This window comes from Mycobacterium sp. 050128, from assembly GCF_036409155.1.
Classification (GTDB): Bacteria; Actinomycetota; Actinomycetes; order Mycobacteriales; family Mycobacteriaceae; genus Mycobacterium.
In genome coordinates this window covers 1-44,173 of sequence record NZ_JAZGLW010000010.1, presented here as the reverse complement: position 1 = coordinate 44,173, position 44,173 = coordinate 1, and the positions used below count along the sequence as shown (strand labels likewise).

Here is a 44,173-nt window from a genome sequence, read left to right as displayed (position 1 = left end):
CATAAACGCTAAGCCTCGTGCCCCAGATTCAATGAGAAAGACACGCACTTACCCCAGATTCAATGAGAATGCCCCAGAATCAATGAGAACGGACAGCCGAATTTCGTCACAGTGATGAAACTCTGCCGCCGCGATAACTCCGTTCGGCGTGGAGGGGAACTAGCGGGGGGATTGATCGCGGTATGACCAACATCGGCTCGCTCGTCGATCGGGCAGACGATTGGCGAAGCCGACATTAGTCCGATATCACGGCTGATCGGGCAACCGTGCAATACGTCCCACTCCCCCGCCACACGCCCTACTAGCACCAGCTCAACACCATGGCCGGCACCGGTGATTTAGAAGTGCGATGACCCCAAGGAATTCCCCTTGTGAGCGGGTGCGCTCCGGCAAGAACGGGGTCGTCCCGCCCTTGCGGCGATCCCCCGCTCCGCGCCCGTTACGCCTCGGCTCCTGCGCCCGCCCAGGAGGCACGTGACGCGGCTACTCCTTGAAAATGGTTGATATCCAGCGGATTTCAATCTCGACATTGCTCAACGCGATGGACGCACCGATTCGAGGAGGCCAGTTTTCCGCGGAAAACTGGCCTCCTGTCGTTACTTCAGTAGTTTTCTCAGATGGCCGACGAGCGTCTTGGCTCCGGCCTCGCCAAGTTGCTCATGCAACGCCATGGCCAGGGCGTTTGGGTCACTCTCGAACTTCCGCAACGCTCGAGTCACGGGACGCATCGACGGCCCCGCCGACTCACCCTCGCGGGTGCGCTCGGAGCCGCTACTCCCCGATGTTCGGTCGGAGTCAGTGACACCCGCGCCGCGAGAACGGGCAGCATTCCAGCGCACGACTTGCTGTTCTAAGGGCACGCGCGCAAGCGTGCGCGCCTCGCGGATCGCCAGGTCTCCCCTGCGGGTGGCTTCCTGCAGGTCTGGTGCCAGCTGCAACAGCGCTCGCCGATGCGAGACCCACGTTTTACTCTTTCGCAGGTGCTCGGCGGCCGCATCTGCACTGCCGTATTCGGCGACCAAGCTCTCTACGGCCTTGGCTTCCTCGATCACATCGAATCCTGACCGGTCGACGTTTTCAGAAATGACCGCGGTGAGCAGCGTTGCGCGATCTCTGGCGAGCTCGTCTTTGACCACCACGTCGAGCTCGGGTCTACCGAATTTGTGCGCTGCGGCCAACCGTCGGTTGCCAATAATGACCACCCACCGCGCCGACAGTTTGACCTCGGGGTAGATGTTCTGAAAGGCGGCGCGGGTGACGACGACGACCGGCTGAAGTTGGAATTCGACGATGGAGGCAAGCTCCGCTAGATCGCCAACTGAGTCGCGAGGGTTGTGCGGGTTCGCGATCAGATCGCGCAGGGGCACCGACCGAGACAAGCCCAGCCTGGGGCCCGACAGGGGGGCCTCGGTGGCCCCGTCAACGGAAGAATGGTCACCGACCGCGTCGACGAGGGCATCGAATGTCTTGACACCGCCGCGCCCCATTATCGGACTCCCGCCATACTTAGTTCGTCGGCCAGCTTGTAGAAGTCAGCCGCCGCGTTGACCGCCGAGCCCGCCTTTTTGTACTGGGTGACGACGACGCCATCATTGGAGGCGTTGGTGTGGATCTTGTAATGACGCACGACAGTTTCAGCGAGGGGCCATCCTTGTCCGCGAATGAACTTCTGGGTTTGCTCAAGCCAGTGATCGCCGTCGCGCGGGTCCCAGTCGTTGATGAACACGCGGTAGGGGATGCTGCGGGGTTCTAGGATTTTGCCGATAGTGCGCGCGGTCGGGTCAAAGCACATGGGGTGCGTCAGCATTGGCACGATCGCTTGGTCGGTGACATCCAAGACGGTTCGCAGCGCGTCTGCTGAGTACCCATCGCCGAGACCGTCTCCAGACGAATCCGGGTCTAGATCGAACCAGCCGGCTGTATCGACATAGACCTCGTCTATGCCGGGGAGGTTATTGAGCTGCTGTAGCCATTCGAGCGGATCGTCGTGCGCTTGGACCAAGTGGAAGGGGAGTGAGTCAACTCGGTTGGCCCACCATTTCGCGGACCCCTGGGGGTCGATCGAGACCGCAGCAACCGGAGAGAACGCGTCGGGATCGAGGTGCGAGGTCAGTTTTTGGGCTCGCACCGCTGCGAGATTCACAGTCGCGGTGCTTTTGCCGACACCGCCTTTTTGATTCAGAATTGTGACAACTCTAGTCATGGAGAATGGCTTTCGTGACGTTCGGCCGCGCCCGCGGCCTACTGGGGATGAGGCTCTTTAGGTTACGTGCGCGGCGCGACGACCAGCCACCTGACACGCTGAATTCTGTGTTACAGCTTGGCAGTTTTCCGCGGAAAACTGGCTCGGTCGGGCTGCCAACCATTTGCCGGATGCGAACAGCACTATGTGTCGAACATACGTTCGATATCTCCGTCTACCTGCTACTTTCGGCAATCTCCAGTGAGTTTTCCGCGGAAAACCGGCGCAGCCCGGCTGATCTTCGCCCGGGCTTCCCGAAGCGTAGTCGTCGTCTGATCATGGCGATCAACGTCCACCGGCGCGGGGGAGTGGGTTCGGTACTGCATCGCCAGTCCACGTCGGGCGAGCGCCAATTCGGCGCCGTTCCCGTCGTCTGGCTTTGCGGGCGCCCCGCATTTTGTTGACACCGATCTGCGTCGGCGTCGAGGATGTCTGGCGGAGCAGGCGCCTTGGCGCCTTGTGCACTCGAGCGTCGGGCCGCTGCGCAGGGGCAGTGGTTGATAGACGGGCAATCGGGCCACCGATACGCGCTGGGCGGCGCGTCTTGGATTGGGTCATACCGGCCACTGGCGACATCGCGTGTGGGCGTCCAAGTGGGCACGCTAGGGCCTTGACGGTCGGGCGTCACTGAGGAGCGACCGGGGCCGGGCGGACGCCCTATTCCGTGAGGCTGGTGCTCAGAGGCGCATCTGCGACAACCCTGATCGCCCTTCCCGGTAGCGATCCCGGGAGGGTGACCTTGGCGGCGTTGGTGGCCGGTTTGAGCGATTTGTCCAGCGGCGCGGGTCTGAACGATCACCGGGAGTTTGACCGGGGCCTGCTGACGCTGTCATCCGACACTTCGAGTGTTTGCCGCTCGTCGATTCGATTCGCTCGGGAGGTCTGTATCGGCGCGCTGGTAGCCGTCGAACGGCTTCGACACACTTTGAACCTTGTTCAGGAATGGGGTGGCGTGGTGCCCAAATCGGCGAATTGTGCGCGCAGACGATCGGCACGAGCCAACAGCCTGTGGACGCCGCGGGGTCTGCTGTTATCTAGAGCCAGCAAGGCTGGTGCAGTACGCAGCTCCGCGATGGCGAGTCCCAGGATGACCATCGTCGTCGAGGTGATGTCGTCGTCGCGTGCGTCGATCTCGAGTTCGTCGATCCATTCGCGATCTTCGACCGCATAGTCTTGGGCCTGCTGCGCGACAGCGCTGATCACTTGATGCAATTCGTCGCGCCAGGCGCCAATCCAGGCTTGTTCTATGTCGCACCGGTGGCGCCGCTCGCGTGCCGCGCGGCGCGCGGCGCGGGTGATTTTTTCGTCGGGGCGGTCATATTGCAACAGCGCCTCGAGCCGGTCGATTCGGTCGAGCACTCCCTGCTTGCCGACGCCTACCTGGCTGCCGATCTGGGACAAAAACAGGCCGCGGGCGCGGCCGGCTTTCAGGAAGTACAGTTCGCGCCGACGATCGTCCCACCACAGCCAGTTGTTCAAAATCAGCGCATCGCACACGTCGGCCTGAAGCACCCATCGCGGGATGTGGGGGCCGCTATGTTTTTGCAGGTAGTCAAGCACTTCACGGGGGTCGGATTCCGGCGAATCCGGTAGCATCTCTCGGTGGCGATCATCGATTTTCTTGCGTCGCGAGGCGATTCTGGCGATGGCTCGAGCGACCTCGGAGCGATGCACCTTCGGTCGGGTGGCCACTATGTCAGTATTTCACTGACGGGTGGTCGCCACCCGGGGACGCGCGACTCCTGGTTGCAGCCCACACGCGGCCCAACACGACGTCGCCGTGATCGTTCAGGGTGCGAGGACCCGGGCCCCGACTAGTTCGGCTAGTAACTCGATTGCCCGACTTTCTTCGTCGATCAGCGGCGGCCCTGTGGCGAGCACGGCGCTGAGGTATTCCTCGTGGTGCGTGTCGTGTACCTCGGCGCTGGTGACGGTGGGGCCGGCCGTGGGCTGCGCGTTGGCGGGGGAGTGGGGCATCTGGTCGCGGCCCAGTAACCAGATGTGCCAGCTGGCGCGTTCTCGCTGGTGTCGCTCGATTCGGGTGGCTCGTTGTTCCTCGAGTTGATGGGCGGCGGCGATGTCGTCGAGGGTCGTCGGACCGGCGTGCAGGCGGCCCCGATCGTGTGTGATCAGCCCGGCGGTGCGTAGGGCGGCGAGGGTTTCGTAGCCGCCGGTGCTGGCCGTGTGGGCGGCGGCGATGACGTCTCGGGGGCGTTCCACCTGCTGGTGCACGATCAGTTCGTAGATGCGCCGGTGGCGATGTCCGACGACTTTCCACGCCGGGTGGACGTCTTCGACCCTGGTCGCGGCGACTGTTTCGCGGGTGACGCCCATCTGATTTTGCTGGGTCAGGGCGTAGTAGTCGGGCGCACGTCCCTGTGCGATGCGGGTCCGGACCAGCGGTGAACCGGGCAGGTCGCGGGTTTCTCGCAGGAATTCCCACACTGCTGTCTCGCTCAGCAGCCCTGTAGCCACCGATAGCGATCGCCCGCCCACACCTACCACGGGCACACCGTTTATCACCTCTCCGGCTCGTACAGCGTGGATTGCCAGGGCTTGGTAGACGGCCGCTCCGATCCATCTGAACCGGTGCCCCGGGAATTGCGCGTACACCCAGGTCACTGCGTTGGCCAGCCACTGGCGGTGTAGCTCGGGGCCTTGTGTTGTCCCCCCTGTGTGTACTTGTTCTTGTGCGCGGACTGGTCGGAAAAAGTGGCTGTTGGTGGCGGCCCAGGTCAGGGCTTTGTTCCAGTCGCGTTTGAGGGCCTTGTCGGCGCTGTGGCCGTAGCGGGTGTAGGCGGCGCCCAGGCCGGTCTGCCAGGGGCGGCCGGGGGCCATCAGGGCTTGCACGGTGGCCAGGCTGTGGCCGTGTAGTGCGGCGTGTGCCAGCACGGATTGGCGGGCTTCTGAGTGGCTTCGCCAGCTGCGGTCGGCGGGGAGGTGGCCGGTGGCGGCGTAGGTGGTGATGCGTTCGGGCAGCGCGGCGGCGCGGGTGTATTCGGGGCGCAACTGCTCGTGTGCGCCAGTTCCGGTCGTGGCGTCGCCGGCCGCGAGTGTTGGGGTTGTGGGGGCCGGGTTGAGTACGCCGAGCAGAACGTTGAGGCGGGGGAGCAGCCCGGGGTCAGAACGTGTGGTGAAGGCATCTATGGCGGTGGCCAGGGGGCCGTCGAGGACGCGGTATCCGCCTTCGCGGCAGGCAGATCCGGGCGCGGTGATGCACCCGGTTGCGGTGTTGGCCATGGGGGTCTTGTCCAGGCTGGGGAGCCTGGCTTCCAGTAGGCGCATGAGGAGGGTGACTTCAGCAAGCGTGGCGGCGGTGCCGATGGCCAGCGGAACGAGGATGTGGCGTCCGCCGCTGGTGGATTGATCGGTGACGGCGACCCCGCCGGCGGCGGTGATCCAGTTCAGGGCGCGAGCGAAGTCGGCGTCGACGACCTGCTGGCTGTGGTGTTTGGTGTCGAAGTCCAGGACGAGGACTTGGGTGCGGTTGCGCGAGTAGAGCAAGACCGCAGCCGGCTGTGCGGGCAGGCGGGTGGTGAGGTTTTTGGTCCGGTCGAATTTGTTGGTGGCGGGGTCCCAGACCCGGATTTTGGGTCGGGCAGCGATGAGGGGGGCCAGTGCTTTCCAGGTGGCGCCCGGGCTGGCGGGAAGTGGCGTGGCCGTCGGCGAGGGCATGGCTTTAGGAGGCGGTGTGGGTCACTGTGAGATCGTCGGTGTCGTGCAGGCGCCCGTGGGTGTCGAGATAGACCCAGCGGTGCTGGCGCCACAACATTGCTGTTGTGCTGGTGGTACTGCGCGGGTCGACGAGGTAACCAAGGTCGAGCGCGGTCGGTATGTCGGTGTGTTCGATGAGGTCAATGCAGTTGCGGCAGGCGGCGATCGCGTCGGCGGGGCTGCCTAGCGGTTGCGGGTGCGGCCGGCGCCGCCGGGAGAAGATAGCCGCCTGTTCGAATGTGCAAGCGGGAGCCATGATTTCGCAATGGCCGCTGGCGCGGGCTGCGATTTGTTCGGCGATGGCCGGCGCCGGCGCGGTGAGGACCAGTTTTCTGACTCGAGCGCGTCGCCCTGGGCGCGAGGCGTGTGTGGTGGCCGGTGCGGCTGACGGTGGGACCGGTTGGGAGGCAACGGCTTCCGTGTTGGCCGTGGGCCAGGACGCGAGGCCCAGCAGATGCTTTTTGGTGGGAAAGTCGCCGTCGATCCACACGCCGGCCCACATGCCGTAGGAGGGTTCACGTTGGCGCGCAGTTTGGCTGCACGCCAGAAGGCTTGGGCATATGAGGCACTGTTGGCGGGTATAGGCGCGACGCGTCGGGTCGAACCAGTCGCCACGGTGTCGCATGCAGGCCGTGATGGCAGTGTTGGTGTCATGCTTGTGGTTCACGAGGGCGTCCTCTATCGTGAAACCAGCCCGGTGAAGGCTTGGTTTCTGGTTACAGAGGCCATTGACCGGAGTTGTAGCCTCCGGTCGCAGTTGTCCCCGCTTCGGCGGGGCTTCTGCGTTTAGGGCCGTATCAAGTTGTGCGTCGACGTGTGGTGTCCGTCAACGGATTTGGCTGAAGGTCTGGTTCCGGGTGTCCTCTTTCGCGTGGGGTGTTGGGAATCTTGTGGGACCACAGTGACACGAGTTGGCATCGATACTGGGCCGACACGCCGCGCGGTTTTCCGCGCAGGCATCACCGTAAGCAGTCGTAGCCCCCTTGCGCCGCACCCGCGGGGAAAAACTTCCTAAGAAACTCGCCGCGGCGCCGGTGCTCGGAAATCGGCGCTCACCGACCGACGCGTAACGACGGCAGCGGCGGTAGGTTCAGCTTTAGCCCCCACCTCGGCCGGGGCCGAATGGGACTGCAGCGCTGCTTTTCTGGCTTCCACGGGCACGGCCCGATCGTGCGCCCTTTTTTATTGCCTGCGAAGGGATTCCGCTAGTGACGACACTGACCACACGCCGCAATGGCTCCGGTATCGCAGCGCGACCCGATGTCGAGGATCACCGCGTGGACGAAACCTTAGTAGGTGGAGTCGTTTCGACGGCCGATGGTGTCGCGCCCGACTCGCGGCAAACCTGGAGTCGCCATTCGCGGGTCTCGTCGGCGGCGCAGTGGAATGCGGCCAACGAAAACGACGAGTGGCGCACGTTGCGCCTTGTTCGGCGCAGCCGTACCGCGGCGGTGTGGTTGACGGTGGGTATTGCGACGGTGAGTTTCGTTTTGTCGTTCACCTCTTTGCGTAATCTTGCGCCGATGTCGGCGTGGCCGGGCTGGTCGTCGTGGTTGTGGCCGCTGATTCTTGACGGCCTGATCATTCTGGCGACGCTGGGGATTGTGTCATTGGCGCCGTACCGAGACCAGCTATGGAACCGCGTCTACCTATGGGCAGTGCTGGGTGTCGCCGCTCTCGTCAGCGTCGGTGGCAATAGCTTGCATGCGTGGTTATCCACCGGCCAGCTGACATCGTGGATGCGTTGGGGCTCTGCAGGTTTGGCGTGTGTGCCGCCGGTGGCCCTACTTGCAACAACCCACATCCTGGGCACCCTGTGGCGGTTCAACCCAACTCCACCACCAGATGCCCGCTCGCAGCTACGTGATCGAGCCCTGGCACTGGCCGCCGAGCGGATGGAGCGCTGGGACGCGGCCGCGGCCAAGCTGCACGAAGAAGGCTATTGCCCAAGCGTGGCAACCGAAAAGATCGCAGCGGCGCTGCGCTATCTGTACGAGTGCCGGCCCGCACCGTCGCTGCGCCAGATAGGGGCCAAACCCGAGGTTGGACTACACCACGACACAGTCGCCAAGATCCGTGACGCGGCCGCGGCGGTCCTGGGCTCGGCGACCAACGAGCAGCAGTAGCCGTTCGCCGACGCCGCCACACAAACGGTAAATCAGTCGCAAATCGGTTGACCGCGACCGTCGCATAGCGGGTAAAGGCAGCGGTAGCGTTTTGCCCAACAACCTGCGGTGAGAGGGGATTTCGGCGCCATGGGCCTATTTGACGTCTTGGACGACCTTTTCGGCGACCTGTCCGGAATATTCGGTGGCGACGACGACGGTGACGGCGGCGAGAATGGCCCGCCCCCGCAGCAGTCGATACCCGGCACATTGCCCCCGGGCGCGCCGCCATGGGGGCCGCCCCCGCCGCCGCCCGGCGGTCCCAGCGGGCTCCAGCAGGGCGCCGGGCTCGCCGGGACCACTTACCAGCAGACCGCCGGCGCGGTGAATCAAACCGATGAGAAGCTGGCCGAATTGCTCAAGCAGATTTTCGCCACCAACGATGACAATCGCTCGAGAATCAGCGCCATCATCGCCAGCATCGAGACAGCGCGCCGCGCGCTGACCACGGACCCGCAGATGGCGGGTGATCCGCATGCGCAGGCGTTGTTTAACCAGTTCTTGGACGGCCAGCTCGCCCAGATTCAACAAATCCTCGACAGTTCGAAAGTGGACAGCAAGAAGCAAGCTGAATTGCTTGCCGCACTGGGTGATCAGTACCGCGGTACCGCTGGCGGCGATCCCAAGAAGAAGGGCAAAGAGGACGGCGGCGGGACAGGGGAGAGCGGCGGTGATACCACCGGCGGCGGTAGTGGCGGCGGTGGTGGTGATGACGTAGCCGACGGTGGCAGCGGGGCGGGGCCAGGCGGAGCCCCTGCAGGTGGAGCCGGCGGCGGGTTGACTGATCCGCTGGCCGGACTGGGCGGGGCAGGCATGGGCGATCCGCTCTCGATGCTGGGCCCGGCGATGGCAGGGCTCGGGTCGATTCCAGGCGCACTGGGTGGCGCTGCGGGATCGCTACCCATGGATGCGCTGGGAGCGATGGGCCCGCTGGCAAGTCAATTGGCCGGGCAAAACGGCGCAGACGGGTTCAAAGACGGCGACGCCCACAACCACGGCAAGTCCGACGATTTCGAAGACGGGCCGCATGGCAAGAATGATGGCGACGCCGGCAAGAACGGCGACGGCACATCCGGCAAGGGCGACAAGAACGAGACGACGCAGCCCGCGGGGGCGACTCAACCACAGCCGAGCACCCAGCCGGCGCCGCCCACGGCGGTGCCGGTCAGCGCGGGCGGTGACCCAAGCCGGGTCGTGCAGATGCCCGATGGTTCCCCGGTCACAGCGACCACGCCCCAGCACGCCGCGGCGGTGCGCGCGGTGTTGAACGGATCCACGGTCAGCGAGGCGTGGAAGCAGGCTCATGTGGAGTTGCCGCCCCCGGGGACACCGGTGACCGCTCCTGCTGATCCGAGCCATTTGGTGCCCGGTCAAATCGCCCAATTCAAGAGTCGCGACCCCGTGATGTACATGGGTAATGGCAAAATCTGGCTTGATGGGCAGCTGCAACCACAAAGTGCACTGCCTACGGGTGATTTTTTGGGGTGGGCCGATCCTCCTCAGCTGGCCGGTACAACCCCTGCCCCGCCTTCGCCGGGCACCACTGCACCGGCCGGTCAGCCGGGGATCACGAACACCAGCGGTAGCTAAATGTGGGCCAACGAAGCGGGGGTCGCGGTGACCGACGAGCAACAGGAAGTACTTCCGAATGTCGCTGAATGGTCAGCCGATGGCGCCTTGATGGTTGAGCTGGACTGGGACCAGCACAGCGTGCGGGTCCAGCTCGAGCCCGAAGTCACCCGATCGTGGACGGCCGACATCCTGGCTGACCGGATTATGCGGCTACACAGGCTGGCGTTGATGCGGGCGCGTGCCGAGCAACGCATGCGCCTGATCGAACAGACTGGCCTTGCGTGGCCGACGACACCGGGCTGGCCCAGTTTGACCGACGTCGACGAATATCGGCGCACCATCAATTTTTAAATCTTTTCGACCGATGCGTAGACCGCTGAGCCGTTGTTACGCTTGGCAAATAACCAGATTTAGGGGAGGTGTGCGGTGGCCGGCGACGACGTGAAGCTGGATTTCGACGAGTGGGACCAGCATGCGCAGTGGTGGGACCAAGAGGCGCCGCGAGTGCGCGAACGCCTCACTGTCGATCCCGGCACGGCGGAAAGCATGGGGCAACGCTTCGGCGACATCGGTTGGGAAGTGCGTCAAGCGCTGAACGAAACGCTGCAAGCGCGGTCTGCGGCGGGCCACTCCTTGGGCCACTACTGCGAGGGTGTGGCCGGCCATATTCGGTCGAACATCTCGTCCTACCAGCAGACCGAAGAGACCAGCCAGCAAACTCTGCAGACGTAACTCGAAGGCTGCTTGGTGGGGGGTGCCAGCTGTTGCGGGTTGAGTGGTCGTTAGTTGTCGGTGGTGTGCTGTAGGAACGGAGGCATGGCGGTAATGGGTATGAGAATGGGCGTGCCGAACACGTCGTTTTCGTGCTTTTGCTGCGGTGCGGAATTCGTTTTCACCATCAATTCCGGTGGGCTTTGCGACGCATGTAACGACGGCGAGTGCGCGGCATGCGGCGAGGATGGCGAGGACTCGTTGTGATGGCTCGGTTCGAGGTGCCCGAGGAGTGGTCGGTGCAGGCGTTCCGGTTCACCCTTGACCCAACCGCCGAGCAATCCGTGGCGCTGGCACGGCATTTCGGTGCTCGCCGTAAGGCATTCAACTGGACTGTGGCCACTCTGAAAACCGATATCCAAGCGTGGCACGCGACCGGTGTTGAGACGGCGAAGCCGTCACTTCGGGTGCTGCGGAAACGCTGGAACACCGTCAAAAGCGAGGTGTGTGTCAACGCGGAGACCGGGCTGGTGTGGTGGCCGGAATGCTCGAAGGAGGCCTACGCCGACGGCATCAGGGGCGCGGTCGATGCGTACTGGAACTGGCAGCAGTCTCGCTCAGGCAAGCGCGCTGGGAAAGGGGTCGGATTCCCGCGCTTCAAACGAAAAGGCGGCGACAGCGATCGGGTGTGTTTCACCACCGGCGCGATGCGCGTCGAACCTGACCGTCGGCATCTGACACTGCCGGTGATCGGCATGGTTCGCACGCACGAGAACACCCGCCGGATCGAACGGTTGATTCGTGCCGGGCGCGCGCGGGTGCTCGCGATCTCGGTGCGCCGCAACGGCACCCGTTTGGATGCGAGTGTGCGCGTGCTGATTCAACGCCCGCAACAACCCAGCGTCAGGTCACCTGGTTCGCGGGTTGGTGTCGATGTCGGGGTGCGGCGGCTGGCCACGGTCGCTGACGAGGACGGCGCCGTGCTCGACCAAGTGCCTAATCCACGGCCACTCGAGGTGGCGCTCAAAGAGTTGCGGCGCGTCAGCCGGGCCCGCTCGCGCTGCACCAAGCGCTCACGGCGCTACCGTGAGCGCACCATCGAGATTTCAAGGCTGCATCGCCGGGTCAGCGATGTCCGCACCCACCACCTCCACTGTCTGACAACGCGTTTGGCTCAAACCCACGGCCGGATCGTTGTTGAAGGTTTGGACGCGGCGGGGATGCTGCGGCAAAAAGGGTTGCCGGGTGCCCGCGCCAGACGGCGCGGGCTCTCCGATGCCGCGCTGGGCACACCGCGTCGGCACTTGTCCTACAAGACGGTCTGGTACGGGTCGCAGCTGGTGGTCGCTGACCGGTGGTTCCCGTCGTCGAAAACCTGCCACGCTTGCGGGCATGTGCAGGACATCGGCTGGGACGAAAAGTGGCAATGCGCCGGTTGTTCGGTCATCCACCAGCGTGATGACAACGCCGCGATTAACCTCGCACGCTACGAGGAAACACTTAGCGTCGTCGGCCCAGTTGGGGCCGCCGTCAAGCGTGGAGCCGACCGTAAGACCGGGCCTCGCCCGGCCGGTGGCTGTGAAGCGCGGAAGGGACGCAGCCGCAAGGCTGCCGAACAACCCCGAGCCGGGGTGCAAGTCGCGTGACCACTAAAGATCACTCACTTGCAACGGATTCAGTACGCGTTGATACCGAGGTCGTGCGGGCGGCGGGCCGGCAGGCCGAGGCCGCGGGCGGCGTCGCAACGCCTGGCTCCGACCAGGTGCAGCCGAGCGCCTCGGACATGGTGTCGGTAGGTGCAAGCACACGTTTCACCGCCGAGGTGGCACTGGCTCGCAAATACACTGCTCTGGCCAATGCGCAGGCTCGCCAGTTCGGAGTGAAGATGGATGCCAGTGCCGCCGCTTATGACGATCAGGAAGCGCAATCGGCCGGGACGCTGGGCAGCGGCGGCGCCGCGGCGGCGGTCCCCGCCGGGCGTGGGATGCCGGCCGGGCGTGTGGTGCCAGCCGATCTGCTGTCTGGCGGGTTGGGTGCGGGTCTGCCCGCAGGTGAAGTCCCGGCAAGCCCGCGCGACATCGCTCGCTTGATCGAAACCGGCCGCGGCGGGGCTGGCAAGAAAACCTGGCAGGCCGTGGAGACAAGCCTGCGCTCGGAGGCCAAGCAGCTCGACGACGCCGCCGATCAACTCGGCCAGGCGATCGGAACGACCGGCGAAGGCTGGCAGGCCGAGTCCGCGGACGCTGCCACGACACAGATGCGTGCACTGCAAACCTGGTATCAGGGCCACGCCCGCTATGTGCAGGGTCTGGCCGAGCAGGCCCAGGCGCACGTGGCGAATTTCTCCAGAGCCCTGACCGACGTCCCTGCCTATCGTGACGTGGAGAACGCCGAGCGGGAGTTGAAAGCGGCGATGCAGTCAAACGCGCGCTCCGGCGGCCTTCAGCGGGTCGCGGTGGTTCATGCGCAAGTCAAGGTGAGCAAGCTGTATCAAGCTTCGACGACCGGGTTTGCCAGCTACTCCGTTGCCGAAGCAGCTCCCAATCCCAAGCTGCCCGTTCCGCCGCCGATTCCAGCGAGTCCGGACGTGCCGGCCGCTGTGCCCCCAGCCGGTGCGGGCGGTGGGCCGGCGGGAAGGCCGCAACCGCAGCACTCGCCCAAGAGCGCACCCCTGGGGCCGGTGCAAGGCGGTCCTGGTGCCGGAGAGAACCTGACCGGCGGCCCGTCATGGCCGCCCGGGGCCGTAGATCCCACGGGTCCCGCCAATCCGCTGACCGCCGCGGCGCCGGAAACGGCCGGTGGCGCGCCAGCACAAGTCGTGCCCGCCATCATCGGTGGTGTCGTCGGCGGCCTGGGCGGCCTGGTCGGTGGCATCGCCGGGGCGCCGCAAAAAGCGTTGCAGAGCTTGGAGCAGGCTGCCGGGCCGATGATGAGTGGTCTGGGCCAGCATCCGCAGGGCGGTGAACCGCAACACGGCGGCGAACAGTCGCCCCAATCACCGGAGCCCACGGCCGGCGATCTGCCGTCTCCGGGCGATCTGGGCGGCGGCGGAGGCGAGACCGAGCCCGCCGGCGGGGGAGGGGGCCCGCTGGCGCCACCCACGGACCTCGCGGCAGCACCAGTGGCGGCCGCGCCGGCCAGGGCGCCGGTGACCGCGCCCGCGGAAGCACCCGCACCGGCGATGGGGGCGATGGGCCCGATGATGCCGCCCATGGGGGGCAGCGGCGGGGGCTCCGGGGCGGACAACAAGCAGCTCTACCAGGAGCGCAAACTCAAAGTGGTGGCTCCGGCCAACAGTGAGCCAGTCAAGAACCGTCGAGAAGGCCGCACCAAACCCGATCGGAACCCGCAGTGAGCACCCCTCAGGAACGGATCGCGGCCGTCGACCAGGGCCTGCGCGTCACACGGGCGTTGATGGCCGACCTCAACACCGCCGCGCACAACATGCGAGAGCAGGACCCGCTCAGCGACGTGGTGGTGCCAACTTTCGACGGCGACGGGTATCTGTGCGAGCTGTTCATCGCGCCGACCGCACTGGCCGATTACACCCACACCGGGCTGGAAGACTTGATCACCGAGGTACTCGGCGAAGGCATGCAGCGACTGCGTGAGGTGGCGCTGGCCGCCATCGACCGGCACTGGGGACCGGAGTCGTCGTGGCACGAACTCAAGGTGCTGCGCGACGACTGGTGACCCGCCGGGAGGTGGGCAGGCTAGTGCTTTGCAGAAACCGTGACACGCCGACGTATTCGCTAATTACTAATAGCAGCAACGTAATTCGATATCGGCAAGTCTAAATCAGCATGAATCGGCGAGAATCCTGTTGCCGTTGACGTGTTCTGATGGGCGCTGGTGGTGAATTGTCACCGAGGGTGTGTGAGCGTGCTGGGTGGGGCCCGCGCCGATGGTCCGTGGCAGAGTGATGTGCGGCAAATCGTATGCTGCCGTGGTCAATTCGATGCCTTTTCCTACGACAGTCCCATTGCCTGGAGACTACGTGATGGTTCGTGGTCGCACACACGTAGGAATCATCGGAAGACCTGCAAACGCCGCGGCGTAGCGATCGAGTGTGGCGTCGCTGAAGTCGGCGGGTGCCCTGTCGCGGCTTAGGTCGTCAATCATTGTCGCGTATTCGTGGAAGGTCATCGTGATATTCCTTGCTGTGTAAGGGATTTCAATAAGAGCGCAGCCCGGCTGAAGCATCGGGTGAGCTGGGTCCTTAGCGCACAGCGCCGGTGAGGCTCCGCGCAGCGCGGCTTAGGCGGCCTCCGGGTGCGTGTAGAGGTGGGCGATTATTTCGAGCCACCGACACGCATCCTGGCGACGTGTTGTCAGCAGAGGAGACGGCGGGATCTGCGGGGCGGGGGAGTCGGCGCTGGCCACCGCCGTGGTCATGTAGAGCCGCCACTAGAGGTGGCCGACGGGTTTGAAGGCCCCGCAGATCACCGATGCGTCGTGGTCGAACACCGTGATGCGTTCGGTGCCGTTGTCGTCGACGCTGGCGACCACGGGATGTTCTGCAACGACGCTCATGGCTACCTCCTATGCGGCGCCGGCGGGAAAGATCACTGGTTGGTCGTCGTCGCTCTCGTCGTCGAGGTCGAGGTCCGGTAGTGGGGCGACGCGCACGTCGCCGAGCTCGGCCTGGCGGCGCTGCTCAAACTGTGCGGCCAGGCGCGCGTAGATCGGTTTGAGTTCCTGGGGAAAGTTGCCGGGCAGGATCACCCCGCCCCAGATGCCGTGGGTGGCGCCGGTGGCGACCGCGTTGTAGCCGCAGCGACCTCTGAAGGGGCATTCGGTGCAGCGCTTGATGGCGCGGTGCCTGGTGCGGGGGTTGAAGTACAGCTCGGGGTCTTCTTGGCAGGCTAGGGCCTGGCTGGTTTGGAATTGGCGCACATCGGCGCGCATCTGGAAGGAGGCAAACGGTCTGGCGTTGGCACGTGTGTCGGCTGGTGGGACGAGCTCGATTGTCATTGGAGATGTCCTTCCTCGTGTGGGTCGGGTTTCTTCACTGGGGCGGAACACCCATGAATTACCGATAATCTAACAGATGTTTTAGCGGTTTTGACGGTTTGACCGCTAAATTTTCTGAGGTGGACATCGTCGGACGCCGCCCAGGGAGCAGCAGTAAGCGGCTTGTGCGCATGTCAAACAAGGTTTCGTGACCAACCTGCCTGCCCTGAAATCAGCGGCAATCAAAAGCGCTGAATGCTCTGTTTTAGCGGCGCGGATGGCGATATCTGGCGGTTCGTCGGGCAAGATACGGGTCATGTCCTGGGAACAGCTCGGCGACGAAGTGCGACTTCGCCGCAAACAGCTGAAGCTGACCCAGCCCGACTTGGCTGAGCGCGGTGGCCTCTCGGTAGCCACAGTGCGGGCCGTGGAAACCAACCGCTCAGGCCGGCTCAGTCGACGGCTACGCCGAGCCTTAGAGCGCGCGCTTGAATGGCAAGAAGGCAGCGTCGAGGCCGTCTTAGACGGCAGCCGACCTCGCACGGTCAACGCCACCGGAACCGCTGGCGCGCCACCAACGGTCAGCGCAGACACGGCGAGAGCCGCAGCCGAACGATTCGCCGTCGCTCAGCGCCTGATCACGATGCGCCAGACGTTCCTCGAACACCGCGACCACATGCCCGAGGCCGCCCGCACGGCAATGGAAGCCGAATTCAGCGCCGCCTCCCACGAAACCGAGGAGGCGCTGATCTGGATGCTGACCTGGCTCGGAGATGACGAGCGCACAGAAGCGATCCGAATTCTCGCCGAGCTAAGGGAGATTCGCCGCCCCCACGCCTAATCGGCTGTGCCAGCTGGAATTACCCACTGGCAGGGTTGGCCGGTGACTTCGGAGATGAGGTCAAAGTCTGCGTCATAGTGCAGGACAGTTAGTCCTTGTTCTTCTCCGGCGGCGGCGATGAGCAGGTCAGGTATTTTGCGACCGCGCTGGCTTCGCTGAGCGAGAAGCCGCTGGACCTGAAGCGCCCGGCGATGATGCGATGCGGTTGTTTCTACGAGATCGAATGCGCCCAATGCCGCTATTAGGCGGTCCCATTCGGCCTGATTGCGGGCCGAATATCCGATCTCAAGATCGGATATTCGGGCTCGGGCGAGTTCACCCGCCGCGGCGAGTGGTTCCACCGTTTGCCGCACTTGGGGCTGGCCGAGCCGTTTGATCACGCTGGTGTCTATGAGAAACGTCAGCGCCATGCCGCAGCGCGGTCTTCTATTGGTGCGGCGGCCAGTGAGTCCAGCGCGGCGGCCACTTGCTCTGCCCGGGCGGACGTCGCTAGGCGGAGGGCCGCATTCACGGTCTCTTTGATGGTCGTGGTTCCTAGTTCTGCGCGAGCCATGCGCAGAGCTTGCTCATCGATGTCGATTAGATGTTTTCCCACCAACCCAGTATATACGGCTATGGGCGCGATATATACTCGTGGGGCGGCTGTTGGGGTTAGATCCCGCTAGCCGGCGGCTGGGTTTTGCGCAGCCGCAAAAGTCCACGTGACGTTTCTGTGTCGTATGCGAAAGGTAGCGTGCGGTCATGTTTGACATTCCGGGGATGGCACCCACGCAGCGTCATAACCTTCCGGTTCGTCGGGCCTCGTCGGCGCCGGCCCGCGTCGAGCACGGCCACGGCGCGGGCGATCACCGTGCGCGCCGACCACAGACCGTCCGGCAGTCGCGCACCCCTGCCGAGCAGTGGTGGCACTACAGCCGTGGTTGCGCGGCCGCGCTGCGGGCCGGTCGGCCGCCAACCCCGATCGAGGTGTACGGCCCGGTCCTCGAACCGGGCGAACAGGCGCTGCTGAGCGCCGAGATCGACTACAGCCGCCTGTGTAGCGGTGATGGCCGATACTCACCGCTGCCGTTGATTGTTGCCGGTCGCCCGGCGGTCATGTTGGGCGCGTTGGCGGTCCAAGGTGTGGTGAATCACCGTCGCAAGACGGCAGCAGCGCAGCGCGCCGCCGCCCAGTGGCGGTTTCATCAGACCTGCCCGGTGATCGTGACGACTGAGCGGCTGATCTGCACAACCGCGCCGCATGGCCTTGTCAGCTTTTGGTTCGGAGCGTGCACAGAGTTCTATCCGGATTTGCAGCAATGGACATTGACGCTGGGTTTCGACTCCAGCTACCCGGTACGGCTCAGCGGCCCGGCCGCCCCCGCACTGAGCCTGTGGAGCGCTCACGGCATCCTGGGTGACGCTTGGGTCGACGACCCGCGCCTGGCACTGCTGAGTTAAGTACATATCAGCGCTGGTTAGACGATGTGCAGCCGCGACACCGACGGTAAGATGCAGAACATGGCAGCAGGCAAGTTCACGATGGATGTGGCGGAAACCGAGGCTGGCTTGTCCGCCGCGGATGCGGCAACAGCTCAGCAATCGGGCTCGAGCCTCAAAAGTCTCGCCATCGGCGGTTATACGACAACCTTGCTGGGGGCGGCTATCGGTGCACGCGCGATGGCGGAGGCCCAAGCGGCTGGCCGCGCGGCAGCGAACGTGGGGAGTCGCGAGTTCAGCATCTCGACAGTTCAAAGCACTGAGGCAGGTAACTCCAGCGTCCTGACGACGTAGCTAAGGGGGGCTCATGACGTCATCACCGTGGTCGAGAGCGGGGTCACCATCCGTCACCCTGCCTCCTCCCGCACCTTCACCAGCGCCGCTGCCGGCGCCGCCGCGGGCAGCGCCGTTCCCAAGCGGCTTTCCGGGGGCCAGGCCGCCTCGTCGTCGCGTTTGGCCGTGGGCCGCATTGGGGCTACTGCTAGCGATCGTGGTCTCAGCTGCCACCGGGTCGATAGTCACGTTCGCGGCAGTGCATAACGAGAACCGCGCGCCCGCGGAGCCCTCCTCTGCGCCCACAGCGCCGCCGCAATTCAGTGCAGCCGATGTGTCTGCAGCAAAAGCTCACGTGTGCCAGGTTTTCGATGTATCAGTACGTGGCCAAGAGGGGCAGGGCGGCCTTCGTGTGGAGGGCAACCTGAACTTGCCAGTCATCCTGCGGGGTGTTAACAGCGCGTCTGCAGTTCAGAACGCCCTCACACCTGCGGTGCCACCGGATATTGCGGATGCTGCTCGGAACTACATAAGCGCAACGCTGGATCAGACGACAGCGGCGATGGGGAACACGCCCACACCCGAAGTGAACCGGCTAACGGACGGTCGCAATCACGCAACAAATGTGCTGGCCGACGCATGCGGTCTGCCGCGGTAATCGTCGATGGCGGGGACAACAAGCCCGAGCGGGGACGAGGTTCCAGCTTGGTGGGCCGAGCGTAACAACAAGCAAGCGGAACGGCTGCTGAAGCTGTTCGACCCGGTGAGGTCGATTTCCAAACTGGCATCACGAGTTCCGCATGTCGGCGGGGGTGGTGATCATCCGAAGCCACAGGGGGCGTTCGTCAACGTTCTGTTTCAGCCTTTTGTATGGCCGCAAGACTCTGAAACAAGCCTGAACAATGACGCTGACACGCTCATGGATGAGTCAAAGTCGTTCGAGGACAACGGAACAGACGTCCAACAGGCGGCGAACCGAGTCCTGGACGGTGGCTCCTGGGTGGGTAAGAGCGCGGACGCGGCTCATGCGGCCTACAACGAGGCGGCAGCGATCAAATTCCACCAGGCCGACGTCAGCCGAGTTGCTTCCGGTCTGATCAAGCGGGCAGCCGCCGACGTCGCGGGGGCCAAAAAGCACATGTTCGAGGAGAACAATCAAGCACATAAAGAGGTCGAGGCGTTTTTGCGAAGCGGGTCAGGTCAATCGCTCGCGCAGGTAGCGGTGATCCTCGGTACGCATCGGACGATGATTCAGGGCTACTCATCCGAATTGCAGGGCTTCGTCACTCAGTACACAACCCAATTCACCAACCACTTCAAGGAGGGCCCCGGAAGCGGCCCCAAAATCCGGGAAGCGGGGAATGGCACTGAGACGGATCAATCGACGGACGGGCCACTAGGTCCGCCAGCTCCAGCCGGCCCGAATGCGTCACCGGTACCTAAGGGAGACGGCCTCGGTACAAAGCCATCGTCCGATGGTCTAGGACCTGGCCCGGGCATGCCGGGCGGCCTTTCAACGGGCCTTTCCACAGATGGCGTACCGCGGCCAAGTCATAATCCGTTGACGTCGTTGTTGGGCGGAGGTTTACCGAATTTGCCGAGTATGCCTGGCGGGGGGTCGGGCGGCGGGCTTTCGATGGGCCCGCTGCAGGGGCTCATGAGCGGGTTCGGGGGTTTTCCTGGGGGGATGTCGCCGCCCGCGGGGCTGAGTGCGTCTGGGTTACAAGGCTCTCCGATGTCGTCGCTGGGGATGGATTTCGGCCGTGGTTTGGCGGCGGGTGCTTCGGCAGCTGGTGCGGTTCCGCCTGTGGCGCAGGGTCCGATGACGTCGTTGGCGGCGCCGATTGAGACTGCTCCGACGTCGGCGGCGCCGGCGGCCGCTCCGGTTGCGGCTACGCCCCAGGCTCCTGCGTCGGCACCGGCACCGGCGCCCGCGCCGGGGGTGCCGGCAGGTGGCATGACTCCGTACGGTTCGGTGCTTCCTCCGCAGAGCGCTTCGGCGGGTGCGCCGGCTGGTTCGGTGCCGGCGGCACCGTCGATTCCGGCCGAGGGTGGGGGTGGGTCGTCAGGGCCCGGGACTGGGTTGATGCCGGTGGCGGGTCGGCGCGAGGGCGCGGCGGTGCGCCGGGATTTGGCTGAGTCGGATTTGGAGCTGGCGAAGATGGCGGTGGCCGAGCTCGCCGGTGCGGCAAGCGTGACCGATCCGGGCTTGGATTGGGCTGTGGCCGTTGGACGTAACACCTCAGGGATGCCGACGTTGTGGGTGGCCACCAACGACGGTGCCGCCTACATTCCGCCGGGGGTGTTTTTGCGGAAGACGATGCCGTTGTCTGCGGGCTTGAATGAGGAGTTTGATGCCCGCTGGTTCGGCTGGGTAAATCCGGCTGATAAGGCGGTGCGGGCCGCGCGGGCGTGCGGGGATAACGTTGGCGCAGTTGCCACGACGTGGGCGTGGCCGTCGGAGTTTTTGGGTGAGCACCCTGCTCCGGAAGTGGCTACCGGTGTGAAACCTGTTGGGTTGGCGGATAATCCGGCAGCAGAGTTGTTGCCGTCGAGGTCGCATCGGCTGCAGACTGTGGATGCGGCGCTGTACGCGGATTTGGTGGCAGCCGATGAGTCGGTGGTGCGCGACTATTGCCGAGAGTTGGTTCGGCAGTTGGCGTTTGGTGTCCCGGGCGAAGACCTGTCGCCGGTTGCTCAGTCGGTGGCGCAGGCGTTGATCGCGCAACGCTGGCCTAAGCCGCAGGAGTGGGTGCTGCTTGGCGAGGAGCATGAAGACGCGTTGGTGATGATGGTGGCGCAGCGGCCTGGATTGAACGGGTTGGAGAATCCCGACCAAACACTCAGCTATACAAGGGAATTCGTTCGCTGCCGCCAGCTCGAGGCGCTGCTGGGCTGGGAGCGGCACGGCGGAGATCTGCTCAACGTCGTGTATGCGGCCTGGGTTGCCGGCATTCGAGCCCCCCTGAAGGACCTAGCACGGACCTGAGAGTGGGCCGATCGGTGTATTAGTGCGCTGAACCCTACTCGGCCTTGCTTTGGCCGTGCTTGGCGCGGCAAGAGACTTGATCACTCAAACGAATTACTCTGAGGCAGAGAGTGATTGGGAGCAGCACAAGCTCGGAGATTTGCAGAATGAGTGTGGGCTCGACGGTGACCAATCCGCCCTGCGAACCGTCGTCGACGCGCCTAAGTCCGCCATCGACCCCACCAAGTGATCTCGGCGAGGACTCAGCTCACGGACGCTGATGCCTCGGAACTCTGCATACGTTGCGCATCCCTAGATTCGGACCATACCGTCGCGATCGTCAGAGCAGAAAAGGCACGGATCGCCGTGTTCACTGCCGTAGTCGGCATAGCCCGAGACGGTTTGAACAACGGTTGCGGCCGTGTGGGTTTCAAGGGACGGTTCGGCGGCTACGGAGTCGTAGGGTCGTAGTGAGGCAACCGAGCGGACTAGCGCACTCGAATGGTCAGGATCGCCAGTAAGGTCGACCGCAGGACGGCCATCCACAAACAATGTGTACATGTCGTGTTCTGGGAAACCGTAATTGAGCCGCAACACCCACCAATGGCCGTCCTGTTGTGCGGCATAAGGGAAGAATTTGTATCCTGTCCGCAACCACTGTGGATGCGCGGTTTCGTCGACTGCGGAAGCAGGTACGGGGGAGGGTCTCTCGCCGCCTGACATACCGCAATCTTATGCCGTCGATGTGACATGACAGTCGGGTAGCCAGACCCTGAGGGACTGAGTTGGTTTGGGTGTCGGACCAAACAACGTGGGGCGCCGTGCGGTTCGGTGAGAAGCAATCGTCAAGGTCGCTCGCTGCTTTTTGGCTACGCAGTTTGTGCGAGCCAGATGGTGCGCTGCCCGCAAGTGGGGTCTGTGACGACGTGGGCTATGACGTCGAAGCCGTTGTCACCGAGGAGTGATTGGTACTCAGAAGGGTCGAGACTGGCGTGGTAGAGAGGTTCGCCCTGGTAGCTGCCGATCTGCTCGCCGGCCGACCCCCCACTGTTGAACAACAGCACTGCGCCAGGTGCCGCGTGTCGCGCGAAGATCGGGAACATGCGTCGCTGATCGGGGGGTGAAAGGTGAAATAGGCTGTCCCAGGCGATGATTCCACTGAATTGGCGGTCGACTGCCAGTGCACGCATGTCGGCGACATCCCACTGGTGGTCCGGGAAGCGCGTCGTGCTCAGCGTGATCATCGCGCTCGATGAATCTACCCCGTGGAGCTGACATCCCTGCTTGATGAGGTACTGGGCGATTGGCACCGCTGTTCCGCAGCCCACATCAAGGATGGCGCGGCGCTGATCCGGGAGGAATACCAGAAAGCGATCGAGCCATGTGCGTTCAACAAGCCGGTCGCCGCGGTCGCACGACCACGTTCCGGCATGACGGTCATACAAGGTGATGACCCGAGCAGCGTCGGGATGCTCCTCAACCACCCCTGCAGTATCACCGCTATAGCGCCGCCGCGGTGGCCGATGGTTCAGTCGGTCGGTTCGGCCTTTGGCACCGCAGAGGCCATCTGAATTGACGACTCCCAACACCGAATAGCTTTTCTTCACAGCGGATTGCCACGTTTTCTTCCATTTTTGTTGAGTGCCTTACCTTCACGCGTGTAACGACTGGTCAATGTCCAAGACCGTAATGAGTGTCCGTGCCGGCGAGGACCGCCGCGATCTGTTCGGTGTAGTGATCCTCGCCTTGGATGAGAGCGGCGACGGCGGCGGAGTCGAGGATCACGGTTGCTCAGACTCCCGTCGCTGTGTCGTATCCGAGGGCCCGTTCGCGTTCGGGTTTGGTGATCGGGGACCGATCGTGCAGCAGTGGCCAGATCTCGGTTCTGAGAACGTCGAGGAGTTGGTCGGCGCGGTTGCCGGTGCGGGATTGGGTGATCTCGAGCTGGGCCCGCAGTGCGTAGCGGATAGCGTCGACGCGGCTCGGGAGGTGAAGGCGTGCGGCGAGCTCGTCGGCGAAGCGGATCACCTCTTCGTCTTTCACATTAAAAGCCATGGGTACGTGCTACCACAGCTGGGATGCGTACTACTTGTCGTCTTTGGCTGGCTTGGGTGTGGCCTGGCTGGTTGGGTCGGGTTAATTTTGTGGGGTGAGTCTTGCGGCGTTTGTGGCTGGGGTGGACCGGTTGCTGAGTCGTGCGCATGATCTGTATCCGTCATGTGGTGCGGGGGCTTCGTTGCCTGCTGCTGGTGGCGGCTCGGTGCCCGCGTCACCAGAGGGAGTGGGCGGGCTGCGGGTCGGTGTGACGCGGGCCGCTGGTTCCTACCAGGAGGCCCGCACGGGTGCTGCGGGTCTGGACCAGGAGTTGCAGCAGGCGGCCGAGCAGGGCGGCACGATCGGTGCGCAGGGCCGGCTCGGGTCGGGGGTGATTCGTGATCAGGCCCGCGCGGTGGCTGCGGCGGCTGGACCGTTGGCTAAATCGCCGGCGGGAGCGCAGCTGATCATGGCCGCGATGAACCAGCACCTGTCCGCGATGCAAGGCCAGCTGCAAACGACGAAAACCGAGTACCAGGCCGTGTCGGCGACGTTGCGGCAGACCGCCGCGGGATACCACACACTGTCGGGCGGCGCCAAAGACTCCCCGCCGGCGGTACCGCTGGATTCGAAGGGTAAGTGGAAGCCGGGAGATAAGCGGCATATGCCGTACGGCGCCGGCGTGGGCGGGTTGGGTCCACCCAATTACCCTGATTCGCCGCCGTGGGTGGATGTTTACGACAGGACGAAAGATCCGGCTCAGGTTCCTCACTATTTCGTGAGATCTGATGAGATTCCGGACTACAAAACGCTTCCGCCGGGGGCGTTGGGGCCGGCGACGGTCGTCGACGAGCACGGCCATCCTGATCCGTATGTCGAGCTGGGCCCGAATTCGGGCGTGTGGGTGCCGCAGTCGGCTTTTCCCGGCGCAAAGTTCTATCCGCCGGCGTGGGCTGGTGATCTGCCGCCGTACGGCTGGGAAGAGTACGTGCCGGGTTCCGGGATTTACCTGTGGCACGGCGAATTGGAGCCAGAACCCTTGCGTCCCTTTGGCCCGTCGGGGCCGCCGACAGTTCCGCAGGGCCATTAATTCGGTGTGCGTGGCTGTGGCCGGGGGGGTTTGCTCGGGTTAATTTTGGTGGGTGAGTGTTGCGGCGTTTGTGGCTGGGGTTGATCGGCTGCTGACTCGTGGTCACGGGTTGTTCCCTGCCGGCGGGGGTGTTGATGGGGGCCAGGTGTTTGCCGCGGGTGGTGGCCAGGGTTCGGTACCGGGCGTGCCTGCTGGCGGGGGCGGTTTGACCGGTGGTGCCGCGGCCGCCGGGGGTGCTTATCAGCGGGCTCACGCGATGGCGACGGGGTTGGATACGAACTCGGGGGAGGCGGTCGACGAGGGTGGTGCGGTGGGCGCGGCGGGGCGCGGCACATCCGGGGTGATTCGTGATCAGGCGCGTGCGGTGGGCGCGGCGGCGGGACCGTTGGCGAAGTCGCCGGCGGGTGCGCAGCTGATCATGGCGACGATGGATCAGCATCTGTCGGCGATGCAGCGTCAACTGGATCAGACTGTGGCGCAAAACCGGTTGTTGGCGTTGCGGTTACGGCAGCTGGCCGCGGGGTATCGCGGGATGGGGTCAGCGGGGATGGGTGGGATGCCACTCTCGGGGCTGGGCGGCCTCATGTCCGGCGCCGGCGGCGGCGGAGGCCTCAGCAGCTTAAGCGGCCTGAGCGGGTTGGGCAGTCTGCCAGGAAGTTTGAGCCGTCTGACCGGATCCGTGCATGGCGCGCGAGGAGCGCGCAGCGATGAAGCGGTCCCGCGAGGCGATGCGGGGACCCCGCTAGGCGGGCTGACGCTGGACTCCTCTCCGCGCGAGGTGGCGACGGCGATCATCCACGAGGCCCAGCGACGCGGTTACTCGCCACACCAAACAATTGCGATCTTGGCGGACGCGATGCAGGAAAGTGGGCTGCGCCCTCGGGCTGTGAGTCCTAATGGGTTGTGGAAGAGCATTTTTCAGCAAGATGCGAGCTACCCGGGCCGGAATAATCCGAACACAGCGATCTCGGGGTTTTTTGATCGACTCGCGCATCACGGTGGGCCGTCGTCGCCGGATATCTGGAAGTCGATCTTCTGGCTACAACAGCGGCCGGGTGAGCCTTCGGCCGAGGCGGCAGTAGCCCACGGCCGCAGAGGCTATCTCACCGAGATCCAGAGCCAGCTGCCGAAGGCCACTGCCTTGTATCGCAGCATCGCGGGCATGTGGTGATGATGTGCGGGTTCTCAAGGCGCCGAGCGGTCCTCGCGCACCCCGAAATAGCACCACCTTCTGAAGCAAAGCGGTCCAAGCTTTAAATATCGTGTGGCGCCGTCCCTTTGAGGAATCCGAGGGCGTCGAGGTCCTCCCATAGCCAGCGGATGGCCAGTCGGGTGGCGGGCGTGCGGTGGAAGACGTGCATGCGTCCGTGGGTGCTGGTGAAGGAACGTGCGAACGGTTCGTGGGCCGGGTTGGCTTCGATGTAGCGGCGGAATGCGGTGTAGAGCCGGGTTTTGTCCTTGGTCATTTCATCGGAGCGGCCCGTATCGTTGATGGTCAACGAGATCCGGTTGTGGGCCGGGTCGATGTCGCTGCTGGTGGGGCCCAGTGGCCGGAATAGCCACGAGAATCTGGGTTCGTGTGGGCCGAACAAGTCGTAGATGCTCCGCTCGCGGTCCGGGGAGTAGAACATGGTGCCGAAGAATTCGGCGGGCATGAGCCCGCGAACCCCCAGGGTGCGGTCGAAGTGGGGCGTCACCCAGGTGCTGAGCTCGAGGTAGCAGCGCATCGCAGCGTCAATGACAGCGACCGCATACCGGTACATCGTCTCGGTGGTGTAGCCACCGGACCGATGCGCGGGTGAGGGTTGAATGTCGGCAGCAGGGTAGAGGCGCTCGATGTCCAGGTTGCCGGTGAAGCCGGGCGGGGCGGCATACATGGCCTTCATGGCGGCGTTGTAGACGCGTTCCTCCTCGGACGCAATGCCATGGTGTTGGCGGGCGATTTCAAGAGCGCGAGCCGTGAAGCTGTGTGTGAGGTCTGAAGCCAGGAGATCGCGGGTGAGCTCCCAAATGCCGTTAATGGCGGTGGGGGGCTTGAAGCCGTTTTCAATGTAGCTGCGCTGCGGCTTGCCGGGGCCGAACACGCTGACGTCCTCGACGACGGTGGTTAGTGGCTGGTCGGGGATCTGAAAGCGAGGAAGCCAAGATACCGTCATGCCGTGGTTACCGATGCCGACTGCAACGGCGACGTCGTCGAAGCTGGCCCCGAATGTGCGGGTGGGCCAAAAACAGTCGGCGAGTGGGCCTAGTCCGTGCAGCCAGGCTTGCGTAGCGGTGCGAATACGGCCCCCGACCTCTTCCCAGTCACCCTGACCGATATCGGGGAATGCGCGGGTCAGGCTGCCGGCACGGGTTTCGTCGACGACCCAGGAAGCGGCGCCAGGATTCCAGCCGGCCAGCGCCGCCATCACGGTGTCGGCTCGGGTGGGGTTAGCTGTGGCCGCAATGATAGCGAGCACGTATCGCCAGCGGTTGAACGTATCCATCGAGACGAGGACCTCGTCCATGCCCACGATGTTGTCGATAATCGCCTGGGCGGCGAACCATTGCTCGAAGGTGGCCAAGGCGAACGCGCATTTGCGGCCTTCCGTGACGACGAATGGTGAGGCGCGGATCATCGCGGCGATGTCTGCGGAGGCGATGCTGGTGGGGTCGATCGCGCCGCCAGTGCGGATCGTTTCAACTGCGAGAGCACGCAATTCAGCAAACAGGTCGTATTTCTCGCGTGAGACGACATCGGCGACGACGCGATCAACGATCTCGGGTAGTCCTGTCGCGCCATCGGTTGCGGTGAGGTGCTGGGCGGTGAGCAGCGCGAAAAGCGGTCGAGCAACGGCGGTTTGGAGCTGCGGCCCCAGGTGGGGGATGGTGGCACTGGCTACGGCCGTCATGAGCCGGCCCGCCTCCTGGTTCGACAGAAGTGGGGCCCGGATGAGGATATCGTCATTGACCAGCTCGGGGGCGCGCGTGGTGAGCAAGATCCGCGATGCGGGCCATTTCTTGACGAACTCGCCGGCTTGACGCGTCAAGGCGGCGGCCTTATTGATGCGTTCGTCCAGGCCGTCGATGACGGCGTCGACTCCGTGCCGCGAAAGCGCGGGCAACCCGACTTCAGTGAGAACGTGGGGCTCGAGCGCGGCGGCGAGATCGTCGATACTGATCCACAGCGGGATCGCGGCCGCGGCGTCCTTGCGTGCGGCGGCGATGTTGGACCGGTACCACTCCTCGGCTATGTCTGACTTACCGGATCCCAGCGGCCCATACAGGATTCGCAGCTGGCCAGGCCCGAGGCGTTGCAGCTGATCGGGAACGTGTGCGCGGTGAGTAAGGCTGCGCTGTACCTGGACATCAGTCAGGCCAGCGCCTCGGCGCCGGTGTACACAGCGTTCATCGGAGACCGCCAGGGCCAGCGCGAGATACTCGCCACGGTCATGGGTTTCGAACGGTGTCGCGGGATGCGCCGGGGTCGGCGGCCTGTCGAAGGTCGGTGCCTCGCCTACCGGTGGTGCGGTGTGTTTGGGTGCATTGAAGAGTGCTCGCAGCAGATCGTCGATGCCCGCACGGGTCAGTTCGGCCACAGAGAATCTGTTTAGCCGATAGAGGTCTTCGGGTACGACATCTGTTGGCACACCGGGCAATAACACGAGCAGTGTCTTGTGCTGGAATTCGGTCTGATTCTTCCCGAAGATGCCCTTGAGGGTGTCGGCTTCGGCGACTGCGCCCGCGCCGACCGTCGGGGCATTGGCGCCTTGCCACCGCTGCTTCCACGCCTCGCTGAGGACAATGATCACAAACTGGCTGGTGAGGGCCTTGTCTTGCCCCCAGCGTGTCCAGTCGATTGAGGTTTCGGTGAGATGCCAAAGATCCAGGTCGGCGTCGACTCCGAAGGTTCGCAGTAGTTGGGCGAATTGTTTGACTGCCTGCTCCCACTGCGCGGCCTGGTCGTGTTTCCAGTCGATATTGGTGTGAGCCCAGCTGACCAGTGCCGTTGGGGCGGTTGGGGTTTCGCCTGATTCGGTTGCTTGCGCTGATGACGTCAAGGCTACCGATCCGGAGTCGCCAGAATCTTGAAGAGCATGTTGTTCACATCAGTGAGGCACTGGACATCGGCGCGTTCGTGAAATGCGGCGAGCCGTGTCTTGCGCAGGCTCGTGATGAATCCGGGAGCGGCCCAAGTGTCGTTGCCGATGGGCACCCCGAAGCCGGCGGCCGGTTCACCGGTGAATACGGGAACGACGATAATCGTTGGTTCAGAGGAGATTTCGTTATAAAACGTCGATGACAGGACGAGGACAGAGCGGCCGTCATCGAGGCGCCAGACCTCGCCGCGGCGTGGGATCATCGGCGCGGCAACGCCTCATCGAGGTTTTCGTCAGCCCACGTTTCCGCGAACGTGACTGCTTCGGGGTTGTTCGACATCCACTCGCCATGGGCTGCGCAGCGGCGCCTCATGTCCTCCACGTCAACCAACGCTTCGATCCAGGCGTTCATCGACTGCCGGTCGACCTCGGCGTACCGCTTGACCACGTCATATTGGTCATCAGACAGACGGAGCGTAATCGTCTTTGCCATCGCATGATGATAGCGTACATTGCTAGCATCGCGTGGCTTCAGGCACGCAGAAAGCGAAGGCTGACGTGGTAAGCCTTTCCGATCCGCTCAAGGAGCTGCTCGCCGAGTTCGCGCGTATGGTTTATCCGCTGAAACGGGAGAACGTTTCGTTGGTGCCGGGCCAGAAGACCCCGTTACTGATGTTCGGCTACATTAATTTCGCCAAGTGGAACGACGAGCTGGGCCGGCTAATTGCCGGTGACGACGCCCTCGCGAAACTGTTTCCACCAAACGGCAGCACTAAGGACCGGTTTGTGTACCGCTCTGTCGGCGGTACCGGCCCGGTGTCGGCGCCTAATGTGGCCGGCACAATATGCGAAGCGGCCTGGCTGGCCTGGCAACAGAGATGTAATCCGCCACCGACAATGGACGAATTCGTTGCGGAGGTCTGCGAAACGCTCGATCGCTTGCGGAGGGCCGCCGTGGGCGAGACGGTCACCATGCCCGTCAAAGTCGGCCTCGCCGGGGTCAAACTGCCCGCGACCCGAAGCGAGATCGTACTGCCGTGGTGTCGTATTAGGCCCGCCGATGAGCGGGACGCCGACGCGATGGCCTATCTCAAGGACGCCGGCGAACTTCAGACGACCGACGCCAGCGGCAACACCGTTTCGGTCAGCTATGGCGGCGACCTGGTGGCCGAATTCGACCTACCCTATACGATCCGCACGGCGGATCTGCACATCTTCGGGGCGGGACAAGCAGGACGGGATCCTTGGCCAACTCGACTCGACGCACCCGCCGACGAACGCCGCGCCACGATCAAACCGGTCGACTGCATACGGGCGGGCTTCACTTTGGCCGGCATCGTGATCAACGGCAGCCTGGCCGCGACCTGGCGATGCGAAGTGGACCCGCTAGAAGGATTCGGGTGCAACATCGGTTGGTCGGACAGCCACAGATCGCGGATCTTCCCCCATCAGCTGTCCGAAGATGAAGTCGACCGCTGGACGGAATGGATGGAGCGATCATGGAAATTCTATGACCACATCCCGATAGCGATCACACGACTTCTGCGCGCGGTATCTGAGATCAAGCCTCGCCCCGAGGATACCCTGATCGATGCAATCATCGTGTGGGAGAACGTCTTCGGCACTCCACAAGAATCCACGATGCGAATCACATTTTCGATGGCCCGCATACTCGCGCAAACACCAGAGGAGCGTCGCGACCGCTGGAGCGATTTCAAATCAATCTACACTCTGCGCAGCGACATCGTGCACGGCAACGACAAATCCGAAAAGATATCCCCCGCCAAGCTGTACGACGCAGCGAACCGCGCTGTTCCGATCTCCGTCGAGCTACTCCGTACGGTAATGGCATCGCACCCAAACCTGTTGACCAACCACAAGAATGGCGCCGAAAGAAGCTCCGCAGTTCTTCTCAGCTAAGACGACAGCTCGTGCTAACAGCACAGCAACGATATCGCCGATTCACACGTTTGACCTCCGAGCGCTGACCGTCGCTCCACCGGGCGAGTGGCGGCACCGTACGGTTTTATAGGATCCGCCACCAAGATGAGAAGGCCGCCGCCAACACCTTGGTGAGAATACCGGGAAAGCGCAGGCAGAGTCGCCGTCAGCAGCTGCGATGAATGGAAACACCGAGGTGATGGGAAGTTTCCGTGCGTGGCTGTGGCCGGGGGGGTTTGCTCGGGTTAATTTTGGTGGGTGAGTGTTGCGGCGTTTGTGGCTGGGGTTGATCGGCTGCTGACTCGTGGTCACGGGTTGTTCCCTGCCGGCGGGGGTGTTGATGGGGGCCAGGTGTTTGCCGCGGGTGGTGGCCAGGGTTCGGTACCGGGCGTGCCTGCTGGCGGGGGCGGTTTGACCGGTGGTGCCGCGGCCGCCGGGGGTGCTTATCAGCGGGCTCACGCGATGGCGACGGGGTTGGATACGAACTCGGGGGAGGCGGTCGACGAGGGTGGTGCGGTGGGCGCGGCGGGGCGCGGCACATCCGGGGTGATTCGTGATCAGGCGCGTGCGGTGGGCGCGGCGGCGGGACCGTTGGCGAAGTCGCCGGCGGGTGCGCAGCTGATCATGGCGACGATGGATCAGCATCTGTCGGCGATGCAGCGTCAACTGGATCAGACTGTGGCGCAAAACCGGTTGTTGGCGTTGCGGTTACGGCAGCTGGCCGCGGGGTATCGCGGGATGGGGTCAGCGGGGATGGGTGGGATGCCACTCTCGGGGCTGGGCGGCCTCATGTCCGGCGCCGGCGGCGGCGGAGGCCTCAGCAGCATCGCGTCTGGGATACCCGCGTCATTGATGGGCAGCCTGACCCGCGGCGGAGCCGGGGGCGGGGAATCGGGGCGCGAGTCTTCGGCGGCGATGTTCGGCGGGGATGGCCAGGGCAGCGGGACAGCGCTGCGGGCGGTGCAGTACGCCGAGACGAAGTTGGGGGACCCGTATGTGTGGGGTGCGGTGGGGCCGCGCACGTACGATTGCTCGGGCCTGGTCATGGATGCCTACCGGCACGCTGGGGTGCAGTTGCCGCGTATGACCTACGACATGATTCACCGGGGTGTCGCGGTGGACCGCGCTGATGTGCGGGCGGGCGATCTGGTGTTTTCGAATTTCTCAAGCCGGGGCCCGGAGCATGTGCAGCTCGCGGTGTCGTCGACGAGAGTAATCGAAGCGCCAACCCCGGGCGGTCATGTGCAGTATTCGGGCTTCCCGCATGGCCGGGTAGTGGTGAAACGAATTGTTGGGCAATGAGTTTCGGACTTACGGGGATGACACGGGTGACCAGGGACGGGCGGGGTGTGTGACGGTGATTGAACCTGGAGCGGATAAGGCCGACGAGTCGCGGTGGCGGGGCCGCGGTTTGGGGCTTTCGACACGGGTGCAGGTCTCAGGACACAACTTTTTTGCCCGCCGGGCGGTGTTGGCGATGACGCGGCGGCGGGTTCGGATGGAGGCTGAGCCCGGCCGACGTCAGTCGATGGCGCTGTTGGCGGGCGTGACGATCACCGCGGTGCTGTGTTTGGGGGCCTTGTTTTGGTCGTTCGTGCGGCCGGCGGGCTCGGCAGGACAGGCGCGGATTTTGGCGGATCAGGATTCGGGTGCGCTGTATGTGCGGGTGCGCGAAAAGCTGTATCCAGCGCTGAATTTGTCCTCGGCGCGGTTGATCGTCGGGGAGGCGTCGGCGCCGGTTCGGGTGCGGCGCAGCGAGATTGAGGCACACCCGCGGGGGCCGCTGGTCGGTATTGCGGGTGCGCCGCAGGATATGTCGGTGACGTCACCGGGCCGCTCGTCGTGGCTGGTGTGCGATGAGATCACCAAAGCGTTCGGTTCGGCAGCGCCAGAACCTGTGACGGTGACAGTGATTGATGGCCAGCCGGATCTGGGTCCGCGCCGCCACGTGCTGGGCACTGACGATGCGATGGTCCGCCGCTATGGAGATGCGGTGTGGTTGATCCGCGATGGCCGGCGCTCGTTGATTAATCAGGGCGCCCGGGCGGTGCTGTTGGCGTTGGGTTTGGGCGAGGACGCCGTGTCGGGGTCGCGACCGATGAGCCGGGCGTTGTTCGATGCCATTCCGGTGGGACCGGAGTTGTCGGTGCCGGTGATTCCGGGTGCGGGTTTAGCGGCGCGGTTCGTTGGGGCGCCGGGCCCGATCGGGACGGTGGTGTCGACTCCTCAGGTTGGCGGTCAGACGGCCTACTCGGTGGTGTTGACCGATGGCGTGCAGCCGGTGTCGCCGGTGGTGGCTCAGGTGCTGCAAAACGCCGGTCCTGCCGGCGCGGTGATGCCGGTGGTGGCCGGGCCGGTGTTGGCCAAATTGCCGGTGGTGCAGACGCTGGACTTGTCGGCGTTCCCGCCGGCGCCACCGCATGTGGTGGACAGCCAGCTCAACGCGGCCGCTTGCTGGCATTGGGAGAAAGTGAGTGGGGAGTCGATGGCGACCACGTCGGTGATCGTCGGCCCGAGCATCCCGGTGGCTGAGGCCCAGGTGGACAAGGTGGTGGACTTGGTGAAAACCCCGGGCACCCAGATGCAGGCCGACCGCGTCTATTTCGGCCCCGATTACGCTAATTATGTTGTCTCCACGGGTAATTCGCCGTCGGCGAGCACCGTGGAGGCGTTGTGGTGGATCTCGGAATCCGGTGTGCGCTTTGGGGTTCCGCGTGAGGAGGACACCATGAACGCATTGGGTTTGAAGAAACATTCCCCCAATCCGGCGCCGTGGCTGGCTTTGCGGCTACTTGCCGCCGGGCCGGCGCTGTCGCGCGCTGATGCGCTGGTGCGCCATAACGCGCTGCCGGTCGACGCCAACCCGGCCGAACTGGAGGTCCCGAAGTCATGAAGCATGGGTTTGCCCGCAAGGAGACCGCTGAGGCGCCGTCGTTTCGGCCCGAGACCATTGAGCTGCCGACACCGCTGAAAGTGCCGCCGCCGCAAAGCAAACCGCTGTGGTCGGTGGTGCTGATCGTGGGCTTGATGGGTTTGGTGGGGGCGATGGTTTGGGTGTCGTTCGCCAGCGGCGCCCGCTCGTTCACCGGGGCGGGCTCGTTATTTCCCATCGTGATGGTGGGTGGCCTGATGGCGATGCTGTTCGGTGGTCGTGGTGGCTCGCAGGAGATGTCACGCTCGAAACTCGATGCGCTGCGGGCACGCTTTTGCATGATTATGGACGAACTGCGGGGAACCACGTCGGAGTTGGCTGACCGGTTGGATGAGAACTACCGCTGGTATCACCCTGCACCGCTGACGCTGGAAGCCAGCGTGGGCAGTGTGCGGATGTGGGAGCGCAAGCCCAACGGTTCTGATGCCTGGTTCGGGGTCGCCCGCGTGGGGGTGGGCATGACCGATTTGGTGGAGTCGCATGCCGCGGTGTTCGCCGAGCCGCAGGATGCGCCGACCGATATTGAGCTCGAGCCGGTGACCGGCAAGGTTCTGCAGGAGTTCATGCAGTACCAGACGGTGGCGTATGGGGTGCCGGCGTTGGTGTCGCTGATGGTGGAGCCCGGCTATGAGCTGCGCGGCCCGCGTGAGCGGGTGCTGGCGTTGATGCGCGCGATCCTGTGTCAGTTGATGTTTTTCCACGGCCCCGATCATCTGCGGCTGGTGGTGGTGACTTCCGATGCCGCGGAATGGGATTGGGTGAAGTGGCTGCCGCACGCCGGCGATACGGCCCTCGAGGATGGCGCCGGCCCGGTGCGCATGGTGTATGGGTCGGTCAACGATTTTCTCGACGCGCAGGCGGACGCGAAGTCGTTGCGGGGGCGCGGGGACTTCCGGGCTCGCCTGGGAGCGTCGAAAGACCCGATCAATCCGCTGCCGCACACGGTGATCGTGTGCGATACCGAGGTGGGTTGGGATCGTTTCGGAAGTTCCGAAGGGGTCAACGGGTTGACGTTTTTCGACGTGCGCGGCTGCAGCCGGGTTCCGGCGTGCGGTGATCCGCGCCGGGTGTTGCACGTCGGTGACAACGGGGTGATCTCGGCTGTGCCGCGCGACCCGGTGACGTGGGATGCCCAGGGTAACGAGCCACAATTTTTCGCCTACGCCGATCAGGTCGGCCGCGATGCGGCCGAGACGTTCGCCGAGCGGATGTCGCGGTGGCGGCTGGCCGAGGCTTACGAGGCGATCGCAATCGACTCCGGGCAGCAGGTCATGGCCCGAGATATTCTGTCTTACTACGGCATTGAGGATGCGGCCCATATTGATTTCGAGAGGTTGTGGGCCCCACGCAGCGACATCAACTCCTTGGAGCGGTTGAAGGTGCCGCTGGGTAACCGGATCGACAACAACGAGCTGTTTTTCATCGACCTTAAACAAGATGCGGATGGCGGCCAGGGCCCGCATGGGGTGATGGCGGGCACGACGGGCTCAGGTAAGACGATGATGCTGCGCGCGTTGATTGAGTCGCTGATTTTGGGGCACCCGCCGCAAAACCTGCAGTTCATGTTGGCCGACCTCAAGGGCGGTTCCGGTGTTCGGCCGTTTGCCGGGGTGCCGCACGTTGCGCAGATCATCACTGACTTGGAAGAGGACCAGGGTTTGATGGGCCGCTTCGTCGATGCGCTCGACGGTGAGATCGCCCGGCGTAAAGCTTTGTGTGATCTGGCGGGCGCTGATGATGCAGGCGTATACAACAAGATTCGTGCCGATCAGCTGGCGGCGGGGGTCGCTGAGGTGTTGCCGGCGCTGCCGGTGTTGGTGGTGGTTATTGACGAGTTCGCCGAGCTATTCAAGTTGATGGGTCAAGAGATCCAGGACTCGTTGGACAAGATTTGCCGTCAGGGTCGCGCGTATTGGGTTCATTTGCTTATGGCTAGCCAGCAGATCGAGACTCGCGCGGAGAGGCTGCTGGAGAACATGGGGTACCGGATGGCCCTGCAGACCAAAACGTCACACTCGGCCATGGCGATCGGTGTGCCGAATGCGGTAAACCTCAAGGGTTCTGGGCAGTGCTATTTCCTTGAGGGCAGCCCTCAAAATGGCAACTTGACGAAGTTTCAAGGCGAGTTTTTGTGGCGCGAGTACCGCAAGCCGGGTACAGAGGACCTCGATGACGGGCCGCAAGTAAGCGGGATGTCGGCGAGTTACTTTGCGCCGCAACTGTTTACCACTGATTTCACTCCGCTTCCGCTGTCGGATGAGTCCGATGGCGCCGCGGTGGCCGACGATGTGGTTGACGACGTCGACGAGCAGATTGTGGAGCAAGCGGACAGCGAGGATGTCACGGCGCTGATGCGTCCACAGGTGGGCCCCATCATCATCGACCAGTTGCGCCGGATCGACTTCGAGCCTTACCAGTTGTGGAAGCCTCCGCTGGATGCGCCGTGGAGTATCGAGAAATTGGTCAACACGCATCTGGGAAGGCGCTGGGACAGCGACTATGCCGATACCGCCAATCTGGTGTTTCCAATTGGCTTGGTGGACCGGCCGTTTAAGCATGACCAGCATCCGTTGACAGTTGACGTGTCGGGGTCGGGGGCTAACGTGGCGATCATCGGCGCTCAGGGGTCGGGCAAGACGACGGCGCTGCAGGACTTGATTTGCGCGGCCGCCATGACACACACCCCCGAGCAGGTGCAGTTTTATTGCTTGGCGTTTTCGTCTGCGGCGCTGGGCAGCGTCGCGGGATTGCCGCATGTCGGTGGGGTGGCGATGTCGCTGGATGGCGACGGCGTGCGCCGCACCGTCGCCGAGATGTCGGAGCTTTTGGCCTCGCGTAAGCGCAGTTTCGAGCAGACCGGCGTGATGTCGATGGAGGTGTTTCGCCGCCGCAAATCCGGTCGGGAATCGGGCCCGCTGCCCGATGACGGTTACGGCGACGTGTTCTTGGTGATCGACAACTATGCGGCGGCGGCCGGTGAATATCCGGAACTGGTCGAAAACCGGGTGAACCGGGTGATCAAGGAAGGGCCGACGTTCGGGATTCACGTGGTCGTCGGGCTCACCAAGATCTCGGACCTGCAGGTGACGGTGCGCGGCAACTTCGGAGCTCGGGTGGAGCTGCGCCTCGCTGATGTCAACGACGCCGCACTGGTCAAGTCGCGCCTGGCCGCGGCGGTTCCTTCGGCGCGACCAGGTCGGGGGATGATCGGACAGAACTATGAGCGCGCGGGCGTCGAGCCGGTGGGGTTGCACACTTTAATGGCGCGCCCGGCGCTGGAGTCCACCGATGCTGACGTGTTCGACTCACGCAGCGTGGCCGCGGCTGTGGGCCCGCTGGCCAGCGGGTTCACTCCTGCGCGCAAGGTGCGCCGCCTGCCCCAACGGGTGTCGGCGGCCGAGCTGGCCGCGCTGGCGGCCGCGGATGGCCGTACGGCCTCGACGATGGTGTGGGCGCTCAATGAGACCGAGCGTCCGGCGTTCTTCGACGGTCAGCATCTGATGGTCACGGGACAACCCAAGTGTGGTCGGACCACGACGTGTGCGACGTTGATGCGCGAGATCGCGCGCGTCTACGCCCCGGGCGCCGAGGCGTCAGCAGGGCAGCAGGCGGGCCGACCCGCTGCGCAGGTGTGGCTGATTGATCCTCGCCGTCAGCTGCTCAATGTGCTCGGGCCTTCGTATGTGCATCGGTTCGCCTCGACGCCCGCGGCTGTCAAGCAGCGCATGGATGAGTTGGCCCAGTTCCTGGCGCCGCGGCTGCCCAGCGACGATGTGTCGGTCGATCAGGTCGGCCAGCGGCGCTGGGAGGGCCCGGAGATTTTCTTGATCATCGACGATGCCGAGCGCCTTCCGTTGGGTTATGACTCTCCACTGGGCTCGATCGCCCCGTTTGTGCAGGCGGGTTCTGATGTGGGGTTGCACATCATCTACACCCGGCAGTTCGGGTCATTCATGTCGGGGATGGGGGACCCGATCCTCAAGCCGCTTCGCGATGCTCGCGAGCCGATGTTGGTCATGGACTCTGACCCCGATCAAGGTTTCGTGAGGGAGAAATGGAAGGGCCATTCGATGCCGAGAGGCCGGGGATTCTTGATGGATACGGGCGTTTCGGGCGAATCGAGAATGTACGTCCAAGTGGCCGAGGCTGAGGTCGGATAGATCGGCGATGGGCGACGCATAAGTTCGTGTATGGCGATACAATTTTTTGATCAGGCCGGCTAAATAGTCCGGTCAGGGGATTGCGGGAGGGTTCTATGTTTGTCGAGGCATTGCCTGCGGGGATTGATGCGGCCACATCAGGGTTGGCCGGACTCGGGTCGATGGTAGCGGCGGGTAACGCTGCCGGCGCTACGCCGACGCTGGGTGTGGTGCCGCCCGCGCCGGAGCCGGCTTCGGTGCTGTTGGCCGCGGCGTTCGGAACGCACGCCGGGGTGTATCAGGTGACTCAGGCGATCGGGTCGGTGGTGCACGAGATGTTCGTCTCGACCATGGGCATCAGCTCGGCTGACTATGCCGCGACTGAGGCGCTCAACGCCATCGCGATGGTTTAACCCCCGGGTTGCCAGCACCTAGCCATGCCTGATTACGAGGTTCCGCCGGAGATCAACTCAGGCCGGATGTATGCCGGCCTGGGTTCGTCGTCTTTGATGGCGTCGGCGGCGGCCTGGCAGGCACTGTCGGTGCAGCTCGGTTCGGCGGGCGGGGCTTTTCAGGCGGTTATCGAGGCGCTGACCAGCACGGCGTGGATGGGTCCGTCGTCGGTGACGATGGCGTTGGCGGCGGCCCCCTACGTGGTGTGGATGATCGCCACGGCCGAGCAATGCCAGGCCGCGGCGGCGGCGGCGGCCGCGGCGGCGGCCGCGTTTGAGGCCGCCCGGGCCGGGGTGGTGCCCCCGCCGGTGATCGCCGAGAACAGGGCCCAGCTGGCGGCGCTGGTTGCGACCAACGTCATGGGCTTTAACACTCCGGCGATCATGGCCAACGAGGCACATTACGGGCAGATGTGGGCTCAAGACACCACGACGATGTATGGCTTCGCCGGTGAGGCCTCGGGGATTACCGGCACGCTGATTCCTTTCACCCCGCCGGTGCCGAACTCCGATCCGATCGGGCTGGCAGCTCAAGCGGCCGCATTGGGGCAATCGGGCGGCCAGGCGGCCGGACAGCAACCGATGAATTTCGCGAGCAGCGCCGGTTTGCCCGCGGGTTTGGACGGCCAGACGATGCTGTCGATGGGCCCGCAGTTAGTGAGCACCATTCCTCAAGCGCTGCAAGGGCTTTCATCGCCGTTGAGCAGTGGCCTGGGGGGCGGCGGTCTGGGCCAGTTCCAGTCACTGCTGAGCCCGTTCATGAGTTTCATGAATCCTGGCATGTTCGGGGCCGGCGGGACGTCGGCGGCAACCGGTGCCGGCGGGCCCGGGCTTGCGGGGCTGGGCGGGGCAGCCTCGGAAGTGGAGGCCATGGCCGGGCGGGCGGGGTCGCTGGGCGGCTTATCGGTGCCGGCGACCTGGACGGCGGGGGCCGGCAGCGCGGAATCGGCGAGCACCGTACGGGCGGTCGCACCGGTGGGCGCCTCGGGCGGGGGCCTGTCTTCGGCAGCCGCACCGGCCACCGCCGGGGGGTCCGGGATGTATGGGGGGACTCCGATGGCCGCGGGGATGCATGGCCGCGGCACCGACAGTGACGGCAGCCCGCGCTATGGAAAACCGGTCAAAGTAGTGCGCCGCCACTAGCGCAACTTAAGCGGCGACGATGCAGGAAAAAATTTCGCATAAATAGCTTTGTCCGACCGTTGCCCGGCGTGAGATCAGGCCAATAGACTGATCACACAGCAACGCTGAAATAAAATCATCTGTGCTTTAAGGAGAGCTTATTATGGCCACCCGTTTTATGACCGACCCGCACGCGATGCGTGACATGGCGGGCCGTTTTGAGATGCACGCCCAAACCGTTGAGGACGAAGCCCGCAAGATGTGGGCCTCCTCGCAGAACATCGCCGGGGCCGGCTGGAGCGGCCAGGCCCAGGCGACCTCCTACGACACCATGGGCCAGACCAACCAGGCCTTCCGCAACATCGTCAACATGCTGCACGGAGTGCGCGACGGACTGATCCGCGACGCCAACAACTACGAGCAGCAAGAGCAGGCCTCTCAACAGATCCTGGGCAGTTAGCCGCCGGGTCCCTACCAACTCGTAATCCAAGGAGACGTGAATTATGTCGATCAACTACCAGTTCGGTGATGTCGATGCCCACGGCGCTCTCATCCGCGCTCAGGCTGCTTCCCTGGAGGCCGAGCACCAAGCGATCGTTCGCGACGTGCTTGCCGCCGGGGATTTCTGGGGCGGCGCCGGGTCGGTGGCCTGCCAGGAATTCATCACCCAGTTGGGCCGCAATTTTCAGGTGATCTACGAGCAGGCCAACCAGCACGGGCAGAAGGTCCAGACCGCCGGCTCCAACATGAACAGCACCGACAGCGCCGTCGGATCTTCGTGGGCCTAGCCCGCACTGTTCACAGGCAACGACGTGGCGGCATCGGGCATGGTGCCGCCACGTTTGCGTTCAACGACCAGGAAGCCTTTCGATGACGATCGCTGACACACCCCCCACCAGCCCTGCGTCCGACATCACCGTCAACCTGGAGGGGTTGTGGCTGCTGCAGGCCATGCTGGGCATTTCCCAGCTCGCCCCCGAGCTGCGTGGGCGCCCCTACGGCCAGCCTCAAAGCACCGAGTGGCTGATCGCACACCCGGGCCTGGCGGTGTTGGTTGACCAGGGGATTGCCGATGAGGGCGCGGTGGTGCGTTCGGATATCGCCGCGCGGATGGCCGTGTTGGCCAATCCTGATGTGGAGATTGTTGTGTTGGTGTCGCACGGGGCGATGACCGTGGTGACACCGGTGGTGATGGATGATCCGAGCACGTGGCGTGCGATACCGGATGAGCAGCTGCGCATTGTGTTGGCCCGGCGCGACGGGCGCTGGGCGTCAGCGGTGCGCGCCGGGTCCTACATCACCATCGACGACTGCCGTGGAACCGATCAGGAATGGGTGGAACGGCTGATCGTCGAAGCGCTGGACTCGGTGCACCGGGTCGAGCCGGCCCGTATCAGCGCGGTCAACGTTCCCCTCGATGACCTGCGCACCGCGATCAATCTGCATGCGCAGGCCGGCTCGGACGCGGCCAAGATGGCCGCGCTGCGCTCGCTGGGGTTGCGTGGTGGTGCGCTCGCTGAGCTGGGGGCGGCGTTAGAGGATCCACAAGCCGAGGCGTTGGCCTATGCGCGTGCACATGTCGATACCGAGACGGTGTGGAGCCAGACGGTGCTGAACTTGCGCGACACCGGCTCGGGGCGGGTGGCGCTGTATCGGCTCAATCCGCCGCCGGGTAGCCAGCAGGAGTGGTTGGCCATCGCCGCGGCCACCCCTGGCCAACTGCATCAGGGGTTGACGACCGTCTTCGACAGCGTCGGGGTCCGGGCTTGGGCGAGTCACGAGCGAATGGCCTGAGAAAAAGCGGTACATCCGTGCCAGCAAACTTTCTCGATAAATACCTGGCGGGCGTGGTATAGCGAGAATTCTGGACCTAGGATCTGAAGTAGTAAACGCCATCCATTTGGGGGACGAGTAATGACGGACAATTCCGACTTCGTGTCGCGCTACCTGTCGCCGGAAAACACCGAGCAGCACCGCGAGCAGGTCGCGCCCGCAGACGAGCGCACCGAGGAGGTGTCGTTGTCGGATCTGCGGGTACCCGAGCCCGCCGCGCCGCAAGCACCTCAGGTGCCGACACCGCAGCTGCCTTCCCCGCCGGTGGGCAAGTACGAGTTCGCCCCACCGCCGGCGCCGGGGAGCGCTCCGCAGGGCACGTGGCCGCCGACCGCTGACACCGCGCCACCGGTCGCGGGTGGCACTGAAGGCGGCCACGTTGGGCCCGCGCCGGTGCCGGCGCGACACCCCAACGCTGTGCCGTGGTCGCGGGCGGGCGGTACCGACTTTTCGCCGGCCAGCGGCCCGATCAGGCAGCAACCAGGCGCCATCCCGCCGCGGCCGCAGTTTGACCCACGCCCGCAGACACCGGCCCCCGCGCAGCGGTGGGCGCCGCCACGCGTCGACCCGTCGGAACGGTGGGCGCCGCGCGCGGACCTTCAGAGCGCCGGGTCGGTACACACCCGACACGTGGAAGTCGAGGAAGTCGTCAAGCGGCGCCGTGAGCCGGCCGAAATCGGTTGGCGTAAAGCGATTTACGTATGCACGGGCGGTTTGGTCAATCCGGGTGCCGGGCCTCGTGAGCGCCAATTGCGTGACTGGAAGGCGCAGGTGACGTCCAACATTCCCGGCAATTACCAAATCACGGCGGTGTCGATCAAAGGTGGTGTCGGCAAGACTCGGGTGACCGCCGGTGTGGGCACCACATTCGCCGATGAGCGCAAACAACCGGTGATCGCGATCGACGCCGATGCGACCTACGGGAGTCTGGGTCACTTCGTTGACCCGAAGGCGCAGTACTCAATTCGGGATTTTCTTGCCGCCAAAGATGCGGTTGTCGACTATCCCAAGGCGCGTCATTTCACCGGGCAAAACAAGCAGCGTCTCGAGGTGTTGGCGGGCAACCAAAACGTCGCTAACCCGATGGATCTCGATGCGGCAACGGTTTTCGAGACTGTCGCCCTGACGCGCCGCTTTTACCAACTGTCGTTGGTCGATTGCGGCAACGCCGTCGAAACCGAGTTCTTCAAGGCGGTGCTGTCAGTCTCGGATGCGTTGATGATCATCGGCTCCTGTGATGCCGAGGGCGCCAAGGGGATTGAAAAGACGGTGAACTGGCTGGCGGCCCGCAACGGGCACGAGCTGCTGAAGCGGTCGGTGATTGTGCTGAACAAGGCCGGCACGCCTGCGGGTAAGGGGGTCGTCGCCCATGTCATGGAGCGGCTGGGGCCGCGGGTGCGCTCGGTGAAAACGATCCCGTGGGATCCGCATCTGCGCGAGGCCGCCACGCTGGACTTCGCGGCGCTGCACAAGCGGACCCGGCTGGCGTTTTTGGAGCTGGCGGCCGAGTTGGCCGAAGGGTTCCCCAGTGCGGGGGCGCTGAGCGCGTGACGATCGAGCGGCAGCGCGACAACCCCGTGATCGCCGCGGCCGGGCCCGCGCTGCCCGACCGGGTCCTGGTGGCGGTCATCGCCGGCGTTACGAAGATTGGGGTGGTGTTGGATGCCACCGCGGCGGTGTCGGCCCAGTTGGCGGCGCTGGTGGACTTGGTGAATACCCGCCTGGCTGAGCTGCAGGAGCCGGTGTTGACAGCTGGCGCTCGGGGTCGTTGGACGTTGTGCTGGGTCGATGGCAGCCCGCTCAAACCGGGGCTGTCGCTGGCCGCCCAGGGGGTCAGCGACGGCACCCGGCTGTGGCTGCGGTTCGCCTCGGACACCGAGGCGCGTATCAACGTCGTCGAGCATGTGACCTCGGCGGTGGCCGCCGAGCTCAGTAAACGCTGGCCGGCCGTGACACCGGTGTGGGCGGCCCGCGTGGGAGCCGCCATGGTGGTCGGCGGTGTGTTGGCCGCGACCGCGGTGCTGAGCCGGTGGCGTTACGGGCATCTGGGCTGGGCGCCGGCCGCCTATTGCGGGGGTCTGGCGACCGTGCTGCTCACGGCGGCGGTGATCATTTTCACGCGCCGCGGCAGTGTGGTGTCGCGCGGTCTGGGTGACACGTTGCTGTTGACCGGATGCGCACCGGCGGCGGTGGCGGCCGCGGCGCTAGTGCCTGGGCCGGTGGGCGCTCCGCACGCCGCGCTGGGTTTGGCGACGTTGCTTGTCGCGGCGGTTCTGGTGGTGCGATTCACGGGCCGCCATATCGCGTTGGGCACGGCGGTGATCGTCACCGCGGCCGCCGGCATGGTGGTCGGGTTGGTGCGGATGCTGCTGGTGACCTCAGCGCCGATCCTGTTGGCGGTGCTGCTGCTGGTCGCGGTGATCGGGATGCATGTGGCACCTACGGTGGCGCGCTGGGCCGCCGGGATCCGGTTGCCGGTGTTCCCGTCGGCGTCGGGGCGCTGGATTTTTGAGGCGCGCCCCGATTTACCGGCAGATCATGCGGTCGCCAGCGGGCAGGTCGCCACGTTCGCCGGGCCCGAATCGGTGCGCGAGGTGACCGTCGCCACCGACCGCGCCCACTCCTACCTGACCGGGTTGTTGGTCGCCACAACGAGTTTGGCGGCGGTGTGCAGTGTGGGGTTGTGCGATCCGCACACGTCGCGGCGCTGGTTGCCGCTGATCTTGGCGGGCCTGGTGGCGGGCGCAATGTTGCTGCGGGGCCGCTCGTTCACCGATCGCTGGCAGGCAACGATTCTGGCGTTGGCCGCAGTCACGCTGGTGATCGCGGTGGCCGGGCGTTACGTGCTGGGATTGTGGACGATGCCTGCACTGCTGGTGGGGGCGTCGGTGATGGTGGGGGTCCCGGTGGCCGGGCTGGTGGCCGGCGTGGTGGTACCCAACCATTTCTACACTCCGACGTTTCGCAAAGTGGTGGAGTGGATCGAGTATGTGTGTTTGACCGGCATTTTCCCATTGGCGTTTTGGCTGATGGGTGTGTTGGCCGCGATCCGGTACCGGTAGCAGGAGTGGTTCGGTGAGTCGTGCACAAAAGGTCTGTGCGGCGGTATCGGCTGTCGCAGTGGTGGGGTTGACCGGGTTGTGGGGCGCCTCGCCCGCCGGGGCCGTCGAGCCGCCCCGGATTGATGTGGGCGCAACCCCCCCGGACGGGCCGCCGGGCCCGGATCAGCCGATGCGCCAGGGCGCGTTTTGCACCAAGGTGGGCACCTTGACGGGCACCGACTACCGGGTGCAGCCGCACTACTTGGACATGCTTGATTTGGCTGAGGCGTGGCGGTTTGGCCGCGGCGCCGGGCAGAAGGTCGCCGTGATCGACACGGGGGTCAGTCCGCATCCGCGGCTGACCGATCTTGTCGGCGGCGGTGACTATGTGGTGGCCGGTGGGGATGGTCTGGGCGACTGTGACGCGCACGGAACGATCGTGGCGTCACTGATCGCTGCACAGCCGGCTGACGGCAAGACGCCGCTGCCCCCACCGCGGGCGTGTCAGATGGTTTGTGTGAGGGGATGTGCTCCTGACTGAAAGCCGAGACACTGATGACCGTGGTGGATAAGAAGCTTGACCGTGAGGAAC

General features: G+C 64.5%; 41 protein-coding genes and 1 pseudogene. 26 read left to right on the top strand and 16 right to left on the bottom strand.

From position 1 onward, the window contains the following. Positions 1-596: 596 nt before the first annotated feature. Positions 597-1,487 (bottom strand): ParB/RepB/Spo0J family partition protein, encoded by an 891-nt coding sequence (locus SKC41_RS30640; RefSeq protein WP_330981446.1) that lies wholly within the window; start codon positions 1,485-1,487, stop codon positions 597-599. Continuing rightward, complete coding sequence (locus SKC41_RS30635; RefSeq protein WP_330981445.1) at positions 1,487-2,203, bottom strand: ParA family protein; 717 nt, start codon at positions 2,201-2,203, stop codon at positions 1,487-1,489. The genes SKC41_RS30640 and SKC41_RS30635 overlap by 1 nt, the downstream gene beginning before the upstream one ends. Positions 2,204-2,208: 5 nt before the next feature. On the opposite strand from SKC41_RS30635, the gene SKC41_RS30630 reads away from it, so the two are divergent. After that, the gene (locus SKC41_RS30630; RefSeq protein WP_330981444.1) at positions 2,209-2,646 is read left to right on the top strand and encodes a hypothetical protein; all 438 of its coding nucleotides are present in this window, start codon (positions 2,209-2,211) and stop codon (positions 2,644-2,646) included. Positions 2,647-3,178: 532 nt separating this feature from the next. On the opposite strand, the gene SKC41_RS30625 is transcribed toward SKC41_RS30630, so the two are convergent. The 3 genes from SKC41_RS30625 to SKC41_RS30615 all read right to left on the bottom strand — a co-directional run bounded on the left by SKC41_RS30625 (position 3,179) and on the right by SKC41_RS30615 (position 6,458). Then, a complete protein-coding gene (locus SKC41_RS30625; protein WP_330981443.1) occupies positions 3,179-3,934 on the bottom strand; it encodes a hypothetical protein in 756 nt (251 codons plus the stop codon). Positions 3,935-4,030: 96 nt separating this feature from the next. Beyond that, positions 4,031-5,917, bottom strand: a complete 1,887-nt coding sequence (locus SKC41_RS30620; protein WP_330981442.1) for a hypothetical protein — start codon at positions 5,915-5,917, stop codon at positions 4,031-4,033. A gap of 4 nt (positions 5,918-5,921) precedes the next feature. Continuing rightward, on the bottom strand, positions 5,922-6,458 hold the full coding sequence (locus tag SKC41_RS30615; RefSeq protein WP_330981441.1) for a hypothetical protein: 537 nt from the start codon (positions 6,456-6,458) through the stop codon (positions 5,922-5,924). 706 nt (positions 6,459-7,164) lie between these two features. Here SKC41_RS30615 and SKC41_RS30610 point away from each other — a divergent pair. From SKC41_RS30610 to SKC41_RS30580, 7 genes are all read left to right on the top strand, one after another. Continuing rightward, the gene (locus SKC41_RS30610; RefSeq protein WP_330981440.1) at positions 7,165-8,082 is read left to right on the top strand and encodes a DUF2637 domain-containing protein; all 918 of its coding nucleotides are present in this window, start codon (positions 7,165-7,167) and stop codon (positions 8,080-8,082) included. A 129-nt stretch (positions 8,083-8,211) separates the two neighbouring features. Next, positions 8,212-9,711, top strand: coding sequence for a DUF4226 domain-containing protein (locus SKC41_RS30605; RefSeq protein WP_330981439.1), 1,500 nt, complete (start codon positions 8,212-8,214; stop codon positions 9,709-9,711). Beyond that, positions 9,712-10,044 (top strand): hypothetical protein, encoded by a 333-nt coding sequence (locus SKC41_RS30600; RefSeq protein ID WP_330981438.1) that lies wholly within the window; start codon positions 9,712-9,714, stop codon positions 10,042-10,044. A 75-nt stretch (positions 10,045-10,119) separates the two neighbouring features. After that, positions 10,120-10,425, top strand: a complete 306-nt coding sequence (locus SKC41_RS30595; protein ID WP_330981437.1) for a type VII secretion target — start codon at positions 10,120-10,122, stop codon at positions 10,423-10,425. Positions 10,426-10,670: 245 nt separating this feature from the next. Beyond that, complete coding sequence (tnpB, locus tag SKC41_RS30590; protein ID WP_330981436.1) at positions 10,671-12,050, top strand: IS607 family element RNA-guided endonuclease TnpB; 1,380 nt, start codon at positions 10,671-10,673, stop codon at positions 12,048-12,050. Next, positions 12,047-13,759, top strand: a complete 1,713-nt coding sequence (locus SKC41_RS30585) for a PPE domain-containing protein (protein WP_330981435.1) — start codon at positions 12,047-12,049, stop codon at positions 13,757-13,759. Before tnpB ends, SKC41_RS30585 begins: the two co-directional genes overlap by 4 nt. Beyond that, positions 13,756-14,097 (top strand): hypothetical protein, encoded by a 342-nt coding sequence (locus SKC41_RS30580; RefSeq protein WP_330981434.1) that lies wholly within the window; start codon positions 13,756-13,758, stop codon positions 14,095-14,097. The genes SKC41_RS30585 and SKC41_RS30580 overlap by 4 nt, the downstream gene beginning before the upstream one ends. A gap of 714 nt (positions 14,098-14,811) precedes the next feature. Here SKC41_RS30580 and SKC41_RS30575 read toward each other — a convergent pair. Beyond that, positions 14,812-14,937, bottom strand: coding sequence for a hypothetical protein (locus tag SKC41_RS30575; protein ID WP_330981433.1), 126 nt, complete (start codon positions 14,935-14,937; stop codon positions 14,812-14,814). Positions 14,938-14,946: 9 nt separating this feature from the next. After that, positions 14,947-15,378 (bottom strand): WhiB family transcriptional regulator, encoded by a 432-nt coding sequence (locus tag SKC41_RS30570; RefSeq protein ID WP_330981432.1) that lies wholly within the window; start codon positions 15,376-15,378, stop codon positions 14,947-14,949. Between the two features lie 187 nt (positions 15,379-15,565). Between SKC41_RS30570 and SKC41_RS30565 the strand changes: the two genes are divergently transcribed. Beyond that, positions 15,566-16,198, top strand: a complete 633-nt coding sequence (locus tag SKC41_RS30565) for a helix-turn-helix domain-containing protein (RefSeq protein ID WP_330981431.1) — start codon at positions 15,566-15,568, stop codon at positions 16,196-16,198. Here SKC41_RS30565 and SKC41_RS30560 read toward each other — a convergent pair. Together SKC41_RS30560 and SKC41_RS30555 are read right to left on the bottom strand one after the other, a co-directional pair. Next, complete coding sequence (locus tag SKC41_RS30560) at positions 16,195-16,608, bottom strand: PIN domain nuclease (protein WP_330981430.1); 414 nt, start codon at positions 16,606-16,608, stop codon at positions 16,195-16,197. The two genes, SKC41_RS30565 and SKC41_RS30560, sit on opposite strands and share 4 nt — an antisense overlap. Next, the gene (locus tag SKC41_RS30555; RefSeq protein WP_330981429.1) at positions 16,599-16,793 is read right to left on the bottom strand and encodes a hypothetical protein; all 195 of its coding nucleotides are present in this window, start codon (positions 16,791-16,793) and stop codon (positions 16,599-16,601) included. Before SKC41_RS30555 ends, SKC41_RS30560 begins: the two co-directional genes overlap by 10 nt. Before the next feature lie 146 nt (positions 16,794-16,939). Here SKC41_RS30555 and SKC41_RS30550 point away from each other — a divergent pair, with 146 nt between their 5' ends. Together SKC41_RS30550 and SKC41_RS30545 are read left to right on the top strand one after the other, a co-directional pair. Beyond that, entirely contained in the window at positions 16,940-17,638 is a 699-nt protein-coding gene (locus SKC41_RS30550) for a hypothetical protein (RefSeq protein ID WP_330981428.1), read from the top strand. A gap of 60 nt (positions 17,639-17,698) precedes the next feature. Continuing rightward, the gene (locus SKC41_RS30545; RefSeq protein WP_330981427.1) at positions 17,699-17,971 is read left to right on the top strand and encodes a hypothetical protein; all 273 of its coding nucleotides are present in this window, start codon (positions 17,699-17,701) and stop codon (positions 17,969-17,971) included. 1,530 nt (positions 17,972-19,501) lie between these two features. On the opposite strand, the gene SKC41_RS30540 is transcribed toward SKC41_RS30545, so the two are convergent. After that, positions 19,502-20,221, bottom strand: a complete 720-nt coding sequence (locus tag SKC41_RS30540) for a hypothetical protein (RefSeq protein ID WP_330981426.1) — start codon at positions 20,219-20,221, stop codon at positions 19,502-19,504. Between SKC41_RS30540 and SKC41_RS30535 the strand changes: the two genes are divergently transcribed. Then, complete coding sequence (locus SKC41_RS30535; RefSeq protein WP_330981425.1) at positions 20,214-20,939, top strand: chemotaxis protein; 726 nt, start codon at positions 20,214-20,216, stop codon at positions 20,937-20,939. The genes SKC41_RS30540 and SKC41_RS30535 overlap by 8 nt on opposite strands. 291 nt (positions 20,940-21,230) lie before the next feature. On the opposite strand, the gene SKC41_RS30530 is transcribed toward SKC41_RS30535, so the two are convergent. From SKC41_RS30530 to SKC41_RS30520, 3 genes are all read right to left on the bottom strand, one after another. Next, complete coding sequence (locus SKC41_RS30530; protein ID WP_330981424.1) at positions 21,231-21,641, bottom strand: hypothetical protein; 411 nt, start codon at positions 21,639-21,641, stop codon at positions 21,231-21,233. A 146-nt stretch (positions 21,642-21,787) separates the two neighbouring features. After that, positions 21,788-22,525: a class I SAM-dependent DNA methyltransferase gene (locus SKC41_RS30525; protein WP_330981423.1), complete on the bottom strand. Its 738-nt coding sequence runs from the start codon at positions 22,523-22,525 to the stop codon at positions 21,788-21,790. 184 nt (positions 22,526-22,709) lie between these two features. After that, complete coding sequence (locus SKC41_RS30520; RefSeq protein WP_330981422.1) at positions 22,710-22,973, bottom strand: type II toxin-antitoxin system VapB family antitoxin; 264 nt, start codon at positions 22,971-22,973, stop codon at positions 22,710-22,712. A 205-nt stretch (positions 22,974-23,178) separates the two neighbouring features. Here SKC41_RS30520 and SKC41_RS30515 point away from each other — a divergent pair, with 205 nt between their 5' ends. Next, entirely contained in the window at positions 23,179-24,042 is an 864-nt protein-coding gene (locus SKC41_RS30515; RefSeq protein ID WP_330981421.1) for a hypothetical protein, read from the top strand. A gap of 52 nt (positions 24,043-24,094) precedes the next feature. Further along, positions 24,095-25,213: a hypothetical protein gene (locus tag SKC41_RS30510; RefSeq protein WP_330981420.1), complete on the top strand. Its 1,119-nt coding sequence runs from the start codon at positions 24,095-24,097 to the stop codon at positions 25,211-25,213. 82 nt (positions 25,214-25,295) lie between these two features. On the opposite strand, the gene SKC41_RS30505 is transcribed toward SKC41_RS30510, so the two are convergent. The 3 genes from SKC41_RS30505 to SKC41_RS30495 are packed head-to-tail and all read right to left on the bottom strand — an operon-like array spanning position 25,296 to position 28,614. Then, positions 25,296-28,082 carry an SEFIR domain-containing protein gene (locus SKC41_RS30505; protein WP_330981419.1) on the bottom strand — a complete coding sequence of 929 codons (2,787 nt, stop codon included), beginning with the start codon at positions 28,080-28,082 and terminating at the stop codon, positions 25,296-25,298. 2 nt (positions 28,083-28,084) lie between these two features. After that, the gene (locus SKC41_RS30500) at positions 28,085-28,384 is read right to left on the bottom strand and encodes a type II toxin-antitoxin system PemK/MazF family toxin (RefSeq protein WP_330981418.1); all 300 of its coding nucleotides are present in this window, start codon (positions 28,382-28,384) and stop codon (positions 28,085-28,087) included. Further along, positions 28,381-28,614 (bottom strand): hypothetical protein, encoded by a 234-nt coding sequence (locus tag SKC41_RS30495; protein ID WP_330981417.1) that lies wholly within the window; start codon positions 28,612-28,614, stop codon positions 28,381-28,383. The genes SKC41_RS30500 and SKC41_RS30495 overlap by 4 nt, the downstream gene beginning before the upstream one ends. Before the next feature lie 32 nt (positions 28,615-28,646). Here SKC41_RS30495 and SKC41_RS30490 point away from each other — a divergent pair, with 32 nt between their 5' ends. The 12 genes and pseudogenes from SKC41_RS30490 to SKC41_RS30435 all read left to right on the top strand — a co-directional run. Next, on the top strand, positions 28,647-30,041 hold the full coding sequence (locus SKC41_RS30490) for a hypothetical protein (protein WP_330981416.1): 1,395 nt from the start codon (positions 28,647-28,649) through the stop codon (positions 30,039-30,041). 279 nt (positions 30,042-30,320) lie between these two features. Continuing rightward, complete coding sequence (locus SKC41_RS30485; RefSeq protein WP_330981415.1) at positions 30,321-31,364, top strand: C40 family peptidase; 1,044 nt, start codon at positions 30,321-30,323, stop codon at positions 31,362-31,364. A gap of 49 nt (positions 31,365-31,413) precedes the next feature. Beyond that, positions 31,414-32,955 carry a type VII secretion protein EccB gene (eccB, locus tag SKC41_RS30480; protein WP_330981414.1) on the top strand — a complete coding sequence of 514 codons (1,542 nt, stop codon included), beginning with the start codon at positions 31,414-31,416 and terminating at the stop codon, positions 32,953-32,955. Continuing rightward, a complete protein-coding gene (gene eccCa, locus SKC41_RS30475; protein WP_330981413.1) occupies positions 32,952-37,154 on the top strand; it encodes a type VII secretion protein EccCa in 4,203 nt (1,400 codons plus the stop codon). The genes eccB and eccCa overlap by 4 nt, the downstream gene beginning before the upstream one ends. A gap of 95 nt (positions 37,155-37,249) precedes the next feature. After that, a complete protein-coding gene (locus SKC41_RS30470; RefSeq protein ID WP_330981412.1) occupies positions 37,250-37,546 on the top strand; it encodes a PE family protein in 297 nt (98 codons plus the stop codon). Between the two features lie 24 nt (positions 37,547-37,570). Then, positions 37,571-38,728, top strand: coding sequence for a PPE family protein (locus SKC41_RS30465; protein ID WP_330981411.1), 1,158 nt, complete (start codon positions 37,571-37,573; stop codon positions 38,726-38,728). Positions 38,729-38,870: 142 nt separating this feature from the next. Next, complete coding sequence (locus SKC41_RS30460) at positions 38,871-39,167, top strand: WXG100 family type VII secretion target (RefSeq protein WP_330981410.1); 297 nt, start codon at positions 38,871-38,873, stop codon at positions 39,165-39,167. A 43-nt stretch (positions 39,168-39,210) separates the two neighbouring features. Beyond that, positions 39,211-39,495 carry a WXG100 family type VII secretion target gene (locus SKC41_RS30455; RefSeq protein ID WP_330981409.1) on the top strand — a complete coding sequence of 95 codons (285 nt, stop codon included), beginning with the start codon at positions 39,211-39,213 and terminating at the stop codon, positions 39,493-39,495. A gap of 82 nt (positions 39,496-39,577) precedes the next feature. Continuing rightward, a complete protein-coding gene (locus tag SKC41_RS30450; protein WP_330981408.1) occupies positions 39,578-40,501 on the top strand; it encodes an ESX secretion-associated protein EspG in 924 nt (307 codons plus the stop codon). A 120-nt stretch (positions 40,502-40,621) separates the two neighbouring features. Continuing rightward, positions 40,622-42,091: a MinD/ParA family ATP-binding protein gene (locus tag SKC41_RS30445; protein WP_330981407.1), complete on the top strand. Its 1,470-nt coding sequence runs from the start codon at positions 40,622-40,624 to the stop codon at positions 42,089-42,091. Then, positions 42,088-43,602: a type VII secretion integral membrane protein EccD gene (gene eccD / locus SKC41_RS30440; protein ID WP_330981406.1), complete on the top strand. Its 1,515-nt coding sequence runs from the start codon at positions 42,088-42,090 to the stop codon at positions 43,600-43,602. The genes SKC41_RS30445 and eccD overlap by 4 nt, the downstream gene beginning before the upstream one ends. Further along, positions 43,574-44,071 (top strand): annotated as a pseudogene (locus tag SKC41_RS30435) (S8 family serine peptidase); the annotation flags it as partial. The gene eccD and the pseudogene SKC41_RS30435, both read left to right, overlap by 29 nt. Between the last annotated feature and the right edge of the window lie 102 nt (positions 44,072-44,173).

Bases quoted from the DNA above. Each gene is read 5' to 3' on its own strand.
- SKC41_RS30640 (WP_330981446.1), bottom strand. From the start codon at position 1,487: ATGGGGCGCGGCGGTGTCAAGACATTCGATGCCCTCGTCGACGCGGTC.
- SKC41_RS30635 (WP_330981445.1), bottom strand. From the start codon at position 2,203: ATGACTAGAGTTGTCACAATTCTGAATCAAAAAGGCGGTGTCGGCAAA.
- SKC41_RS30630 (WP_330981444.1), top strand. From the start codon at position 2,209: ATGGCTTTCGTGACGTTCGGCCGCGCCCGCGGCCTACTGGGGATGAGG.
- SKC41_RS30620 (WP_330981442.1), bottom strand. From the start codon at position 5,917: ATGCCCTCGCCGACGGCCACGCCACTTCCCGCCAGCCCGGGCGCCACC.
- SKC41_RS30615 (WP_330981441.1), bottom strand. From the start codon at position 6,458: ATGTGGGCCGGCGTGTGGATCGACGGCGACTTTCCCACCAAAAAGCAT.
- SKC41_RS30605 (WP_330981439.1), top strand. From the start codon at position 8,212: ATGGGCCTATTTGACGTCTTGGACGACCTTTTCGGCGACCTGTCCGGA.
- SKC41_RS30600 (WP_330981438.1), top strand. From the start codon at position 9,712: ATGTGGGCCAACGAAGCGGGGGTCGCGGTGACCGACGAGCAACAGGAA.
- tnpB (WP_330981436.1), top strand. From the start codon at position 10,671: ATGGCTCGGTTCGAGGTGCCCGAGGAGTGGTCGGTGCAGGCGTTCCGG.
- SKC41_RS30575 (WP_330981433.1), bottom strand. From the start codon at position 14,937: ATGAGCGTCGTTGCAGAACATCCCGTGGTCGCCAGCGTCGACGACAAC.
- SKC41_RS30570 (WP_330981432.1), bottom strand. From the start codon at position 15,378: ATGACAATCGAGCTCGTCCCACCAGCCGACACACGTGCCAACGCCAGA.
- SKC41_RS30560 (WP_330981430.1), bottom strand. From the start codon at position 16,608: ATGGCGCTGACGTTTCTCATAGACACCAGCGTGATCAAACGGCTCGGC.
- SKC41_RS30550 (WP_330981428.1), top strand. From the start codon at position 16,940: ATGTTTGACATTCCGGGGATGGCACCCACGCAGCGTCATAACCTTCCG.
- SKC41_RS30545 (WP_330981427.1), top strand. From the start codon at position 17,699: ATGGCAGCAGGCAAGTTCACGATGGATGTGGCGGAAACCGAGGCTGGC.
- SKC41_RS30530 (WP_330981424.1), bottom strand. From the start codon at position 21,641: ATGTCAGGCGGCGAGAGACCCTCCCCCGTACCTGCTTCCGCAGTCGAC.
- SKC41_RS30520 (WP_330981422.1), bottom strand. From the start codon at position 22,973: ATGGCTTTTAATGTGAAAGACGAAGAGGTGATCCGCTTCGCCGACGAG.
- SKC41_RS30500 (WP_330981418.1), bottom strand. From the start codon at position 28,384: ATGATCCCACGCCGCGGCGAGGTCTGGCGCCTCGATGACGGCCGCTCT.
- SKC41_RS30495 (WP_330981417.1), bottom strand. From the start codon at position 28,614: ATGGCAAAGACGATTACGCTCCGTCTGTCTGATGACCAATATGACGTG.
- eccCa (WP_330981413.1), top strand. From the start codon at position 32,952: ATGAAGCATGGGTTTGCCCGCAAGGAGACCGCTGAGGCGCCGTCGTTT.
- SKC41_RS30470 (WP_330981412.1), top strand. From the start codon at position 37,250: ATGTTTGTCGAGGCATTGCCTGCGGGGATTGATGCGGCCACATCAGGG.
- SKC41_RS30465 (WP_330981411.1), top strand. From the start codon at position 37,571: ATGCCTGATTACGAGGTTCCGCCGGAGATCAACTCAGGCCGGATGTAT.
- SKC41_RS30460 (WP_330981410.1), top strand. From the start codon at position 38,871: ATGGCCACCCGTTTTATGACCGACCCGCACGCGATGCGTGACATGGCG.
- SKC41_RS30455 (WP_330981409.1), top strand. From the start codon at position 39,211: ATGTCGATCAACTACCAGTTCGGTGATGTCGATGCCCACGGCGCTCTC.
- SKC41_RS30450 (WP_330981408.1), top strand. From the start codon at position 39,578: ATGACGATCGCTGACACACCCCCCACCAGCCCTGCGTCCGACATCACC.
- SKC41_RS30445 (WP_330981407.1), top strand. From the start codon at position 40,622: ATGACGGACAATTCCGACTTCGTGTCGCGCTACCTGTCGCCGGAAAAC.